Source organism: Chthonomonas sp., assembly GCF_035294165.1.
Classification (GTDB): domain Bacteria; phylum Armatimonadota; class Chthonomonadetes; order Chthonomonadales; family Chthonomonadaceae; genus Chthonomonas.
Map to the genome: position 1 here is coordinate 1 of NZ_DATGLN010000249.1, position 52,475 is coordinate 52,475.

Below are 52,475 nucleotides of genomic sequence, written 5' to 3' on the forward strand. Positions count from 1 at the left end.
GGCAGCTGCGACCGCTTCAGGGCGTGAGGCTGCAGGGGCAGTTTCCTCTCCCTTTTTCGATGCGACCTGGGCTTGTTGCGCTTGACGTAGAAGAGCATTTTCGCGTTTTAACTCCTCGATCTTCTCTTCAAGCCGCAGTAAGCGTTCCAAAAGCGTATTTGGGTCCATTCTTTCGGCAGTCTTATCAACAACCATTGAGATTTCCACATCAGCAGCTACTACTACAACAACAGCTTGCTTGTCATTATATCACGTCTGAAGGTTTGAGACAACAGGTGTTTTTACTTGGGTTTTGGAGTCAGATGGTAAGTGGTTAACGCTCTTTTGAGATAAGACGCAAGAGGTAAGCCCCGTAGTCGGTATTCTTAAGACGTTCGGCCTGGTTTTGCACCTGCTCGGGGGAGATGTAGCCGAGTTGATAGGCTATCTCTTCGAGGCAGGCGATCTTTAAGCCTTGTCGTTCTTCGATAACGCGAACGAAATTGGAGGCTTCGAGGAGCGCCTCATGGGTGCCGGTGTCGAGCCAAGCGAATCCACGCCCCATGAGTTCGGCGTGCAGTTGCCCCATTTGGAGGTAGCGGTTGTTAACATCGGTGATCTCCAACTCCCCACGCCATGAGGGCTTTACCTGGGCTGCGATCTCGGTAATCTGCGCATCATAGAAGTAAAGGCCTACCACTGCATAGTTGGACTTTGGGATTTTGGGTTTTTCTTCGATGGAGAGGACTCGGCCTTGATGGTCAAACTCCATGACGCCGTACCGTTGTGGGTCTTTCACCCAATAACCGAAGATGGTTGCGCCTGTGGTTCGTGAGGCCGCTGCCCGAAGCATTGCGGGCAGTCCATGCCCATAGAAAATATTGTCGCCTAAGATCAGGCAAGCCGGGGAGCCGTTAAGAAAGTTTTTGCCGATAAGGAACGCTTGGGCAAGCCCTTCCGGGCGTGGTTGCGGGGCATAGCTCAGTGAGATGCCGAATTGGCTGCCGTCGCCCAACAATTCTTGATAGAGAGGGAGATGATGAGGCGTAGATATAAGCAAGATGTCACGAATACCGGCCAACATAAGCGTAGAGAGGGGGTAGTAGATCATGGGTTTATCGTAAACGGGCAGCAACTGCTTTGAGATGGCAAGAGTAGCGGGATATAAGCGTGTTCCCGCGCCTCCGGCCAGAACGATTCCTTTCATCGAAAAGAGGACCTCCAAAGCTAGGTTTCAGTAGCGACGCACTTGTTCCCAATTCCAGGCCGTTTGTACGATCTCCTCCAGCGTTTGAAACTGGGGATGCCAGCCCAGTTCCTGTTTGGCTTTGGTAGAGCTGGCGATGAGCCGTGGCGGATCACCGGCGCGCCTTGGGCCATCGAGCGTTTTAATGGGGCGACCGCTGATCGTTTCGCAGGTACGAATGACCTCACGTACCGAGTAGCCTTGTTCGGTGCCAAGATTATAGCAGGCGCTCGGTAGGCCTTTGCGCAAACGCTCCAGTGCCAGGGCGTGGGCTTGAGCCAGATCGAGAATATGGATGTAGTCGCGGATGCAGGTTCCATCAGGGGTGTCGTAGTCGGTGCCATAGATGGTAATGTGTTCGCGTTTACCGAGTGCGACCTGGAGAGCCAGCGGGATGAGGTGGGTTTCTGGGTCGTGGCTTTCTCCAATGCGTTTTTGCGGGTCGGCCCCGGCGGCGTTGAAGTAGCGCAGGGAGACGAAGCGCATATCATAGGCTCGATCGTAGGCGTGAAGAACACGCTCAACAAAGAGTTTTGACTCGCCGTAGGGATTAATGGGGTTTTGTGGATGCTTTTCGTCTATAGGAATATATTGGGGGTCGCCATAGGTGGCGCATGTGGAGGAGAAAACGAAGTAGCGAACGCCGTGGCGACGCATGGCTTCAAGCACCTGGAAAGTCGCAAGGGCGTTATTCTGATAGTACTTAGCCGGTTGCAGCACCGACTCACCAACATAGGCATAGGCGGCAAAGTGGACGACCGCCTCGATGGGGTAGGTTTGGAAGATGTGATCGAGCAGTGCTGTATCGGCCATATCGCCGGTGACGAGGGGGATGTCTTCCGGTACCGCCTCCTTATGTCCGTAGACCAAGTTGTCGAGTACCACAATCTGTTCGCCCTGTTCCATTGCATACAGAACATAGTGACTACCGATGTAGCCGGCACCTCCGGTTACCAGAATCAAAACCCGTTCTCCTTTATGGTTCAGTCTGTCAAACGATATTTTATTATAGTCCAGATGGCGATAAGTCCGTCTTTCCAGCTCACTTTTTTGCCTTCCGAGTAGTCACGACCGCTATAGGAGATGGGCACTTCGTAGATGCGATAGTGTCGTTTGGCCACTTTGGCTGTAACTTCCGGCTCAAAGTCGAAGCGATTGCAGCGGAGGGGAAGCGACTGGATGATCTCGCGTTTAAAGACTTTGTAGCAGGCCTCCATATCGGTGAGATTGAGGTTTGTAAGCATATTAGAGAGCAGCGTAAGAAAGCCATTGCCCACGCGGTGCCAGAAGTAGAGGACACGATGGGGCCCACCTCCGAGAAATCGGCTGCCGAAGACCACGTCGGCTCTTCCATCGAGGAGGGGTTCGAGGAGGGAAGGATATTCACGGGGATCGTATTCGAGATCGGCATCTTGAATGATCACGTAGTCGCCTGTAGCGTGAGCGATGGCGGTGCGAATGGCAGCCCCTTTCCCTCGATTTTGCTCGTGGTAGATGACGACTACGTCGTCGAATTGGCCTTCTACCTGTGTGCGCAGTAGCTCCTTTGTGCCGTCCGTGCTGCCATCATCTACGATGATGATCTCTTTTGGAATGTTAACCGAGCGCACACGTCGCAAAAGCTCTAAAATCGTTGGTTGCTCGTTGTATACGGGTATGAGCACGGAAAGACGATAGGCGGGTTTCGCCAACTGCGATCCTCCTCAAATTGGACGAAGCGGCTTGTCAGATATTTACGACGGTAAGGGAGCTTTTGAACGATTTGATAGCATTATACCCACTCCTCAGGCAGACCTAGAGGGTTAGCAGGCAAGAGAGGCCATTTCTGATAGAAGTTGGGTAGAATCTATAGCGGCTGCAAGGGAAACATCTATTGACAGCGCATCGTAGAAGGGACTATAATGTTTATAATACAGACCAAGTAAGTCAACATTTCTCATGTTGGCCAACCCGGTCAATCCTCAGTTCAGCCTGCAGCTGAGTACGAGAGTCGTATTAAAAGACCAGAAATTTCGAGGAGGTGATTTCGATGAGTGAGGAAGTTGTAGCACAGCGTTCGCTGCCACGGCTCAACGAGCCTGCGCCGGATTTTACGGCGGAGAGCACGCAAGGCCCAATTACGCTTTCCAGTTTTCGGGGCAAGTGGGTGGTTCTTTTTTCCCATCCGGCGGATTTCACTCCGGTGTGCACCACGGAGCTTGTCGAGTTTGCGCGTCGTTACGAGGAGTTCAAGGCGATTAACACCCAGCTCATCGGTTTGAGCATAGATAGCGTCTACGCTCATTTGGCCTGGATACGCAACATGGAGGAGAACTTCGGCGTCAAGATACCCTATCCGATGATAGCGGACTTGAACACGAACGTGGCGCAACTTTACGGGATGATCCATCCAGGGGCAAGCTCTACGGCCACAGTGCGTGCGGTGTTCGTGATTGATGACAAGGGCATTCTGCGCGCGATGATCTACTACCCGCTCACCACCGGGCGCAATGTAGACGAAATCTTACGGTTGGTGAAGGCGCTGCAGACAACCGATGCCAACAAGGTGTCTACACCGGTTAACTGGCAACCTGGGGATGAGGTGATCGTTCCCGCTCCAACCACATTGGAGGGTGTGGAGAAACGCCTTAGCCATGAGGAGGGCGTAGAAGTTAAGGACTGGTACTTCGCCAAGAAGAAGATTTAGCACCGCCGAAAGGTTAGCGAGAGAGGCAGTGTTATTCTGCCTCTCTTTTTTATTGCTCCCTCCGTAGAAGACGATGGTGGTGAAGTTTGTGAGAGGGTTTATGCGTATACAAGAGGTGACTCTGAAAGGAGAAGAGCACTCTAAATGATCGAGGCCAACAAAAAGAGCGCGGCTTCACTCACCCCGAAAGACATAAAGTTGTCTTTTGCCCCGCGACTGAGGGAGCTAGTACGTGACGCTTTTGGCATGCTACTCATCAACCCTCTGCGTTCGGCCCTTACCATCAGCGGTATCGTTATTGGGGTAGTTGCTATTGTTACCCTCATTGCCATCTTACAGGGGGTACGTGCCGAGATCGCCAGGCAAGTGGATGGTTTGGGAGCCAACTTGGCCATGATCGTGCCCGGCCAGCTTGATGAGAATGGGCAACCCAATCCGGCGGCGTTATTAGGGGTCTCGCCACTCACGGAGAACGATGTAGCCGCTCTGCGCCGTGTGCCAGGAGTGGTGCGGGTCTCTCCGGTCTATTTCGTAAGTGGAACCGTGAAAGGCCCGAACGGAATTGTAGCCTCAGCGTTTGTGGTAGCTACGAATGAGGCAGGCGTTCAGATGAATCGCACGCCGCTGGTCGAGGGGCACTATTTTTCGGATGATGCTGGCTATGTGTGTATTTTAGGAGCTAAGCCGAATGCTGCGCTTTTCGGTAAGAGTTCGGCGGTGGGGAAACAGGTGTTTATTGCTGGGCATCGCTGGACGGTAGTTGGGGTTTTAGGAAAGCCGCCCGGCAGCGATATGCCTGGAGGGCCTGTGCCGGGTTTCGATACCCTTGTCTATTTGCCTGCATCTTTGGTACGCAGAGTGATACCGCACGTGCAGGTCAATCGGATCGTGTTGCAGACCGACTACAGGCATCCACCCGATAAGTTGATACACGCCATAGAAAGCACTCTATTGGTGAACCATCACGGGGTGGAAGATTTTGGGCTTATAACCCAGCGAACCGGGCTTAAGATCGTCTACAAACTGATCAACATGGCGCAAGCTTTGCTCGGGCTTATCGCGACGATCTCCCTGTTTGTGGCCGGAATAGGGATTATGAATATTATGCTGGTGACCGTAACAGAGCGGACTCGCGAGATCGGTATCCGCAAAACCGTAGGGGCCCGTCGCAGCGACATTTTTGTTCAGTTTTTAACGGAGGCCATCGTTTTATCACTGATCGGTGGAGGGATAGGGTTGGTTTTGTCATGGGGTATTTGCGGCGTTATAGGCCACTTTTCTGTGCTTCATCCCCTTATCTCGCCATCGCTCGTCCTATTAGCGCTTTTAGTTTGCACGCTCATTGGCGTGCTTTTTGGGGTGGCGCCGGCCATTCGGGCGGCTCGGCTCGACCCTATTGAGGCTCTTCGTCATGAGTAGCGCTCCGATGTGCTCTTCAAAATATCTCGACTTATGCGATCCGATGTGGGAGAGATTTCCGACAAGACGTCAAGAAGCACGGTAACAGCTGCAAGCATCTCTATCGGAAGATATGGTTGTGCAGGGATTTAAACGTCAGCACTAGATGTAGATTTTATAGGCCTGGAGATGGTTATAGGCTCCGAAGAGTGCCCAGGAAGCGCCCATAACGTAGTCGCCAAGGATGAGGCCCAAGAAGAAGGGGATAGCGGCTTGGTAGGCTTTCATACCGCCTGCGCGCACCAGGAAGAATTTGACAAGCCAGGCGATGAAAAAACAGAACCAGAAGTAGTCCATGGCAAAGGAGACGGCCAGAGCATAGCCGGCAGGGTGGAAGGGCCACCAGAGAAAAGCCCCTCGCATGAGGCGTAGGAACAGAACCAGCAGAAAGCCACCGATAAGGTAGGAGATTTGGCGAATATCCACACGTGCTGGGGTTTGTAGCCACTGTTGCAGGTTGTTGTAGCTTTCTCCACCAACCCACACTTTGAAGCCGATGCACTTTGCGGTGGCGCCGTTGGTGAAGGTGACGTGGATGTTAGCCCAGCAGGCGACTAAGGCGCCCCAAATGAAGGCGATTATGAGGGTGGTGATGATGGCGCTTTGGCGAATACGCGCCATTTCGCCCATGCGCATGGCTTCCAACTGATTGGGCATCGGATGACACCGATAGCCTCGGTTAAACCAGTACATGACGGAGAGATCGGTAAGGTTTTGTGCTCCCAGTGTTTGACTTCCAAAGAGAGTCACCAGGATAAGGCGTGGGTTTACAAAGTAGATTTCGTGTGGGGTGCCCAGCTCGGCTCGGGCGCGGGTGATGGTGATGGCGAGCAGAAAATAGAGGCCGAAAAAGAGAATAGCGACCCAAGGAGATAGGTTGATACGCCAGCTATAGATAGCGAGGATAAGTATGCCGATGCCCAAGCCAAAGAAAGCATCTCTATAATGACGCACCATTCCCGGCTCTTCAAGCGCATTGAGAGGTTCACGCTGAAATGCCACACGCCAAGCATGGCGAAATTGCCCGCGCAAAGCCCAAACTACCGTTAGTCCCCAGGCGATCCAGGCCCCACTCGCCTGTTGGGGGAAGTAGGGAAAGCCGCCACTGCCGGGGCCGTCAAGGCCTGTAAGTGCCCCAAACACTTGAAAAAGCTTACGTGCAACGAAGAAGAACCAGCAAGAGAAGGAGAGATCCAGGGGTACGAAGTAGGCCAAGCCGATGGCAAAGGGATACATGGAGATGTTTGTGTCGCTGATGGCGTTCCACGGCCGGTTGGTAAAGTATTGGCCGATGTTATAGAGTTTGAGTACAGGAATGTAAGGCCAGGAGGGATAGAGATTGTGCATGCCATTGATCAGGTCTAAGACGGCTGCGAGAAGGAAGCCTGCCCACATGGCGCGGCTGGATAGCAGATCGGCAGCCTTCGTTTGGTGCTGGGTGGTAAGGGCGACAGGCAACTCCACGATAGGAAAGGCAAGCCGTTCATGGCCGCTCCATCGGGTACGGATAAGGATGTTAAGGCAGAGGCAGATGCCGATGAGCGTACCGATGAAGAGGAGCCACCAGAACAGGGGGGCGATAAAGGGCATCCAATAGTGTGGGTCGTAGGGGTTAACACTACCACGGTAGAAACCTTTTAACGCCACCGGGTCGCGCACGAGCCAGAAGTTAGGGAGCAGAGGGAAAAAGAGAGTCTGCCAATGGTTTTCGGAGGTGGCAAAATAGGCGGCATGGCCGATGGAACCAAAGAGGTTTTGAAGCATGTCGTGTGCCGCCATAACGGTGCCGACTACGAGAATGATGTAGACGAAGAGCAGCTCCTGTTGAGAGAGTGCCCAACGTGGTTTAAGCGATTTTATGCCTCGATTGAGAAGGACAAGCCAGAAGAGGAAGAATATGGGCATGATGAACAGAGGCAGGCAGGTGCCGTCTAGCGAGTACCAACGCACCTCGATGACGGTAGTCCAAAACGTGGCCGGAATCGTGAGCAAGAGACCTAGGAGGATAGCGCGTAAGGAAAGTCCTTTTTCGGGCACGGCGGCATTGATGTTAACCTTCTCGAAAGGATCGGTTGTTGTTTGCGATGCGGGTACTCTTTCTATGGTCATAGCTTTACATGCTGTTCACGAGATATTCCCGAGGTTTGGTGCGCACCAGGCATCCTATTGTTTGAAGGAAAGACAGAAGCAGTATACCAAAACTTTGCCATAATCTATGCGATGTCAGTCTATTTGCTGAAGGAGAAGAGGCTTTGATTCGGGTTAAAATTTGCGGCATTACGAATAAAGAGGATGCCTGGATTGCCGCCGAGGCAGGCGCCGATGCTTTAGGTTTTATTTTTGTGCCGAACACTCCCCGCTACGTAGGCGATCGGAGCGATTTGGAGGACTTATTGGAGGGCCTTCCGCCGTTTGTGGCGCGGGTAGGAGTTTGCCGCAACCTTTCAGACGCGGCGCGTTTGCGTGGGGTTCCGCTGGATGCAATTCAGCTTTACGAGCCTCCGCGTTTGGAGGAGCGGGGGTTGCTTTCGGTGGTATTGCAGGGGCGAGGGCTGATATTAGCCTGTCGAATGCGCAGTGTGGAGGATGCTTTGGGTATAGAGAGCCGCTTAGAAGGTTTGAGGGTTTCCGGTGTTCTGTTGGATGCCTATAATGAAAAGCGGCTAGGAGGAGGTGGGGTGGTTTTTGATTGGAATTTGGCGTGCCTTGCAAAGAGCCGGGTGTCGGTGCCTGTTGTGCTGGCCGGAGGGTTGACTCCGGAGAATGTGGCGGCTGCGATTCGGCAGGTTAGCCCTTGGGGTGTGGATGTATCGAGTGGGGTTGAGATGGCACCCGGCAAGAAAGACCCACAGAAAATACGGCACTTTGTGGCCAACGCACGTCGTGCCGATATCTGCGAGGCAAGCGGGTAAAATAAAAGAGCCTCCACGTCCAAAGCTAGACGGGAGGCTGTAGCCCAAGCCGTGGCGTTTTTAGGTGCCGAGATACTCCTCTAACGCACGCAGGCGTGCGGCCGCCTTCAGTTTTTTCATAGCCAGTATCTCAATTTGGCGCACGCGCTCTCGCGAAAGATGGAGGGTCTCTCCTATCTTCTGGAGCATCTGTTCGCAGTTTCCCTCGAAGCCAAGCCGCAGGCGCATGACCTCGGCCTCGCGCGGGGTAAGAATAGAGAAGAGGCTATCTATCTGTTGACGCCGTTCCTCTTCGATCACAACCTCTTGGGGGTCTACGGTATCCTGGTCGTTGAGGAGCGCGAGAAGCGGTGTGCTCTCCTCTTCGCCCACCAGCGTGTCGAGAGACAGCGGCTCTTGCGCCGTTTGGAGCAGGAGGCGAACTTTAACCACCGGCATTCCCAAACGCTCGGCGAGTTGTTCGGCGGTAGGCTCTTCCTGAAGTTCGGTGAGAAGCTGCAGACGCGCCTTTTCCAGGCGCCGCAGCGATTCGGCAACATGGGCGGGCACACGAATGGCTTTCGCCTTAGTGTCTATGGCCCGGCTGATGGCTTGGCGTATCCAGGGGGTGGCGTAGGTGCTGAGGCGGCAGCCTCGCTGTGGGTCGAAGCGCTCGACCGCTTTCATGAGACCGATCGCTCCTTCTTGGACGATATCTTCAAAGGAGATAAGAGACGTGTTATAGTGTCGAGCAATGCCGACAACCAGACGCATGTTGGCCTCAACGAGCAGATTACGTGCCTGCTGATCGCCTTGACGCGCGCGGTAGGCCAGCTCGATCTCCTCTTCTGCCGTAAGCAAGCGCCTACGCGTGAGGAATCGCAAGTAGGAGGTCCCCTCTTGAGATGTCTGTTCGCCCTCATGGGCGGATTTCGGCGGAGGGTCTATGCAGTTAACGGACTTCCGTGACGATTCTTTTTTCCGCTCTTTCATCATCTTGCGAACGCCTTTCGTTCAAATCGGATCGAGGTTCTAGAATGAGCGTGTCTCCGGTTAAGAGGTTCCCTATGGTGTGTCCTCTTTATTCATACAGCAGGGTACAACCTATCCTTATGGCGAGGCAGGTAAGAAAAAATTTCTACCTTGTTTTCTTCCATAGGAGGGTTCACCTCATCGCTAGAAACCTACATCACTTGCAAAAAACCGGTAAATACTCGTGTTTTACACCAGATGAGCAAAACACGGGTGTTGAGGTTTTTCCGCGAGTTTCTGTTTCTGCGGCCGTCGAGCGTCATACGATGCGGCGACGGCCTTGGTTACCCCTCCTTTGGCTTCCGGATAAGGGAAGCACGGCGTTCGCGTTCTGCCTATCGCATCCATACAATCTCGTCTCATCATGCTTCCTGAGGCAGTTTCCTCTGATTAGGAAGCTCGCTGAGAACGACGTGCAGACGATAAGGAGATAAATCAATGAGAGCACTTTCTAAATCACCCACTGCACGGTCTTCAGATGCCTTTTTGCAAGACGTCGCGACGCCTCTTACTGCATTAGACGATTTTTTTAGCAAAAATGTTTGCCGATTGGCAGTCAACGCTCGGGGCACGCTATGTATCAGCACGGCACAGGGGATTTTTTACCAAAATCGGCGTCGTGCATATTCTGTTGCCCCCAAAGTCCTAGGCTTTGGGTTTTTGCCGGATAACCGTCTCGTTCAGTTAGGTACTGAGAGTCTCGTTATTGAAGGGGAGGGGGCCGTTCCTCTGCCGCAGGGGATGCATGTCGTTGAGATGTCCATTTCCCCCGAAGGAGACATCTATGTCGCAACCCGTTCGGAGATATGGAGACGGGCGGAGGGAAAGTGGGAGTCTTTTGAGATAGGTGTGCCTCTCTGCTCCTTTGTTGCCGGTGCCTACGCCACGTTTTGGATAGCGGGTAACAAGCGGCTCTATATATATGAGGGCGGTGTGTTGCAAGATGTGGATGCAATAGCCCCTCCGCCGGTTCTTCCTGTGCGCTGCATGGATTTTGGAGCCGATGGAGTTTTGTGGATAGGCACAAGGCACGGCGCTGCCTGCTTGCGCGATGGCACGTGGAGATACTACGCCGGCAGACGCTGGCTGCCGGATGATGAGGTGCTCTCTATTGCGTCGGACCGAAGAGGTGGGGCCTGGATCGCGACGCGCGGTGGGATTGTACACATAGAACGACGCCCTATGACATTACTACAAAAGGCAGAACACTACCAACGGCTGACCGAACAACGTCATGAGCGCAACGGATATGTGGCCGAATGTTTTTTGACCCGGCCGGGCGACCTAGAGAGTGTGCTTCTTCAGGCCACCGATAACGATGGTCTATGGACGGCGCTATATTTGGCGTCACAATGCTTTCGCTATGCGGTGACACGCGAGAAGGACGCGGCAGATCAAGCACGGCGCTCCTTGCGAGCGCTTCTCGACCTAGTTTATGTTACCGGTGTTCCAGGTTTCCCGGCACGTGCGCTTATCCGCCCGGGCGAGCGGGTGTTTCAGTCGGATCCCGGCCCGAATTGGTACCTCTCCCCCACCATGCAGAACACCTTTTTCAAGGGGGATACCTCCTCCGATGAGATCGATGGCCACTATTTGGCATGGTATCTTTACTACAAACTGGTGGCAACTGAAGAGGAGAGGGCGGAGATCACCACCGTGTGCCGTTGCGTGACCGATCATATTCTCGACCACGGTTTCACTTTGGTGGGGCCGGATGGTAGAGTGACCTCATGGGGTGTTTGGTCTCCGGAGAAGATAAACGATGATCCGGAGTGGCAGGACGAGCGTGGATTGAACGCTCTGGAGATTCTCTCGCATTTACGGGTTGCGATGTATCTATGTCCTAGCCCACGCTATGAAGAGGCCTACCGGAACCTTATACAGAGGCATCATTATGCGCTGAACACGCTGCTGCAGAAAGTGTTGCCGCCAATAGGCACCGATAACCATTCCGACGACGAGCTTGCAGCCTGCGCCTACTATCCCTTATTGCAGTTGGAGACCAATCCCTCGCTGCGTGCTCTCTACCGTCTTAGTTTGGAGCGGACGCAACGAATACTGCGGCCACAACGTTCTGCTCTGCACAACATTCTTTATGCGGCCTGTACGGGCAGGAAGGAGGATGTTGCCGCTGCAACTACTTGGTTAGAGGAAAGTCCGTTGGATTTGCGAAATTGGGCTATGAAAAACAGCCATCGCAGGGATGTAAAAATCGCTTTAGAACGCGATAGGTTCGGTCGAGTGCAGTTGGAGGAGGTACTATCTCCGGCAGAGGTGGGGGCCTATAAGTGGAATATGAATCCGTTTGTGGCCGACTCGGTAGGGGAAGGCGAGGTAGAGTTAGACGCAACGCATTGGTTGTTGCCGTACTGGATGGGGCGCTACCATGGCTTGATCGGCGGCTGAGGGCCGATGCGGCGTTATTCGCGTGGCGGAGTATCCGTTAACCCGTTGGGATGACCGCCGTTCCAATTGTAGATATCGTCACCGATACGGCCGTAGAGGGGGTCGTGTGGGCCATCGGCGGGGCCATAGTGTGCCACACGAAGCGATTTTGCATGGCCGTCGGCAGCAACGACGGCCATTTTGCCGAAGTGTGTGGATGGGTAGCACACTAGTCCTTGTACCCGGTCGGTCGTGTCGCCGTAGTCGAGGCGCGCGATAGAGTGCGGTGTTGGCGTTCTGTTGGTTCCACGTCCTGTATGGCTCCACATGGGGCCGGCCTCCACAAGCAGCACGGTTTGTTCGGGCAGTTCCAAATTATCGAGCGAGAAGGGGCCTTTGCTAAAGACGCCAAAGAAACGGCGATTGAGTGCGTAGGATGTGGGGATGCGGTAGCGATGGCTTGGATCGGTAAGCGGATGGGGAGCGGCGCTAACGGGGTTGGCCGGGTTATCGAGTAGCCCTGGGAGTGAGGAGAGGTAGCCTTGTGCACGAACCGGCCATGTGAGGGGAGGTGCTTCTTTACGGAACTCTACCGGCGGCATGAGGCAGCCATCATAGTCTTGGGCATAGAGTTGCAGCGAGTCGGCTAAGCGCCTGAGGTTCGACAGGCTTCTTTCTTGAGCGATCTCGCCCTGTTGCCAATGGAGAAGGGGCATAAGAGCGAGCATGAGGCCTAGAAGAATGAGGGCGATGATCGCTAGAGAAACTGGTTGGCGTGACGTTGGCTCAGTAGGGCCACTCATAGGCCTCCAACCTTCGCGAGCCGATCTCAATGGGGAGGATGACCGCCAGAAGCGAAATGAGAAGAAATAGGCAGATGCCCGTTGGGATAAGCAGCGTTTTTGCGGGTAAATAGTCGGCTGCGGCTAGGGCAGCGAGGGCGAGCGCTGCACCGGCGCTGAGGACATAGAGGGTAGCGGCCACGAAACCCAGGATAAGCGCCCATGGGCTGACCCGCACAGCCGGGTTATCGTGAAGAAATCGGGGAAAAATGGCCGAGAAGCCTACGCCGATACCGCAAAGCCCGGCCGAGATGATGGCGGCAATTCCGAGCAGTAGCATCACCTCCAGAAACCTCCCGTGGAAGCAGATGCCGTCGAGAGTTCCAAGAAGCAGCCCAAAGCCTCCGGAGATGCCGGTACATGTGAGCCACTTAGCAAAAAGATTGGAGCGAATGGTGATGGGGGCCGTGAGAACCAGCCAATATCCTTGTCCCTCCATGCCCAACAGAGAGAGGCTAAGAATAGATGTTTGAGTGTAGAGGATAATGCCAAGCAGCATGGCTGCAAGATAGAAAAGGAGACCTAAGGTGTCGGCGGAGTGATTGGGCAGGGCAAGGACAAAGGGCACCGCAAAGAGAATGGCCGGTACGGCTAGCTGGGAGAGAAGCACCGAGTCGCGCAGGATAAGATGAAGGTCGCGCTCGACAAGCCCGCCGATCGGCTCAGGCAGCAGGCGCCTGAGTAGGGTTTGTCCATTTGTATTGGACGTGCGAACCGTGCGAGAACGCTCATTGGCGAGCGTTTCGGCCGAAATAGTGTGACGGCCGATGAAAAGCACCGTTCCGAAGAGAAGTCCATTGCTCACAAGCAGGGCGAGCGCGGGAGATAGGGCGCTGCTTAAAGGTTGTTGCCCACCGAGGGCAAGCAGCACTGCAGCAAACCAGCTTGAAGGCGCCAAACGGGCGGTGATGGGCACGGTATGCGAAACCACAGGATAGGGAAGCGAATGCGCATTGGCGAGGAGGGCAAAGAGCGGCGAATGAGGTACTGCTACGGCGATGTCGAGGCAGATGAGGGCGCCCATAAGCACATTCAGGAAACTGATGACGGCACGCATGCGCGAAAGGCCTGCGATGCGGAGCAGAACGATGAGGCCTAGGGCAACCAACAGCGCGGGCAGAAGTAGAAAAAGGAAGGTGAGCGGGACCAGCATCAGCCATGCGATGGGAGATAGGGAAAGGGCAAGGCCCGATGCAAGGACGGCCGGCACTCCCAAGGCGGAGAACTGTAGGGAGTTGACGATGGTGGCCTCAATGAGACGGGCTGTGAGGATAGCCCAAGAGGGAAGCGGTGTAGAAAAAAGGAGAGTATAGTCCTCGGCAAGCAACAGGGTCGAGGCCACAAAGGGAACGGAGCCTGCCAGAAGCAGGAGGAAGAGGTAGTAAGAGAGCTGGAACAGGCTTTCCTGGAGGATACCTAGTTTTTGGGCAGCGACTAAAGCCCAGAGAAAGAAGACGCAGGTAAAGCCAAAAGTGGCCAGGCCGGCGACGATAACGGCCATCGCGCCAACCGGTTGATTTTGTAGAGAGGTTCGGCAGCTGTTTTTAAGCGACAGCAGGTGTAGGCGTAGTAGAAAAAAAAGCATCCCGTTTCCGCACTATCTAAAAAATGACCGCTTCCATTTTAGCACAAGTAGGCACGTTCGTTACGACCCCTGCAGTCTTGGAGTGTCCACGCGTGAGAGCGAACCCTCGTTTCGCTAAACAGCCTTTCAACAGTCTCCGATAGAAGGACAGGCGATAGCTCTCTTTGCTGGCAAACCCAATACCGAGTCAGTGTTACCGGTTACCATCTTCAGAAAAGGTATAATGACATAAGAGGGCGAGTAGGGTAAGGGTAGCAGTTATGTGTGCATGAGGTTTGCACAAGCATGTTACCGATGATCTGGAGGTTTTGGCGAAACTGCCGATACTTAGAGAGCGCCCAATCTGCGCGGAGACAGAAGGCTGTGGCCGATAGATGTGTGTGAGAGGAGCGTAAAGTAAGTTGACGGAGGTGAGTGCGGCGCAGGCATCTGCAACAGAATGGCGTAGCCACTGTCTAAAGAAACAGGGGGGATGGTTTCGGCAAGCACGCACGATCCTGATGAAAGACCTGAAGGCGGAGTTGCGCACGCGGGTTGCTCTTTGTGCTGTAGGTGTCTTTACCTTCGCCTCGCTGCTGTTGTTGGCGTTAGCCACGGAAAGTTTAAAGCAAGAGCTGGTGGCCGACCCACGAGGTGTAATGCGGCCAGCCTGGAATGCGCCGGCAAAGATGGGGATGCTATGGGTGCTGCTCTGTTTCGCTGCTTTCTCCGGCCTGTCGCATGCCTTTGTGCATGAGGAAGAGACGGGCACGGCGTTTACGTTGCGACTCTATGCGTCTCCGGAGGCAGTTTACGCGGGAAAGTTATTTTTTAATCTGCTGCTGTTGTGCGGTGTCGCTGTGGTTGTGACGCCGATCTATATGGCGATTACCGGTTTGCCGATGGGCCAGCCATTCGCCTTTCTGATACTTATGTTGAGCGGGTGTTTGGGCTTGGCCAGCACGGCCACCATTATTGCCGCCCTTACATCTAAAGCACGGGGCAGTGGAGCGCTCTATGGGGCGGTGGGACTGCCAACGTTGGTGGTGTTTCTGTTGCTCTTACTGAACGCGGCAGGCTCGCTTTACATGCAGGGGGCGCCGGTGATGTTACACGTAAAGAATATTGGGGGAGTGCTGAGTTTCGGCGTGCTGATCGTGGCGGTTTCGGCACTGCTGTTCAACTATGTCTGGGAAGATTAATAATGACGGCTATACATAATAAAGAGTTGGACGAGCCTCAGGTTCGTCCCGAACGACGTTCGGGAACGATATCGGGCGCCTGGTGGAAGATCGGCACAGGTCTTTTGATGACCTATGTCATTGTAGGAGCTTTCTTCATCGCAAAGGGCGCCGTGGGGTTTGGCAGGCAAGGCGATCCTGCCCGAATCGTCTTTTTTCACGTTCCCTGTGCTGTGCTCTCTTCTATCGCCTACTTTGTAGGGGTTATCTATGCGGTTCTCTGTTTATCGGCCCTACGGCGAGGGGAGCGAAGCAAATCGGCCCTGCACGACATAAAGTCGGCAACGGCGATGGAGCTTGGGTTTCTCTTTTGTCTGTTGGCAACGGTTACCGGCTCCCTGTTCGCCGGCGTGCAGTGGGGCAGTTTTTGGAACTGGGACCCGCGTGAAACCTCGATTGTGATCATGCTGCTGCTCTATGCGTCCTATCTCGTACTGCGGGGGGCCTTAGCGGAGCATTTAGACCGGCGGTTGCGACTTAGCAGCGTGTACGCCCTTGTGGCGCTGGTACCAGCTCAATATCTTATTTGGGCTGTTCCGCGCTTGGTGCAGACGATGCACCCAACTACTACACTCTCTGACCCGTCCAACACGAGCCTGAGCTACAAATTGGTGCTCTACCCGTCCTTTCTAGCATTTACCCTACTGTTCGTGTGGCTATTTCAACTTCGTGTGCGACAAGTGCAACTGAGCCTTCGGCAAGGAATGCAGGAGGCCGTGGGGCATCAACACGTTGCTGAAAAATTTACGGAAAAGGAATAGGAGTTTGTCTTCGATGAGCCACTCAACCGTTCTATTTTTTGTGATGCTGGTGCCGCTGATCGTGTGGCTAGGCCTCTTTAGTTACCTCCTCATGGTGGATCGTGCCATTCGGCGCATGGAGATTCGTATAGAGGAGAAGGAGGTTCTATAACGCCCATGCAGGGTTTAGCAGAAGTGTTAGGTTCATCGCCAACGCGGCGTGGGGCAGGTGGGTTCAAGCTCGGGCCGATCATCGCAGGGTTGATCATCAGTCTCGCCATCGGTTTCACGCTTTGGGCATTTACCAGTTCGATGACGCCGTACGTAGACATCGCCACCGCCCTGCGGAGCACCGGCCCTGTGCAGGTACGTGGAAAAATTCTGCACCAAACCGTGCGCTGGGACTCTCAAATGAAGGCGCTTACCTTTATTTTGCAGGACCCCCACAATCAGACCATTGAGGTTGTCTATAAGGGGGCGAAGCCAGAGAGCTTTGATACCGCACCGGAAACCGCCGTCACGGGCACGGTGCAGCATCTACCAAATGGCCAAACGGTTTTTGTTTCAACGAGCATGGTGGTAAAATGTCCCTCAAAGTACGATGACAGTCGAAAACCCTTGCCCTACGGTAAGGGAGGGATATCTTAGCCCATGACACCGGGGACTATCGGCAGCACTGCCGTTTTTGTGGGGTTGAGTGCCTCTCTGCTGGTCATTATCGCCTACACTGTGGCACTTTGGCTGCGATCTAGCGAGACTTTGTGGCGTTCCATTGCCCGCGCTTTCTATGCCCTAACCTGTGTAAGTGTGCTCACCGCTTTTGGGGCGTTGGCCTATATCGTTTATCATCGCCTCTATCAGTACGACTACGCGGTTCAGCACACGGGCAACGATCTGCACAACCATTGGTTTCGTTTGGCTGCAACTTGGTCGGGGCAAGAAGGCAGTTTCCTTTTATGGGCTTGTTGGACGGCCATTATCGGCTGTGTGGTGATGTTGCGGGCACGGCGTTACGAGGCCCGCGTCATGCCGATCTACACCTCTGTAATCGCCTTTCTGTGCGCTATCCTCATAAAACAGTCGCCCTATACCCTGTTTCTTAAGGCGCATCCGGGAATGCCGGGCGTCCCGCCGGATGGATTTGGTCTGACGCCCTCGCTTCAAAACTATTGGATGACCATCCATCCTCCTACTATCTTCTTCGGTTTTGCGTCATTGGCAGTGCCCTTCAGCTATGCAGCGGCAGCCCTTATTTGGCGAGATTATGAGGGATGGGCGCCCCGTGTTTTTCCCTATGCGCTGCTATCGAGTGCGGTGTTGGGGTTAGGGCTTTTTATGGGCGGGTATTGGGCTTATGAAACGCTAGGTTGGCATGGCTTTTGGGCTTGGGACCCCGTAGAGAATGCCTCGTTCTTTCCCTGGTTGGCGGTTACGGCGTTAGCGCACGGCCTGCTGGCCCAGCGCACACGGCGGACGATGGTGCGTACGAACCTGTTTTTGGGGCTTCTGGCATTCTGGCTTTTCTTGGTAGGCACCTTTTTAACGCGATCCGGAGCGCTGGCCTCGAAGATGCCCAACGGGCAGTTGCTGTCGGTTCATGCCTTCGACAACATCGGCAAAAGCGGCCTGGTGTTAATGGTTACCATGCTGCTGTTTTACGGCATCGGTGGCCTGGCTTTGTGGCTGTGGCGCCTACGGACAATGCCGAAGCGACCCTCTATGGGCGACTCGCTTCTATCTCGTGACTTCGCTCTCATGCTCTCTGTTTTGCTGATGGGTATCGCCTGTGCTATTGTGACGCTAGGCTCTACCACGCCACTCTTCCTTAGTTGGCTGCATCGCCCACCGAGTGCACCGGCACCGGTGTTTTATAACAAGGCGATGTTCCCGGTTGTACTGATCACCGCGTTTGTTATTGCTTGTGTTCCTTGGTTGGCCTGGCGAAGAACCGACCCTGAGAAGTTTAAACAGAAGCTGCTTATCCCTTGGCTGATTATGATCGCCTTTGGGTTTGGGCTTTTCTTTTGGGTATTAAGCTCGCAGCGTGCAATAGCTGCCGTGAGCGATCCGCAGGTGCTGAACGATACATTGCATCAATGGCTGGGGCCGGGCGGACAGCGAGTTTTAGTGATCTCGATGGCCTCGTTGGGCTTTTTGGCTGCTCTATCGAACGCCATGCTGGCCTATCGGGTATTTCGCAAAAAGCCTTTATCCGCCGGGGCCTGGATCGCCCATGTGGGTGTTGGGGTGCTGATTATCGGGGTCATCCTCTCGAATACTTTTGAGCGGACTGCTCTGGTCACCCTCAAGGAGGGGCAGGGGCCGATTAAGGTTTTTGGCTACACCATCTCTTTTGAAGGGATGACCGGCAAGCCACTTCCGGAGCGACCTCTCGATCCGGAGTACGATCCGGAGAACAGGGTGATGTTGCGCATCACCCCGCCCGGTGGAGACAAGATTGATGCTTCGGGCAATAGTCAAACGTTTTTGATGGAGCCACGGTGGTTTGTGCCGCGTCCTTCGGTAGAAGAGGAGGCGCAGGGCAACCCTGATACCATGATATGGCCTTCTATCAAGAAGTACGTCGGACATGATCTCTATATCGCGCTGGCCAGTCAGCCGGGTGTGGAGCTGCCCTATGTAACTATGCGGCCTCGCTCCGTGGCACAGTTGGGGCCCTATCGCATCTACTACTATAAAGCTGTCACACGGCCCCTGCAGTATATGGGAGCTATCATCGGCATCACCGATCCCGAACAACCCTTCAATACACCGGATCATATCGTTGCAGCAGAGCCAGGCATCGAGTTTGTGCATGCACCAGATGGCTCCCTCATGCGTACCCCTCAAGGCATGCCGATGCTGATAAAGACCGGTGAAGCCTTGCCCCAGCTTACCGACTCGCAGGGAAGGCCTGGAGTGGCCATTTTAGATAGCTTAAAGGTTGGAAGCAACGAGGCACGCATTGCGTTTAGCTTGCCCGATTTGCCGGCCAGATGGACGATCCCGCTGTCGGTTACGTATAAGCCCGGAATAAACTTAGTGTGGACGGGCGTGCTTTTGGCGGTAGCCGGAATTCTTTTGGCCATGGTACGGCGTGCCCGCGAAGCCCAGAAGATCGAGGAAACCGGTTTTCTCTTGCCGGTTGAACGCGAGGATGAGGACGAGACAAGCGGTGCAGAACCTAAACGCACTCCACCGACAAAACAAGGCAAACCGACCCGCCCTGAACCGGTCCGTGCAGCTGCTCGAAGACCAAGCCGCCCTTAATAAGAGCTGCATTGTGGTTCTTTCATAGTGGGCAGACCCTCCTATTTGCGAGTAGGGTCTGCCCTTGTCGTTTCGGCAAACAGTTAGATACCGTGCGGAACAGCCAAGGATAGCATACGATGCATGACAAACGGAGCATTCTTCGCAGGCTATTCAACACCGGTAATGCTAAAGAGTATGGGGCCGGCGAATGGGTTCTCCGCGCGAAAAGTGAGCGAGCGGATGACTTTGTGCGGATAGGGATTACGCCAGCGGAAGAGGCGCAGTGCCACGGTATGTGCCCCGATGCTGTAGGGAATGGTGGAGGCAAAATAGGAGCGTGAGGGGATGAGATCGCTCAGTGCCGCTATCTCGTATCCGGAACGCAGCGGGATGGTGATGTTTGTGCCGTCGGTATAGGCGACGATAAGAGAAGCCGCCACTTTGCCTAGCCCAATGTCGCAAGTGAGGGCACTGAGAATGGCAATCGTACGCGCAGGTCGGTCTACAGGAATATCGAGGCTCGTGGGGGTGAGGTGAGAGCCTGCTGTGTAGAGGCCACGCAGCAAAATGCCACGGCCGTCGTTGGCGTAGAGAATGCCCGTCTTGGTGTCGTTTGTACCCGTAGTATTCGCTTGCGACGGGGTAAGAACCGTCTGCCAAGGCAGGCCGTTATCTCCTTCCGCCAGTTGAATGTTCGCAGAGTTTGAAAGTGAGATGAACCAGCCAGGTCGTGCCACCCCGGGTGCGGGCAGATCGCCGTAGAGCCGTGTAAAAAGTTCGGAAGCCGTGTAGGACAAGGTATCTGGGGAGCGAGATTGACCGGTGAGGAGGGGTTTTAGGTTAGTGCCACTCCAAGCGTATTCGGCGGCCAAAACGAAGGCGCTGAACTGCGGAAAATCTTCGGATAACAGGCTCTCGTTGCTATTGTAGCCGGCCCAGGTCGTTTGGAGCGTGCCCAAAGAGCGATTTTGTAGAACCTGTTGAACCCAGCCCCAGATATTCTCCGGCTCGTACCACGCGCTGCCGATGGCCTGAAAACCATCCTTTTGAAAGAGAGCAAGGCCATTTCGCTGTTCGCTGCCTGGGGCGTAGCGCCAATCGCAGATGATGATATCTTTTGGCAAGGCGGCACGCATCGCTTGAGCATCGGCAATTGTGGGAGCGTTGGCTGCGGATAGTGAGGGATTTTGTGGCGTTGGAGTACCTTCTAGCGGGTTGAGCAGCATATCCGACCAGATCATGGTGCGGATGTCGCGCTTAGCTAGCCAATCGTGCAGGCGTTTCGTGTCGGCCACAAATAGTTTGACAAGCCCGTCCTGCTGATTTTTGGGTCGGGCCGGATACTTCCCGAAAAGGGTAACCTCATCGTGTCCGATGTGGAAAAGATGGGGATGAAAGAGGGAGATCGCCTCGTTGAAAATGTCGAAAACGATTCGGTAAGTACGCTGGTCGTTTACGTTATAGGCATAGGGTGTGTTGACATCTTCGGCGAGGTCTTTATGTTGGTTATTTGCGAACAGCCATTGTGCATGCCCCAGCGTTTCAATGAGCGGGATAGGCTCCATAAAATGATCGCGGCAGAAAGCCACCTCCTTGGCGAGATCGTGAGGCGACATGGCAAAAGGAACATGGAGTTCAGGATGGGATTTCCAGGCCGTATATTCGCACTCAATTACCATTCTATTGAGCTTGAGGCGTGAGAAGACTCGATCAATGAGCTTTTCATGGAAAGGAAGCGCCTCTTTGCCTACGAAGAGGTGAGCGCCTCGAAAGGCAAGCGTAGGCCAATCCGAAATGGATACCTGGGGAAGTGTGGGTTGGCCTGCTTTGTTTCGTTGGAGAAGTTGCCGAAGGGTTTGTAGACCATAGAATGCACCGGCTGCATCCCTGCCGACCACCATAACAGCCGTTGGAGTTACCTCAAGTGCGTAGCTTTCGGGGACGACGGGAGGAATGGGTGCTTGGATAGGTAACGGTCTATCGGCTACGGCCACCAAAAGCCCCCGATTTTCCCAGGTGCCGTGAGAGACAGTAAAGTGAATGTCCTCTGAGGCCCACTCATGTGCAAGCTCGTTGAGAGCTTGGTGAACGCGTTCTCCGTCCTTAGTGTGTGGCAGGTAGAGATAAAGGGGTAGTTTTTTAGGGATCGGATAGTCGGATTGGGTGAATTCCACCCGCTTTGGCTGAGGCACGAGGATGGGGTGTCCTTGCGCATCGGTGAGCGGTTGTGGACCTACTTGGGCTTGCTGAGAATCGATTCGCTTTAAGGAGAGCGTTTCGCTTCGCTTGGCGGTCTGTAGAGCAGGCAAAGTTGGGGAAGGAACGACTTTCAACGTTAGCGTTTCGTTGAAGGTCTCTCCAGGGGACAACGTGCTTCCAAGAAGTCCACACCAAAAAACCGGCTCTCCTTCAAGATAGGGGTCGGAGCGGGCATCGAAGCAGACGCCCTCATCTGCTTGATAGGCGAGTTCTATCTCTCCGATAGCCGTGTGTGTGAAGATGGAACGGAGAAAGGGAATTTGGGCACTGCGCCAGGGAACCGGAAAGTAAGAGATAGATTGTTGGCCTTGCTGACCATCACGGGTGACCCAGTTCTGAGTAGAACCGACCAGCAGATAGGCCCAAATTCGGAGTGGATTCCACTCTATAAGCGCCGGGGCTGTGTCTTGCCATTTGGCTTGAAGGGCAGCGCGAATCGTTCCGTTTGGTGAGACCGTGATCTGTTGTACACCGTTGAAACGGCGATTGGTGGCATCATAATGGAAGTCGGCACGATAGGTGAGACTTCCATCGGGCTGGGGCGTTACGGAAACATCTGGGGGATGAGCGGCGGAGCTGTAGTAGCCTTGTGCGTAGTTCGGGGCAAAAAGTTGCAGTTGACCCCCTCGAGCAAACGGAATGCCCTGATAGTCCAACGAGATCGCGCCGTTTTCAAACCAGGCTTTCCACGGGCCGATAGAGGTAGGCGTTGCTGGGTTGGGATTTTGGGCTTGTGCCATTGCTGAAGTACTTAGGGAGAACCAGAGGGTTACAACTAAGAGAACGGACATCACAGAGCGTATCATACTTTCCTATTCGAGACAGGTCGAGCAAAATCCTGCTTGAGGTCTGAGACGGATTGTCTAGCTTGCACCGCGATATACAAAGTTGGAGGCAGGTTAGGCGCGAGCTATCGTCTTTAGATGAGGGTATCTGGCTTCGCTTGACAGAGGGGGTACAAAAATGCTACATTCCCAAATCCTAGCAATGCTGCCGGTTTGGGAGGAAGGATTTTGTGAAGCGTATTACGATTGCTGTAGCCCTTTTCATAGGGTGGTTGCCTACTCTCGTACGATCCTATGGGCAAACGTCTCCTCCTTCTCTTTCTTCCAACAGTACAGCGTTAGAGTTGGCCGAGCCTGAGCGGCCAAATCGGGTGGTCGGCTATACGGGATGGGACGATCAGTATCTCTACATTGGGGTGGTGGTCAATAAGGCCACGCTTCACGGAACAAACTCGACTCCTTTCAGCGACCCTCTCAAAGATGATGCCATCCTTGTGCTTATCCAGACGGACGATGACCACACGATCACCAAGCCAAATGCAAAGACGGTGGTGGTGGCCGCCAGTGCTGTGGGTGGATTGCAACTTTATCGGGGACCCGATTTCAAGCCGTTATTCAATGGGATGGAGGATATCAACGGGCGCCTTAAGCAGATACAAGAGAGCAAGGTAGATGAGAAGCAGCGTGAGGCCGAACGAATCGCCTTGCTTTCGCAGATCATCAAATATGCTGTAGCGCCTCACGGAGCACAACGCCTTACAGGAACCTTTGTATCGGGGTATACGCTAGAAGCGGCGATCCCTTGGGTAGATTTGGGAGTGAAACCGGCGCCCGGGTTGCGTTTGGGCTTCACGGTCGCAACGCAGTCCACCACCCCCGACAGCCCCAAGCTGCTCTGTTTATCTCCAAGAGTTACCGGCCCGTCCGATCTTTATAACCCTTCTTTATGGGGACAGCTTGTGTTGAGTGAGGCTGCAGCGCCTGCCCATATTGACACTTTCGTTTGTCCACGTTTTGCAGCGGCCAAGCCGGTCATTGATGGCACGGTTAGCCCAGGTGAGTGGAATGCCGAATCGGCTTTTGTATTTGGCGGAGAAACAAGCGCCGGTCTAGTAACCCTTAATACGCAGCAGGCTCGTGAGCACCCACCATTCCAACCGCAGGCGCCCCAACCGGTTGTTCCGATAACCTTTTACCCTAGACGGCAGATCGCCCCGCATAAGCCTCAGCCTATTACGCCCGCTTTGATGGCCCTCTACTACTACAACTACCAGGCCGATCCGAGGAAGGAGGCGCCCCCTGAAGGCGTGGTGCATAATGACGGGAGCACCGCTTTGGCCCATCATCCCTTAGACGGCTCTGGGCCGTGGTTCTCTTACGATTGTGCAGATTGGCATTTGCAGCAGATCGTGGCGGCGCGACAGGCGGGCATAGATGTTATTTTGCCGGTGTATCGTCTAACGGCGCGAAATCAATATGCAGATAAAGGGCTAAGCGCGTTAGTGGTGGCTTTGTTAGCCGCAAAAGCCTCACGACAAGACTATCCCCTTGTGGCCCTCTATCTCGATCTAAAGGACGCGCGCGAGCTAACGGAAGAGGCGATTTACAGCGGCATTCGTGACTTTTATCGGCATATCCCACCTGAGTTTCGCTTTAGTGTGCCGTTTGACGCGGCAAATGGGGGCGGCATCGCTTATCCTGTGTTTATCACCCATGCAGACGCGATTGCATCGCCAACGCCCTCGCTTTTTGCCGACCTACGACGTCGGTTTTCTGAGGAGTTTGCAGGTGCCGATCTCCTCTTTATCGGCACCCCTGATTATCATGGAATGCCGTTGGACGGGGCGTTCGAGTTGGCTCGTGACAAGGGCGTAACTGTAGAAGAAGGAGGGTGGATACGACTGGCGACCCTGTCGCCCGGCTATGATCCCACGGTGCGTGACGATAGCGCAGAGGCGCTGAAGCACTACGTGCCCCGGAATGATGGAGCCACTTATCGTGAGCACTGGAACGCAACGCTTTCGGCAGACCCTAATTGGATTTTGGTGGATAGCTGGAATGGCTATACGGATGCGACAGAGGTAGCTCCTTCCTTAGAGGACGGTTACATTACTGTGGATATTACCCGCGAGTACGCGCAGAAGTGGATAGGTCTGCATCGGACATCAGCACGTTTCTTTACGGTTGGGTTGCCACAGCACCTAGAAGCAGGCTCGACGGTGGACACCTTGATTCGGGTGGAGAATACGGGTACGGAGGTTTGGGGCGCAAAACAAACTCCGATCGCATTAGCCTATCGGTGGGTAAAAGACGGCACTCCGGTTGCCTATGGCGAGCCTATTCCCTTGCCCGAATCGGTAGCTCCAGGCCAAAATGTGAGCATTCCACTGCAAATACGTGTGCTTAGTCCAAGTGGGGCACCGCTAGCGCCGGGCACCTATACCCTAGAAATCGGTTTAACCACACTTCAACGCGCTGCGGCAGATACCCCATTCCTCGACACGGATTTGCCAGGGGGAATGATGAAGCTGCCAGAACAGGTGGAGACCGCCTCTGCGTTGCCCGCAATTGCGGCCGAGGTCATTCAATCCGATCTGCGACCTATAATGGAGAGCGGAAGCGTCTATACCGTTCATGCGCTCCTGAGAAATGACGGTGCTGCGACGTGGAAAGCCTCGGAGAGGTTTCGGGTGACATTACGGCTCTATCGGGTAGAGGAAGCCATGTCAGGGCATGAGACAGAGACCCCCGTAGACATGGCCGATGCTTCGATGATGCTCGCTCAGGATGTAGCGCCGGGAAGTGTGGCTTCGGTAACCTTGCAGCTACCTTTGATGTCTCCGGATGGGAAACCGTTGCCGATTTGGCATCAACGTGATGACTGGACTTATCTCGTGAGGTGGGAGGTGGCAGACGGTAAGGGAAATGGGGTCTCGATAGATGCGATGCCGATATGCGTTGTTCCCTACGATTTCGGCCCGCGTTTTCTTTCCACCCAGATACCTGGGGAACTGCCGGCTGTTCACCGGCTGCCGGTGCCCATCTCTTTGATGAACGACGGCCCTCAGATATGGAAGAAGAACCTTGTGCGGGTGGGCTATCACTGGTACTATCTCGATGGCACCGAATATGTTTTTAACGACGAGACAACGCCGGTTCCGCAGGATGTCGCTCCGGGGCAAAAGCTGAACGGATTTCTCGCATGGGTAACGGCGCCTCCGTGTAATGGCCTTTACTACCTTGTTTGGGATTTACAAGTAGGCGATACGTGGGCCTCTACAACGGCTTGCACGCGCGTAGATGACCGTTTGGTGCAGCTTGTGCGAGTGGTAGATGGGAAGTTGCAGTTTGTGGACCTGTCAACGCTCTACAATATCAAGGGCGTTACAAACGAGATGATGCCCGGGATAGGGAGTTTCGATGACCAAGGGCTTTCGTTTCCGAGGGCGTTAATACCGAACTATGCTGTCAGCGGCCCCATCCCCTCGAATATCTGGATGTCGGTAGATCACGGCTGCCCCGACTCGAATCGTCGTATCGCTTTTGTATGGGGTAGCCCCAACGAGAAGGGAGAGGACTTTCTGGCCTGTATGGGGCAGCGGCTTGAGCTAGGAAAGCAGAGTGGGGTCTATCGGTTTATTCACATTTTGGGCGCTAGTGCCTCGAAGTCTCTTCCCACACAGTTGCGGTTAGTCTTTGCCATTCCGGGTGGAGGCGATGCAGCCGACCTATGGGCGCTTACCGTGGCCCCATGGAATGCTTTAGAGGCTAACCTATCAAAGGTAGGGTTCTACTGTCGTTGGCATAACGGCCCGAATGGCCCGCAGCCTGGGGCGGTCGGACTTTATCACTATGTGGTGCCGGTTACCGAGACCAGCAAGCTGATTGCCATTCAGCTACCGAACGCTCCCGATTTCCGTATCGCAGCGATCACGTTAGAGAAATAACGGAGTGCTCCAGTCCTGATATGCCTTAATTGATGGCGGCACGTAGGGAGTCGAGAAACTCGATAGTGCGAAGGGGCCGCTCGGCGCGAAAGCGAATGAAGCTTCTGAGGGCACGCTCGATGTGAGGGACGACCGTCTTTGGCGGCGAATAGTGGAGCAGCGCTTCCGGTGAGGCTGTTTGCAGCGTTTGCAGCGCGGTGAGAGTGTCGGCGGGCAAAGGGAAGGCATCTAGAAAAGTATGCCGACAACGCATGCAAAGTGCCCCTCCGGCAGCCGGACTGAACCCGAAGGGTGGCTCCTGAAGCGGTTCTCCGCAGTGTGCACAGTATTCGATGGCAGGGGCGTAGCCTAAGACCTCCAAGAGGCGAATGTCGTAGGCATGGATAACGGAATCGAGCCACTCGAAGGGTTGTGTTAACAGCAGCAAGGCAGCGCAGGTGAGGTCAAAGACGGCTTCGCTCGATGTTGCATCGTGGTCGTGGGAGAAAACGTCGAGCAGGTCACAAATATAGGCGGCGCGGGAGAGGCGTTCAATATCGGTACGTAAAGCCGGATAGGCGTTGACGATCTCGCATTGGGTGATGATGTCGAGATTGCGCCCGGTAGCCAGCAGGAGCCGGACATGCGTGAACGGCTCCGTTGCACCGACAAGGCGACTGGTGGCGCGTTGCGAGCCTTTCGCGACGGCCGATATTTTTCCATGTTCTTTAGTAAAAAGGGTGAGGACGCGATCGTGCTCACCTAAACTTCGACGATGGAGCACGAGGGCCTGAGCGGTGTAGGTTGGCATAGGTTCCTCATTGAGTAAATGCGTTGAGATAGTGATAAAGCGATACAGAGAGATCGCTGAGCGCAAACCGTATAGCATCTCTTAAAACGGTTTGGACGGCTTGTTGATCGGTGATAAAAGCCGGTATACGCATGGTGTCTACGGAACGATGGTGCCAAAGCACTTGCCCACTGTTACTATCTATAAGATACCCTACGGCTTCGGCGTTACCTTCGAGTTGGGGTTCCGAAGTGTTAGTTGTTGCATCATGATCCGTCCAGTTGCGTAGTTCCAGATCGGTTATACGAAAGCACAGGAGATAGTCCGCTTTCATCTGTTTGGCGACGGTTCGGAGACGCTGGATATCCGGTGTTTCATCATGCCAAAGGGCAAGGGGGGATAGGTGAAGGCCTTTCAGCGCTTCTTCGGTAGCAGCGGGTGTATAGATTTGATGGTTTGAGAGAGGCAAAAGATTTATGGAGAGCAGATTGCTGCGATCGGTTGGGAGGTTTTGGGCACCTATGAGAAGCACATGACCTGAGGATTTAAATAGGATAGCATCTGCTACCTTGGGTGCAGGTACGGGCAAGATAGCCAATTGGACGGAAGGAGGAGCAAACGGCGAGGTCTGCCCGGTTTCTAAAGCATGAATGCCCATTTGAGCGGCCTGCAGTGCTGCCAGGCGGATGGCATCGATCTGAGTAAGTTCGTAGTTGGAATGGAGGAAGACATGGGCGATCTGCGCAGACCCAACAACCGGAATGGGGTCAAGTGAGGTTTCGGATGGAGATGAGATAGAGAGTATGCGCAGCGTAGCATGTAGGATAACGATACGGAAACTTCCATCCTGGACTTTTAGATTGCTTACATGAATGATGAGGGCGTAGTTTGTATGCAGCGCCATGCAGAGCGTGCGGATTTGGGCTGGCTTGAGAGGCCAAGCGAGATTCAGGTTCAGGGTCTTGGTCGCTTGTTCGAGAACAGTAGGCGATGGGGTTGCGATGGCGAATCGTTGTTTCAGCAACATCCGCAGTGCATCCTCCAAAAGCGCCTGTGCCGTCGGCATTTGCAAAGAGGGTGGCAGCTTATCTAGGGGTGCTGGCTGCGGAGTACCGAAGAGTGGGAGATTATGTACAAGCGAGTCGTCTTTATGGGGTGCATTTGGTAGGCGAATACCGATAGAGTCGGCAAGAAGCTGTTTTTGGTGCTCAAGCTCCTTTTGTACCGCTGGTGGTAGGATGGGAGTGGTGGGGCCAATCACCACAATTTGGCGTGCTATAGACAGCAACGAGGAGGGTGGGACGGCTTTTATGGGCAAGGTTAATAGCATCAGCCCGATGAAGCCGAAGGCGCTTCCAACTCGCATGGCCATTTGCCTATTGACAACTCTACTCCGCATTCGTATACTTTACCTTAATCGAGGCGTACTTAATAGCAAATGCGCCGTTTATCTCGAAACTTGTTTTAAGGATCGTGATGGATGTCTAGTGAAGAGAGAGAGCTTTATACGGTTGCCCAAGCGGCAGACTATCTTCAATTGACTCCCGCAAGCATTCGATCTTATATACGACAAGGGAGGATAAAAGCCTTTCGTGTGGCTGGCGGGCGTAAGATACTTATCCCTCGTGAAGAGCTTCGCGGACTGTTAGAGCCTGCGGTGTTGAGCGCTCGGCACACGGAATCGGACAAAACCATAAAAGATGCTTGAAGAACTCAGAGAGCTTTGGCGATATCGTTATCTACTCTATATGCTTGTTCGGCGCGAGTTGAAGGTACGCTACAAAAACTCTGTGCTCGGCTTTTTATGGTCTGGTATTCCGCTTTTACTACAAGTGTTTGTCTACACCTTTCTTTTTCGGAATGTGGTTGGGGTGCGCGCTCCAAACTACAGCGCCTATTTGTTAACCGGCATCATACCATGGACTTTCTTCTCCACAGCTATATTAGATGCCAGCCAGTCCCTTTTGATCAACTATCCGATCATTCGGAAGGTCTATTTACCGCGTGAGGTCATTCCACTGGCGAGCGTTCTAAGCAACTTCGTGCATTTTTTATTGAGTTGGGCGCTCTATTTCATCGTTTTTTTAGGCGTTGCCCCCCTCTTTGGTTTAGGGACACCGCTGCTTGGAAGCATGGTATGGTTTCCCTTCATCACGGTGATAGAGCTGTTGCTGGTGATTGGGTGTGCGCTTGTTGTGGCGTCGCTGAACGTTTTTTACGAGGACGTCAAGTTCATCGTTCAAACCGTATTTCAACTCGGTTTCTTTCTTTTACCTGTGCTGTACCCTGCCGATCAGATATACTATACATCACATCTCATTCGGGCGCATCCATGGCTCTATAAGGTGTACCTCCTCGATCCGATCGCGGCCATTATCACGGCTTACCGGTGCATGCTTTTACAGCCGATAAGCCCTAGCGCGTTCAATGCTTCGTTAAAGGGAGCAAAACCACTGCCGTTTGATTGGACGCTTTGGTTCGGGGCGTGTTTGCTTTCGTTTCTCATCGCGTGGGCAGGGTATGCCTATTTCAACCGGCGCAAGTGGCTTTTTGTGGAGCGGCCATGACAGAGACGATAATGGTTACAGGCCTCGATGAGGTCGGAGAGGGGAAACAGTATGCTGTGGTGGTATCCCATTTAACAAAAGAGTTTCGTGTTCGTTATAGAACATCCGTTAAGCGGCGACTAATTAGCCTTTTCGGCGGCTCGGAGCCGACGGTGAAACGTTTCACGGCGTTGAGTGACGTGTCGTTTTGTGTGCCTCATGGGCAGACCGTGGCGATCATCGGGCGCAATGGCTCGGGTAAATCCACGTTGATGGGGCTTTTGGCGCGGGTTTACAGGAAGACATCAGGCGATATCCGCCTTTATGGAGTAGATGGAGGAGCAGCACGGATCGCACCTCTACTGGAGTTAGGGGCGGGATTTCATATAGACCTGACCGGCGAGGAGAACATCGAGTTTTACGGGGCTATTTTGGGAATGTCGGCCCGTGAAATGCGCCAGAAGTTCGACCGTATTGTCGAGTTTGCGGAGCTTGGCGATAAGGTTCGAACGGCGGTGCGAAACTGGAACGACGGCGCACGGCTGAGATTGGGGTTCGCCATCGCGATCCATACCGACCCGGATATTCTATTAATTGACGAGGTGTTGGCGGTTGGGGATGAGGCCTTTCAGACCAAATGTTATCGGAAGGTAGAGGAGTTGCAGCGCCAAGGTAAGACGATACTGTTTGTGTCGCATGACCTTGCGAAGGTGGAGCGGGTAGCTCAGCGGGTTATATGGCTTATGGATGGGCAGATTCACATGGACGGTGAGGTGAAGACGGTTTTGGAGGCCTATCGTCTCTACAGCGCCACGCAGGCAGGTTCATGACAGTGGGTGAGCGAATGCGTTTATACTTAGGCATAGATGGTGGGGGCACGAAAACGGCGGCGACAATCATCACCGATGCAAAGGCCGTTGTCGGTGAAGGGACGGGGGGGCCGGGCAACATTGCGGTTACTGCCGAGCCGGTGTTGCGCCGTTCGGTGTTGGAGGGAGTAGGCCAGGCCTGTGCAGTAGCCGGTTTAGAGATCGCCAATGCCCATTTTGCCGGTGTTTGTGCCGCAATGGCGGGATATTCTGATGAGGAGAAGAGACTGCGGTTTTTTGAGCTGTTGAAAGGGCTTGTGAGGGCCGATCGGTATCGCATAGAGCCAGACTATGTGGCAGCCTATTGGGGGGCCACTCTGGGCGAACCGGGCATCGTGGTGATTGCCGGTACCGGGGCTGTGGCTTATGGACGGAATGCAGAAGGCGAGAGCTACCGTGAAGATGGGCTTGGATATCTGCTTGGGGATCGGGGAAGCGGATTTAATTTAGGACTTCATGCATTGCGTTATACGTTAGACCGAATGAAGGAAGGGAATATCGATCGGTTAGCGGCGGCCGTTTTGGAGTTTACCGGGGCGCAATCACAGAGCGAGATCGTTCGGTGGTTATACGGTGATTTTGTGCCGACGAAAGTAGCCGAACTGGCGCCGGTGGTGGGAGCGTTGGCAGAAGAGGGAGATAGGGCGGCAAGGGATTTGGTGGCAAAGATGGCTCGCTGTTTGCGTCATTCGGTGCGACAGGTTCGGCATAAGCTTTGGTTGCCAAGGGATGTGCCTGTTTATATGTTAGGGGGCTTGTGGAATATCGGGTCGTTTTTCCGTTCGGAGTTTATTCAGCCATCATGGCCTTTAGAAGAGGATAGCGATGATGCGGCCTCAGGGGGACGCTTTCTGATTGGAACACCGCGTGCCGACGCCGCCTATGGTGCCGCTTTATTGGCGATGGAGACACTGTAGGAAATGGCGCATCGTTCGGGTGTTGTCGAGGGCTGGTTTCGCGTCGAGTAGTTTAACCTGTTAAAGAAGCGGTGGCGGCACTATTGGAAGGTTCGATAAGGAGGAATCTGCTTCTGGAGGGAAGTAGGGGCTTAAGAGACTGTAATGTGGGGTGGTTCGTGAGAAGCAGAGGGCCTGTAAGCCGGGTTCTGTCTTTGTGTGGCCATCTCTCTGGGAAGTCGGTTACCCGACTCCTCTAGCGATCCACCGGGAGGGTCCGCGGGCCGCCTCATCCCCTCCCTTTGATCTTGCTCCCGATGGGGTTTGCCAGGCCGGTGTGTTACCACACCGCCGGTGCGCTCTTACCGCACCTTTTCACCGTTACCGCAGCCATACGGCCACGGCTGTGTGTTTTCTGTGGCACTTTCCGTCGGGTCGCCCCGCCCGGATGTTATCCGGCATCGTGCCCTATGGAGCCCGGACTTTCCTCTGCAGCACCCGCACACAGCGCGGCTGCAGCGGCCACCCGGCCCTCTGCATCCATTTTTCCATTTACTGTAATCTACGATAGGAGGTTCCTAAGCCTGCTGGGAGCTGCATCTCTAGAAGAGTTCAATATGAGGGCGAGGTGGCAAGGGATGAGGTTTTTGGGTACAGCGTCGGGCGAGTTGACAAAATGCACAGGTTGGTGAGTCGCATAGAAGTGCATCTGGTGCACCTTTCAAAAGGGCTACAGCCATCGAGACCACGGCGCGTACATTCATCCGTTGTGCGGGCAAAGAGCCGATCTCGCCGTAGCGGATAAGGCGAGCTTGGCGAAGCAACGGCTCGATTTTGACAAACCCTTCCGAGCAGCCGGGCTTACCGCGCATGGTTCGCCAGCGTTCACGACCAACTTTTACACGGAGGGTGGAAACGAGATAGGGAACCTCCGCCCAAACTTCCGCTAGATGAATCAGCAGGTTAGAACGTTGGTCTGTATTGAGCAGCAGTAGCTCGCCATTAAGACGATGGAGGTGAGCAAGTGGGCTTTCAGATCCAAAAGGAAAGTGAAAGGGGGCTGCGTGAGTTAGAAGAGCGGCGTTTGGGCCGATCGCGCTAAAAGAGAAAACCGGATGATGGCTTCGTTTGACTTTGGGGCGATTACGGACAAGCTCTGGTAGGGGGCCTACAAGCTGGATGTCGGCGGGTGTAGAGCGAATGCGGAAAACAGATGCAGGCGCACGTTGGGTAGCGGCCTCGGCCAACATTGGGGCCGGTGGTGGAGGGTCTACAGAAGTATAGGTAAAGGTCGGTACCATAAGTGTTCCCGTGGGGCCGAGTACGTCAAGAAGCGCGTCGAGGAGGGTTTGGGGAGAAGAGGATACAGAGGATGGCCACATGGAAAGCACAAGCAAAGTCATACCGGAACGCAGACCGAGTTTTTGGAGATCGGTTACCAGGCTTTGTGTGCTGGCCATGGGATGCTCCTTTGGAAGTCACATCGCAACAGCGAGGACATCAAAAGCAAAAGCGGATTGGAACCTCCAACCCGATGACGATAATAGCGGAGGAGGGACTCGAACCCCCGACACTTCGGGTATGAACCGAATGCTCTAACCAGCTGAGCTACTCCGCCGTAGTGAGTCAACCTCACGTTTTCTAGTTGCCTTTATATTTTACCATGAGCAGGCCGCGTTTTTCAAGGTGACGATGGAACCTGCACCGCGCTGTATGCAGAGGGAACAGGAGAAAGGGAGAGTTTTGGCGAACACAATAGCCATGATGAAGGAGGTTTCTATTTCAGGTTTTATGGAGAACAGGGCAAAGCAGGTGAATGAGGGAGTCAGCGCAAAGGCCGTCTGGGTTGCGCTGGGCCTTATTTTCCTTAGTGTGTGGTGGATCGTCTATTCGGAAATGCGCACGCAGGTCACCGAAATTACCTCAACTTCTCTGCCTATGGGCGTCATCTTTCTCCTGTTTCTACTGTGTTTTGGAAACGCCCTGGTGGCACGCTATTTTGGTAAAAACCTGCTGTCTGGGCCGGAGTTGGCTATTATCTACACTCTAACAGCCGTAGGCTCATCGTTGGCCGGTATTGGGATGGTTGGTTTCATGATGCCGGCGCTGGCAAACCCTTTCTATTACAACAATGCGACGAACCATTGGGCTAAGCTTGCAAGCCCGGCGCCTTGGTTTTGGGCACCGCATGATCCTCAGGCCATTCGTGCATTCTATTTAGGCAACAGCACCCTTTATACATGGGAGCATCTTCGGGCTTGGTTGGCGCCTGTGCTCTACTGGGGTCTCTTCTTTATAGCCTTGCTTGGTTTCTTCCTTTGTGTGGCTTTGCTGTTGCGACGCCAATGGATCGAGCAAGAACGGTTGAGCTATCCTATCATCGTGCTGCCCATGGAGATGACTCTCTATCCTGACGGTTTCTTCGGATTCCTCCGGCAACGTGGTTTGCTGATAGGGTTTCTCATTCCCGTGGTACTCCAGACCATCAATAGCCTCAACTACCTATTTCCCTCGGTGCCTTACATTCCGGTAAAGCCGACCATCAACGGCCCGCTAGACCTTGGCCCCCTGTTTACGTCACCACCGTGGAACGCTTTGGGCTACTTTCCTCTCGCTTTTCACCCGAACACTATTGGGTTAGCCTATCTGCTGCCGGCGGATGTGTCGTTCTCTTGCTGGTTTTTCTATCTTGTGCGGAAAGGGCTTGATGTTTTCTGCACTGCAATGGGTTGGCGTAGCCCACAGAGTAGCCCGGTGGTGAATCGCATTCCTTATTCGCCTGAACAAGGGGTTGGCGCTTGGATAGCCATGGCGATCATGGTGTTGTGGCTGGCACGTCGAGAGTTAAAGCGCTACGGATCGGCCGCGTTCCAGTTGCGTGGCTGCTGTGACAAAGAGGCGGCGTCGTTACGTTGGGCGGTGTGGGGCGCCCTTGTGTCGTTTTGCGGAATGGTCTATCTTATCGGGATAGGTGGAATGCCTATTACGCTTGTGCTGGTGATGCTTCTCGTAGTCATTGCGTACCTTTTGGCACTTACACGCATTCGAGTAGATGCCGGCACGGCCTGGCATTTCGGGCCGTTTATTCCCGCCCAGGAGGTGGTTGCAAATTGGGTTGGGCCGGCGACCCTCTCTCCTGCTTCTATAAGCACCTTGGCCTTCCATGAGTGGTACAACCTAGACTATCGTTCTATGACCGTGCCGCATCTTTTTGAGGGGTATCGTATGGCCTATGCAGGTAAAAGCTCGGTGCGCCGCCTCACTTGGGCTATGTTTCTCTGCATGCTCGTGGGGTATTTTGTGGCCTGTTGGGCTTCGTTACAGCTGTACTATACCTACGGTGCTGCAACCGCTCACGTAAACCCGTGGCGCATTCAGATGGGACAAATACCCTGGAACCTGGCGCAAGCGCACCAACAGTCGCTTCAGCACTACCCCGACTGGCCGGGAATCGAAGGGATGGTGGCCGGGGCGCTTATTACCTTTCTGCTGTTTTACGCGCGCTCTCAGTTCACGTGGTGGCCTTTTCATCCGGCAGGCTATGCTATCGGAAATACGTTTATCACAGACCTGCTTTGGTGTCCGTTCCTCGTGGGGTGGTTGGCAAAGGTGCTGATACTGCGTTATGGAGGGATGCAATCGTACCGCAGGGCGCTGCCCTTCTTCATCGGGCTTATTCTGGGCGACTACGTGATAGCCTGTTTATGGTCGCTGGCCGGTGTGGCTTTTCATATGAGCATGTACCGGTGCTTTCCGAATTGAGACGAACCGAGCAAAACCGCCTATGCTAGACCTACGACTTCTCTGCCCTGTGGTAACGACAAATACGCCACGAGAGCTAGCCATACCAACAACTTTAGAGGAGTGGCAGAAGTGGCGTCTCTTTGTGCGCGAGCGTATTTTAACGGTCGCGGGGCTTTCTCCTATGCCTACGCGTACGCCCCTGCATCCTCAGATATTTCGGCGTCTTGAACGAGATGGCTACTCTATCGAGACAGTTGCGATAGAGACATTGCCAGGTTTTTGGCTCTATGGTAATCTCTATCGGCCGTTGCCCTTGCCGGAGGTATCGCAGCCGGGCGTCCTTATTGCCCATGGGCATTGGGTGGCAGGGCGTTTAACCGATACGAGCGAGGCCTCTTTCGTCGCTTGCGGCATTGCCATGGCGCGGGCCGGGTGGACGGCTTTTGCCTACGATATGGTAGGGTATACCGACACCACGGGGGTAAGTCATCAGTTTGCCTCGGAGGCTGAAGAGGCTCTGTGGGGGATCAGCCTCTTCGGTTTACAAACATGGAATAGCCTACGCGCTCTCGATTTTCTTCTCTCCTTGCCTCATGTTGACCCTGTTCGGGTGGGGATGACAGGGGCCTCTGGAGGGGGAACACAGACGATGATGCTTGCTGCCATTGACGATCGGCTGAAGGTGTCGGCTCCCTGCGTGATGGTTTCTCATACCATGCAAGGCGGTTGTCTCTGCGAGAACGCACCAGGACTGCGAATAGATTTCTCTAATCTCGATATCGCGGCTGTTCACGCGCCCAATCCGCAGATTCTCGTTGGAGCCACAGGTGACTGGACCAAAGATACGCTTACCGTCGAGGGGCCTTCTATTGCACGCATCTACGCCCTCTACGGGCATCCAGAGCGTTTTCGGTATCGGCTATTGGACTATGGGCACAATTTCAATGAGGCCACGCGCCGAGAGGTTTATACCTTTTTGGCAGAGCAGTTTGGTAGCGAGGCGATTCCAACTGACCTGTCGTTTCCCAAAGAACATGAGGAGGATATGCGCGCTCCGCAATGGGCGAGAACACGCGGCATGGGTGAGGCGGAGCTAAAAGAGACGTTGCGACGCCAAGCGGCGCAAACCTTAGCAGAGGCCATGCGGTTTGCTTTTAAGGATAGGAAGGCTATGCATGAGCGGTATTTCCCTCTATGGAAGCATGTTTTGGCCATCGCGTCGCCTAAGGATGACGATATTGTGTGGGAAGTAAAGAAGGTAGAAGACGGGATAGAGGGGCAGCGGTTGCAGGTTGCTTTTGGACGAGCGGGGAAGCAGGAGCGGCTGGAGGCCGTTCTACTAGAGCCTCATCTACAGGACAGCGGATGGGGGGCTATTCTTATTGGTGGTACGGCGGAAGCGAAAGGAGACGATCCGTTCCTTCTACCGCTCTTAAAGATGGGGTTGCGTTTGCTGATGCCGAAACGGTTAACGCCCGGCACTGCGGAGGAAACTGCACGTTATGATTATTCCAGGGATTTTTTCAGTACCTACAATCGAACATTGATTCAAGAGCGTCTGCAAGACCTGCAAACCTCCATACACTTCATGAAACGGCTTGGCGTGGAGCACCTTGTGGTTATTGGCAGAGGGGTAGCAGGGCTTGAGGCCCTATTAATGGCGCCATTCGCCTCGGTTCTGGTCGCTGATGCGCAAGATGCGGAAATGGAGCAGGTGGCGTTCTGGAAGAGTTCCGAGCGATTCTTGCCCGGCATCCTGCGCTTAGGGGGTGTGGTGCTATCACTTGCATTAGCCTTATCACATCCTGTGTTCCTGTACAACACGGCCGATCGGTTTTGCGAACCGGCGCACTTCGACGAGCTGTCGAAGGTTTATGGGAATGCACTGCATTGGACACGAACGGAGCCTTCCAGCGATGAGGTGATTAACTGGATAGCTCAGAATCTCCGTTTTCGATTAAAGGAGGGTTAATGAATGGACGATGCCTCGATGGTGGCGGCTTCTGTTGCGTCGTTCTCCCCTTTAGGAGAGATGGCCATCGGTTTAAGTTGAAGGCTCAGCAGGAACGCGATGGCCATAAGCACAGCGGAGCAGAAGAAGGGGACTCCGGTTGCATTTGGTAGGCCGATAAGATAGTTATTGATAGGTGGTGCGATGATGCGAGCAAGGCTACCCAGACCTTGTTGAACGCCGCTGAGAGTTCCTATCTCCGATGGGTCTGCAGCATGGGTAATAAGAGCATTGAGGGATGGTGTCATCACGCCCATCGCTATCGCAATGCAGACGCTGAGGAGGTAGATGCCTAATAGAGAGGGTGCTAGGCCGATGCCGATAAGCGTTAGGGTCATAAGCATAGCGCCAAACCGAACGAGGTAGTGCTCGCCGATAAAGTGGGCTAAGCCACGCACGATGAAGCCTTGTACCACGAGGCTTGAGAGACCCACTATCAGGAAGATACGACTCGTTATGATGGCCTCCATCTTTTCGAATTGGTGCTGGCGCACGATATCGGGTAGAGAGGCCCACGGTTGAGCGAGATGGTGGGCTTGCCATGTGTGTATGGCCATCTGTTCAAGGGTGCTATGGAAACGCAGGATAACCAGCCATGAGAAAGAGGACTCGACGGCGGTGAAGGCGAAGGTAACGAAGGCAAAAACCAGGAGTTGGGCGCGAATATTCGCATCATGGAATGCGGCTGAGATAGAGCGGAGAAGGGCGAGGGGGCCTTTTTCTAAGGTGCCCTCGGTTGCAGCCTCACGTCGGGCTAGTGAGAGGCTTTCTGGCAGCATAGCAAGTGCCCACAGGAAGTTGCAGAAGGAGAGGAGCGCTGCCAGCAACGCAGGGGTAGCGATGGGGGAAAGAGAGCCAATAGCGATGCGACTTGCATAGCCCCCGACCACTGGCCCGAAGGCGAAGCCGAGACCGAAGGCGATGCCGAGCACTGCCATACCGCTAGCGCGTTTTTCGGGTGGGGTAACATCGGCAATATAGGCTTGAGCTGTTGGGAGGCTTGCGGAGGTGAGAGCTCCTGCAGCCACGCGAGCGAGGAAGAGAACGAACAGGTTGGGGGCTAACCCAAAGGTAAGAAAGGTGCCGGCGGAGCCGCAAAGCCCAATGAGAATAACCGGTCGGCGCCCGATGCGATCCGAAAGGCGGCCCCAGAGAGGGGCTGTGAGAAACTGCATAAGGGAGTAGCACCCCAGCAGCATGCCTCCTACCCACGCGCCGCCGCCATAGTGAGAGATATAGACGGGGATGAGAGGTAGGATAAGCCCGAAACCGAGCATGTCTATGAACAGCGTTAGCGCCAGAATAAGCAGTGGCGAACGCCGCATCTCTCCTGTTTTGCTTTGCCTTCTCAATTTTGAACTCCCTATCTATTTTACCGATAAACACCCCCATTTCGTGGCATTCTTCCGAAGTCCGCCGTTTTTCATGGAGGGCCGGGGAGTAGGATGGCTAGAGCTGATGGGCAGAATGTTGCAGGAGAACTTGATTGGTAATAAGGTGAGGCGGCTGCATGAGAATTTGGTAAATAGTCTCCGCCACCTCTTCAGGTTTTAGAAGCAGTTCGGTTCGCGGCTTTCCCGACAGGGCATTCCAGAAGGGTGTATCCACTCCGGAACAGCAGATGTTGGTGATGCGAATGTTGTGGCGTTTAACCTCCTGGAGAAGGGCATTGCTGAAGCCGATGACGGCATGTTTGGTGGCGCAATAGAGGGCGGCATTGGGGATGGTTTTTATTCCGAGAATGCCGGCAAGATTAACGATCAACCCCTGTTTCTGTTCGATCATATGGGGAAGGACGGCTTGAGTGAGGAGCATTGTGCCTAAAACATTCACTTTCCACAGTTGTTCCATGCTGGCGTTATCTACTTCGAGAAAGGGGCCAATGGCGCCGACACCCGCACTGTTTATAAGCACATCTATTCGTCCGAATCGGCGCAGTGTAGAGCCTACGAGGCGTTCGACATCGAGTGGGTTGGTAACATCGGCTTGCACGGCATGGAAAGTATCGGCGGGAGGTGTTAGCTCAGAAAGAGCGGCTTCGAGGCGTTCGACGCTGCGACCCGCGATCGTCACTGCTACCTGAGGGTCTGTCAAAAGCCGTTTTGCGGTAGCCTTACCGATGCCGCTACTTCCTCCTGTAATAAGAACTACCTTTTGAATGTCGTGCATCTTTTTCTCCTTTCCGGGTCTCTGTTATTAGAGAATACGACAGGCGAAGATATATTTCTCCACAATGATATATCAATCTTGCTCCGATTCGCCTTTAGGCAGGAATTGAAGGAACCATTGAAGAATAAATGACAAATAGCCCAGAATCATGAGGAGGTTACCGATAGAGGATGAAGTTTTATGTGCAGGCCATAGGACTGTTTGGGGTGCTATTTGGGTTAGGGGTGGCTGTTGCCCAAGATGGGACGAACCAAATGACGAAGAAGCCCTCGTATCCTCCTCTGAAAGACCCCGCCTCGCTTGCGGCCATTGCCTGTGGTGAGCCGCCGTTACAGACCATCCTTTGGAGGCAGGGGTATAAGGTGAATACCGTTCAAGATGAGATAGAGGCGCAGCGCTTTGTGAAGGCCGGCCGAGGGCCGGTTATTTTCAAGCCGATTGCTGCCTATGGGCTTTATAAAATTTGTAGCGCGGGTTGGTACCCCGTAAAGCCGGCCTCGACGGCCTCTGATAATTTGCCGCCCCCACCGGAGAAGCACCTGTTGTGGCGTATAGATGCACCGTATAATAAGCAGGACTTTCCTCCGGTGATGCCGGGTAGTAGTCTTCAGTTCGACCCGGGGCGGCAAAGATTCGGGCTATGGGTCTCGACTGCTGGTTTCCCCAACGAGACGATCTGCACAGAAGATGCCTTACAGGTTTATGACCCTCGCTTTAAGCCGGACGACCGGCACAAGGCCCATGTGATTCCCGCGCGGGACGCCTCGGGTAAGCTCATCCCGAACACCTATCTCATCGGCTGGGAATACTCGACGAATAACGACGATCAGGATGTGGTGACATTGGTAAGCAATGTGAAACCTGTGCATTGAGGGTGATCTGAGGAGGACACTCATGGAGAGAGCGCGGAAAAATGGAAGCACCCCGGCTGTTTCCCGGCGCGTTGAGCGACAGGAGGAGCCGGAAGTTCAGAATAGGCGCGATGCCCTAGGGATCGTCATCGAAGGCTCTTTGAGCAGAGGTCTGGTGATGCGTCTTGCTGCTGACAAGAGCGTGGAAGACCTACGGGCCGGGAAGTTTTTGGTGGTTGAAGGACAGAGGAATCGCTTCTTTGCTATTCTCGGAGATGTAGAGCTGGCCGCTATTCACAAAGATATTCTTTTGAACCCTCCTCTACCAGAAGAGCGATTGCGCCGCGCCGTGTTGGCCGGAACAAGCGCTTACGGCCTGGTGCATTTGCGCCCCATGATTCTACTGTCCATTGATGAGGAAGAGGATGCGGAACAGATAGCAAAAGCCGATGATGAGCTACTGCCAGTTCGCACCGTACCTTCGCACTTCAGCGCCGTGTATGAGGCCACGCAAGAAGATGTGAGCCGTGTATTTGGGGCAGAAGGGGAGGGAAAGCCCTATTTTTATGTGGGCACGCCGTTGGACATGGACACGCCGGTGTGTATCAATATGGAAAGATGGATTGAGCGTTCAAATGCCATTTTCGGCAAATCCGGCACAGGTAAAACCTTTCTTACCCGCCTGTGTTTGTGTGGGGCGATCAAGGCAAGAAATGCGGTGCACCTTATTTTCGATATGCATAACGAGTATGGTTGGGAGGGGCGATCGGAAACCGCGCAGGGCCGGAAGGTAAGAGGGCTAAAGCAGTATTTTGGTTCCCAAATTGTCATCGCGACCCTCGACAGAGAGTCCTCGCATACTCGAGGCGTTCGGCCGGATTTCGAGGTGAAGATAGGTTATAAAGAAGTTGAGATTGACGACATTCTGCTGTTGCAAGACGAGTTGAATCTTAACGAGACCGCTCGCGAGACCTGTTACCTTTTGGAAAGGATTTATGGGAAGAACTGGTTGGGCGAGCTTCTGAACCTGGATTCATTTGCCATTAAGGAGCTTTGTGCGGAGTACAATATCCACTCCGGCGCCTTAAGTGCGCTACAGCGCAAACTTACGAGCTTAATTAGGGACTGTGGTGATTTCCTTGTTCCCGAGTTACCTCCTGGAGAAGACCCTATACAGCGTATTGTTAGCGAACTGCAGCGGGGGCATGATGTGGTGTTAGAGTTTGGCCGCCACGACAAACCACGGCAGTACATGCTCGTCGCCAACATTCTTACACGACGTTTGCATGATCTCTATGTACGAGAGACCGAGAAAGCGTTAGGCGGCCAAGGGAGCGAGCCGAAGCATCTCATTGTGGTGATAGAGGAGGCGCATAAGTTTCTTTCGCCTTCTTTGGCGCATCAAACCATTTTTGGCACGATCGCGCGGGAGATGCGTAAGTACCATATGACGCTCCTGATCGTAGATCAGCGACCGAGCCAGATCGATCGGGAAACGCTTTCTCAGGTCGGCACGCGCATCTGCTGTCTGCTAGATGATGAGAGCGATATAGATGCGGTTCTCACGGGTATAATGGGCGCGTCCGATTTGCGAACGGTACTGGCGAGTTTAGAGACGCGCCAGCAAGCGCTCATCTTCGGTCACGCGGTGCCTATGCCGGTAGTTGTACGTACTCGTACGTATGATGACGACGCTTTTAGGCAGGCCATGATGTCGTCTGTTGTAGGTTCTCCTCAGCAAAACGGCAGCGCCGATTTTGAGCGTGAGCGCGATCGAGATTTCTAAAAGCATTCGGGAGGTATCTGTTTGAAGCGTTTTCGGCGCGCGTGGTGGCTGCTATCTGTAGCGCTTTTGCCGAATCTCCTTACCGTTCATGCTGCTGCAATAGAATCCGGTGACTCTTCTTCCCAGAACAAGCCATCTTCGGCTACAACAAACGGTACCCTTGTGGTAACGGGAGCGAAGTTGTTGCGTCAGAACCTCGCCAATGGCAGTTTGGAGGCACCGGAGGGCGCTACAGTCGTCTACACTGCCCCGGATGGAACACAAACGACACTGAAAGCCGGCTCTTTTTTTTATGACGGCATGAGTGCGGTGGCCGAGGCTAGGGGACCGATCTCCTTGCAGCGTGCGGAGGGTATATTTACCGGCGAGAAGCTAACCTACAATTTTCGCAATCGCGAAGGCACCCTTGATCAGGCTCGTCTCGAAACCGATCTCTTTCGGGCTAGCGGCAGTCGCATCGAGCTTTCATCTGATGGACGCGATACGCTTTATAATGCCCGGTTCACCACCTGCACGTTGGCTCATCCTGATTACGTGATACGGGCACGACGTATTCGGCTGGTGCCGGGACAATATGTGCAGGCCGATGGCATCACATTTCAGGTAGGACGTGCTGTTTTGCCTGCGCTTCCTTCTTACCGATACAGTCTTGGGACGGGAGGCGGCTCGCCGACACTGCTTCCAGGCTACGATCGAACCGACGGCCCCTACGTGTCCATTAGCCAAAGTCTGTTAGGTGGCATCCGAAGCAGTCTAGATGTGAACGCTCGCGTAGGGATTAAGACGTTACCGGTTGGCACGGTGGATTATGTGCTAGCTCTGCAGCCTGTGGCTCGCAGCTTTTCTGCTCGCGCGGTGCTAGGCGATGTTGCCGATCCACTGCAGGGTACTTTAGAACGGCTTGCTCCACCGATCTATAGCCGTGATCCCCATGAAATTACCTTTCAGCCTCGGTCCAGTTTTTTTTATGCGATGTTGCAGAACAGGCAGTTCGTGTACAACCGGAATTTTACCAACATCTCGGTTTCCCGTTTCCCGGAGGTGGGGGTACGATTTGTGAATATGTTTGGTAGTCGTGAGTTGCCGGCAGAGCAGGCTCCCTCGTTAGCGGCGCCTTTGCAGGTAGATGTTGCGGCCTATGGAGCCGAAATTAACGAGTTGCCTTCACATATCACCGCGGCGCGTTTTGGCTTGCGCTCCGATCTGATCAGCCCGGCAATCGTTATCGGGCGACGGATATCCCTTCGTTTCGCCTTTACGAACTGGTTAAGCTACTACTCCACAGGGACGGCTTATGCGATACTCTCACCTGAGGCGGGGTTGGACTATCTTCCCACCCGAACTTCGCGCCTTAACGTGTCCATTCGTCATTTGGCGGATGTGGGAACGACTCCCTTTCTGTTTGATCGTAGGGATGTGCGCAACGAGCTGCGCATGCAGTATCAGGTGGGGGGAACGTGGGCGTTTGGATTGATGAGCCATATTGATTTAGACCACAACCGCGCTTACGACAACGAGTTGGCCGTTATTCGCAACTTCGATTGTATGCAGGTAGGGGTGTACTATCGCACGCGCTCACAGCAGTTTGGGATCTTGTTTAATCTTCTTCCGGCGGCTCGGCGAGCGGTGGGCGGTCGGCCCCTTGTTTCACCACAACCCGCTGGCGTTGGGGACTTAGCCAAAAAATGACCAGAGAAATAATCCCGATTCCTAGAATGGCATTAATGGTCACCGCTCGCGTGGCTCCGAAATGGTCGGCGGAGAGGCCGATAAGCAGTCCACCCACCGGTTGAAGGGCATTAAAGACAAGGGTATAAAGGGCCATAACCCTTCCTCGTAGGGCATCTGGAACCTGCTCTTGTACAAAGGTGTTTGCGGATATCCCGCAAAGAATCATACAGAAGCCTATGAGGAGAAGGCAGACGAGCGCCAACCGATAAGAATGGACGCTGATGAATAGCAGGCTTGAAAGCCCTAGGCCGATGGCACCGATAAAGATGGCATAACGGCGTGGGATGCGCAGACCAAACCAGGCCAAAGAGAGGCCGGCCAAGGCGGCGCCTAGGCCGTTGGTTGAGACCATAGTGCTGTAGCCTTGTTTGCCTACGTGAAAAAGCTGAGCAAAGACCGGTAGAAGCGTGGTAACAGGCCATAGGAGAAGGCTGGCTGCGGCGATAAGGACGATCACCTGCAGCACCGGACGGGTACGGCGAACATAGGTTAGGCCCTCTTTGATGGGTTGGCGATGCGGTTTTATGGTTTGGTTTTCCATGCGCATGAGCAGCAGCGAGAAGATAACCGCTAGGAAGCTTATTCCGTTCCAGAAGAAGCAGGCCGCGGCGCCCTGTTGCACGAGGACGAAGCCGGCGAGTGCCGGGCCAATGAAGCGGGCCATGTTAAAACGGAGTGAGTTGAGGGCGATGGCTCCGGGCAGTGCGCGTCTATCATCTACCATGTCGGTGACGAAAGCCTGCTGAGACGGCATAGTATAGGCGCGAACGATGCCGAGTAGGCCCGCCATAAGAGCGATGTGCCAAGGCTGGATAGGAATGGGCGAATGTGGCCATGCCAGAAAAGCTAAGGTGAAGGCAAGGAGCATGGCTGCCGTTTGTGTGATGAGCAGCACATTGCGACGGGGATAGCGGTCGGCAACCTGTCCTCCGGCGAAGGCGAAAGCCACATAGCATAGCGCTCCGGTGCCGGATACGATGCCCAACCAGGTGGCCGATTGAGTGAGGTGGTAAACAAGCCAGCTTTCAGCGACCTGTTGCATCCAGGTACCGGCTACCGATATAAGCTGTCCTATGAAGAAAAGACGAAAGTTCCGAAAGCGAAAAGGATAGAGGGGGCCGATCCGCTCTTCGGTTAACACGGCCTCTCCCGCATGGGCAAAGGCAGGATGGTTAGAAGAGTCTTTTGTTTCTTCCATGGAGTTCCGCCAATATGTTACCCGCCTCGGAAAGGTTTTGGATAAGTTCCCATTGCAAAGGCGAGTAGGGTATACTAATTCTATCGAAAAAGTAAGGATTCCGCCCTTTTTAGGGAACGGAGGCTATGAGGAAAGCGTAAATTCAGTCATGAGCACACTACTCCGGTTATCTGAGGGAGCCGGCTCTGAGAGCGCTTACACCCCTGCTACTTCGCCCGATCCCGCTTTACGGCCGCACCCGGTGGGTCTGTTGGAACTGATCGGGAACACACCGCTGTTGCGGCTACGTCGGGTGGTTCCGAAGAATCCACGTGTTACCATCTATGCGAAAGCCGAGTGGGCCAATCCTGGAGGCTCTGTGAAAGACCGCCCGGCACTTAACATGATACTGGAAGGGGAGCGAAGCGGCGCCTTGCGGCCTGGCAAGATCATTCTCGACGCTACCTCCGGGAACACGGGCATTGCCTACGCAATGATCGGTGCTGCCATGGGATACGAGGTGCATCTGTGTTTGCCTGCAAACGCCAGTGAGGAGCGCAAGCAGATTTTGCGTGCCTATGGGGCACAGCTTATTCTCACCGATCCACGGCTCTCTTCTGACGGAGCTATTTTAAAGGCGCGCGAACTTTATGCGGCGCAGCCAGACCGCTATTTCTACCCAGATCAATATAACAACCCGGCCAACTGGCGTGCGCACTACCTCACTACAGCACCGGAGATATGGCATCAGACACACGGACGCATAACCCATTTCGTGGCCGGTTTGGGCACGAGCGGCACTTTTGTAGGAACGGGGCGTCGCTTGAAAGAGTTTAATCCAAACATTCGCCTTATCTCGTTTCAGCCCGACTCGCCCTTCCACGGTTTGGAAGGGATGAAGCATATGGCCAGCTCGATTGTGCCCGGCATTTACGACCCCAATTTAGCGGACGAGAACCGCGAGGTCTCTACGGAGGAGGCCTATGCCATGGTGAAACGGCTGGCGCGCGAGGAGGGCGTTCTGGTGGGCATCTCGGCGGCAGCGGCGATGGTCTGTTGCTTAAAGTTGGCTGAGGAGTTGAACGAAGGGGTCATTGTGACGATCTTTTGTGATACCGGAACGCGCTATCTTTCCGATCGCTTCTGGCATGAGGGGGAGTAAGTGATTCGCATTCCGAAGGGGGTTGAGGAAGCCATCCGTGCCCATGGTGCGAAGGATTATCCTCGTGAGTGTGTAGGAGCCTTGCTAGGAGGGCTGGATGGTGAGATTCGCATCGTGCAAGAAGCGAGGCCGTTACCCAATACATTCGATCCCTCTTGGGAGGCTGATGTGCGCGGAGGAGCGATCGAGGATGTCCCTGGGCAAGAACGCCGTTACCTTGTTTCACCGGACGCGATGTTTCGGCTGCTGCGGGAGGAGCGAGAGACCGGGGTGAAGGTTCTGGGGTTCTATCACTCGCACCCCGATCATCCGGCGAGACCAAGCGTCTTCGATAGGGACTGGGCGTCACCGTGGTATATCTACTGTATTCTCTCGGTGCGGCAGGGTGTGCCGCAGGAGTTGACCGCCTGGCAACTCGATGAGGCCGGCGATGCTTTTTTAGAAGAGCCTATAGAAATCGTATAGAATCATAATTCAGAGGGAAGAGACGATGCCTAAGATACTTGTGCCCACATCACTACAGCAGTTTGTTGGCGGAAACGACGAAATCAACGTCGGAGGAACTACCGTCAAGGAGGCGTTAGATCAGTTACTCGAGCGCTATCCCGATTTAAAAAAGCACCTTTATAACGATAAGGGCGAGTTGCGTCACTTTGTCAATATCTACAAGGGGGCCGACGACACACGTGCTTTACAGGGCCTTGAGACGCCGGTAACCGATACCGATGAGCTTAGCATTGTGCCCTCCATTGCGGGCGGTGTGGGAGTGGAGATGGCTCGGATCAACCCGAACGCCCTTTTGCCAGAGGAGCGCGTAGAGGCTGTTAGCTTTAGTAACGAGGAGATACTGCGCTACAGCCGTCATCTTATTTTGCCGGAAGTGGGGCTTGAGGGGCAGAAGAGGTTGAAAGCGGCGAAAGTGCTGTTGATCGGTGCGGGCGGCCTAGGGTCGCCACTTGCTCTTTATCTGGCGGCAGCGGGGATAGGCACCATTGGCTTGGTGGATTTTGACGCTGTAGACCTAACCAATCTGCAGCGGCAGGTGATACACGGCACTAACGATGTGGGGCGCTCTAAGCTCGAATCGGCGAAGGAGACCATTCTCGATATCAATCCTCACGTAGAGGTTATCGGGTTTGAGGAGCGGTTTACTTCGCAGAACGCCTTAGAGATCGCTCGCGACTTTGACATCATTATAGACGGAACCGACAACTTCCCTACGCGCTACCTCACCAATGACGTGTGTGCGTTGCTAGGGAAGCCCAATGTTTACGGCTCGATCTTTCGGTTTGAGGGACAAGCATCTGTATTTTGGGCAGGACATGGTCCATGCTACCGGTGTCTATTTCCCGAACCACCCCCTCCAGGTTTAGTGCCCTCTTGTGCCGAGGGAGGGGTGCTGGGCGTATTGCCCGGTATTGTTGGGTGCATTCAGGCTATTGAGGCTATCAAGTTGATATTGGGCATCGGTAATCCGCTTATTGGACGATTGCTGACCTTCAATGCACTAAAGGTGCAGTTTCGTGAGCTGCGTCTGCGGCGTGACCCGGCCTGTCCGCTTTGCGGCGAGAATCCCACCATTCATGAGCTGATTGACTATGAGGAGTTCTGCGGCATCCGCGGGGAAGAGGCACCTCCTCCGCAACTCGATGCGATCGAGGAGATCACGGTTCGCGAACTAAAGCGCCGCATGGATTCGGGTGAGAAGCTTACCATTATTGATGTGCGTGAGCCGCATGAGTACGCTATCGCCCGCATTCCCGGCACGCGACTTATTCCGCTAGGGCAGATCGAGGAGCGTGCTAATGAGCTTGACCCGAATCAGGAGATCATACTCCATTGTCGCAGCGGCAAGCGCAGTGCAGAGGCCCTTCTTAAGCTAAAGGCGAAGGGTTTCAAGAACCTTAAGAACCTTAAGGGTGGTATTTTAGCTTGGAGTGAAGAGATAGACCCAAGCGTACCGAAATACTGAGCCAATGCGCCTTGAGGCCGATGCGATTATTGCAGGATACGGTGGACGGACGGTTCTTCATGCCGTCCGTCTTGTTTTTCAGACGGGGGAGTTTGTAGGGCTTTTGGGGCCTAACGGTTGCGGAAAGTCCACCTTATTGCGTGTGCTTTCTGGAGTCTTGGCGCCACAATCGGGTTGTGTGACCCTAGATGGAGAGGTTTTATCGCAGATTCCTCCTCACGTCCGCGCTCAGAAAATCGCCTTCGTACCTCAGTCTGAGCCTGCCTTGTTCGATTTCACTGCTCTCGATGTGGTACTTATGGGGCGCTATCCCCATCGGGGTGGGAGGGGATTTACCGAAGAGGATTATGCAATTGCCCGGCGCTGTATGGCAGAACTGGATATTCTTTCCTTGGCCGAACGACCGATCACCCAACTCTCCGGAGGTGAGCATCGGCGGGTGTTGATCGCACGGGCTTTAGCGCAGGAGGCTCCTCTGCTGCTATTAGACGAGCCTACGGCGCATCTCGACATAACGCATCAGATAGAGTTGCTGCAACACATTCGAAGGATGGTTGAGCGTGGTCAGGGAAAAGTGGGTGTTATCGCCGCTTTGCACGATATCAACCAGGCTGCGGAGTTTTGCGATCAGCTTGTACTACTGCGTGCCGGGCGAGTGGAGGCTTATGGAGCACCCGAGACCGTGCTAACGGCGACCCACCTGCGGCGCGTCTATGATGCCGATATACAGGTGGGGCTGAACCCAGCAACGGGAAAGCCAACGCTGTTAAGCGTACGACCGGTGCGTTCCGGGGAGGCACGTGGGAGGCCACATGTGCATTTGGTATGCGGCGGAGGTTCGGGTATAGCAATTATGGGTACACTCGTTCATCATGGTTACGTGGTGAGTGCCGGGCCGCTCAATCTGCATGATAGCGACCAGGTGGCTGCCGAAGCGTTGGGGATAGAGGTGATATTAGAGGCGCCTTTCGCCCCTCTTGGCCATGAGGCCTGCGCTGCAGCCAGGGTGATGATGCAGCGGGCTGACTTGGTGTTTGTGGCTCCAGTTCCCTTCGGACACGGCAATATACCGGTGTTGGATTTGGTTCGGGAGATGCAGACTATGGGTAAGCGGATCGTGTTGTTGGGCGATAAGCATTTTGCAGCCCGTGATTTTACGGGGGGGGAGGCGGCGCAACTTTTAGCGCAACTATGCCACCAGGGGGCGGAGTGTTATGCCACGTTGGAAGAATGGCTGGCTCATGAGGAATCCACACAAAACTCCCCCTTTCCTGCTAGTTAGGGGGAGCAAGCGAAAGTGTGTAACCAATTGTTTACGCTGTTAATTATTCAATAGCGCGACGGTTTCCTGATTCAGCAGAACGTAGAGGCCGTAGATACCTAAGAGAGTGCCAAGCGGAAAGTTGAATAGCTCTAATATCGAGAGTATGATCCCTAATATTCGGCTCCAACTTCTTCGGGTGAGAAGGCCATAGCCAAGGATAAGGCCTGGCAGGCCAATGATGAGGAGAAATGCCCCGATTGCTGCTCCGACACCGCTGGCTAAAAGCGCCCCCGCAGAATGATTTTGCACGCTACTCCCTACGCCTGCAGCAAGGCCTCCGAGAATGGTGATGGCGCCAAAGATGGCGAATGCTGCGTTAAGTAGCACATACAGCCAACCAAGAATTTTGATATGTTGCTCCATAAGCGTAAGTTGCCTCCTTTTGAGAATAGAGGTATTTAAGATATAGAGATGCCGTATGCCTCTCCGGTAGTAAATACGACAGACTAATGAAAAACTCCTGCTTTTTTCTAGACGAGCATTTCTCTTAGTACAATGCATCAATAAGCCCTCGAATCATCGTTTTATTTAGAAAGAATGAGACTAGCTTCTTCATTAAATAAAACGACAAGCCCGTAGACGCCTAAGATCGTGCCCAGAGGAAAGTTAAGCAGATCGAACAGAGAAAAGACGATCCCGAGCGGGCGGCTCCAACTTCTCTCGGTCAACAGTCCGTAGCCAAGAATGAGTCCGGGCAACCCAAAAATAAGCAAGAAGGCGCCTAAGAACACTCCCATGCCACCCAGAACGTAGGCTGGTAAAGCGTCGTGCACCAGTGCTCCGGTACCTGCGCCGACGAAGAGGAGAAAGAGAAAGAGTGCGATTCCCGGCAGGACATAGAGCGCACTAATGGTAATATGCAGCCATGCTAGTACTTTGATATGGATTTCCATATAACGTCCCTCCCGTTATGTTTCTCCTGCTTATTTGTTCGAAGGATCGGGCCTCCGCACCGGAAGATTTTCGTGACTGTTAGCGGCAGAGTACGGTTTTGGCCTCTCCTGTCGAGAGAATGGCGAAGGTATAGATGCCAAGAAGGGTTCCTACTGGAAAGTGCGCTAGCAAGAAGAACGACATGACCAGGCCAAGTATGCGACTCCAACAGGCTTTTTTAAGCAATCCATAGCCTAAAAGCACGCCCGGAGCACCGGTTGCGCAAAGGAAAAGACCGATGAATAGCCCTGCTGTGTAGACGGCGAGAGGGGGTATGTGAGTCCATTCACTGACGTTATGGCCTAGAAACAGCACAAAAAGCAGTATAGCACCCCCGACGATGAGTGAAAAGATATGGAGGGCTATATGCAACCACCCTAGCACCTCGATATGGGTTTCGACATCCATCTGCTAGCTACTTTCGGACATTCGCTTGCGGGTCGGGCGCATAAGTTGTTCTGTAGTTATAGACGGAGGTTATTTACAACGGGTTTCAAAGACTTGAGAGTGGTCATGGATGCAACCGCTGTAGTATCTAGGGCTATTCGTTACGACCGACCCTTACATGCGATATAACTCATGCCGATTTCTTGGTGAAGTTGAAGAATTAGGCATCGAGAATATGCTAAAACACAATAGAGCAGCCTCAAAAGAGAGGGGATGATAGAACTTTGAGGCTGCTCTGAGAAGTTCACAGGAAGAGCTTCACTCTATATTTGAGAAGAGAAGCAATGGCTAGCCCACGCCCGGAATTTTGACCGGAACGTCATGAATGGTCATGCCGGCCTGCTTAGAAAGCGCGTCTACGCTTGACAGGGAGTTATTGGCATTATCAATACCTTTTTGGTCAAACACTTTATTCTTCAGATTTTGGCCTACGCTTGCGAAGGCGGCTTCCATGCGATCGATGGCTCCGGCGAGTTTATGTAGCAGAGGGCTTTTACTGGTGTGTGCCAGATGATCGGCAGCTTTGAGACGGTTGACGGCAAATAGAGTGGCCAAACCTGCCTTCACCAACGCCGCGGTTCGGTGGGGGGCACCAGGTTGAAAAGCGCCATGTTTATAGGGGTTCCAAACCCAGTGGTGGAAGGCAAAGAAGGCGACACCCACATCCGTGATGAAGCGCGTCTTATCAAAGAGCGCAGAGGCTGGTTTGCTAAACAGGGTAAAGCTTGTAAGCATTGTGGCCGCGAGGGCCATGGCAAGCAGGGGGCGCTTATGGTGAGTTAGCATGGTTAACTCCTCCTTTTGTAAATGGTATCTTGCCAGCGAGTCCTTCCAAAGGATCGCGTGCAGTTATTAAGACGGAATGCGATGCTAAGGGGTTTCATGATCTAGTTTGTTTAGGTTATCGGTCACGATGTCCGAATTTCCTCTCAGAAGGGCTATTCTTCCCTCAATGCGATACCAGGCGATACGGTCTACGTAGTCATCTTCGGCAAATACATCCCAACCTTTGTCTAGGGGATTGTGGGTAGCGGCAACACAGGCGTGATTATCGAACCAACCGCTCTGTTTGCCCATAGCGACACTGGGGGCCATTTTGCCCACAAGCAGGCCGTTGGATGTATAGTGATAAATGGTGGCGTTGCGGCCTCCACCGGCCAGGCACCCGCCTCCAGGCAGGAAACAGATGCCGGGGCAGACCTCGGGCAACGGCACAGCCCAAAGTCGCTTGCCGAATTTATCGAAATGCACCAGCGTTGTGCCCCCCATCCAAAATGGGTTGTTTGGGGGCGAGGGCCAGACACGGCTCCAACCAAGGGCGTAGACGCTACCGTCATCTGCACGCTGAGCCATAGTGGGGTCGAAGCCAAATGAGGAGGTGTCGCGCGGAATCACCTCATGCGCGCTAGCCCAGTTATAGGTGGGATTGCCATGGGAGTCTAGCTTTCCTTTAGGTAGTTCCCAGATGCTATGGGTATTGAGATTTGCAAACCATATGTTACCTTCATCGTCTACATCCATACCGAACACGATAACGTTGCCTTTTCCTGGAGGGGCAAACCAGAGAATCTCGTTAGCTTGAGGGTAACCGGTTCCATGTTGATCGTGCCATGTCCACTGTTGTGGCAGACTGGGGGCAAGTTGTTGCCAGTGGCTTTGCCCGGTTGCATCGGGGTCACGACCTCCTACAAGTGCAGCAAGATGGAGGGTATGCCCTTCAAGTCGGTAGACTTGAACGCCGTCTCCGGTAGGCAGAAAGAGAAAGTGGTGGCCTTGAAAAG

Annotated in this window: 43 protein-coding genes, 1 tRNA gene and 1 other RNA gene; 23 read left to right on the forward strand and 22 right to left on the reverse strand. The window is 54.0% G+C overall.

Going from position 1 to position 52,475, the window contains the following annotated elements:
- The 4 genes from VKV29_RS13840 to VKV29_RS13855 all read right to left on the reverse strand — a co-directional run.
- Positions 1 to 195 (reverse strand): hypothetical protein (locus VKV29_RS13840; RefSeq protein ID WP_324201906.1); only part of this gene is annotated, 195 nt, incomplete at its 3' end.
- A 118-nt stretch (positions 196 to 313) separates the two neighbouring features.
- Positions 314 to 1,186 (reverse strand): glucose-1-phosphate thymidylyltransferase RfbA, encoded by an 873-nt coding sequence (gene rfbA / locus VKV29_RS13845; protein WP_324201907.1) that lies wholly within the window; start codon positions 1,184 to 1,186, stop codon positions 314 to 316.
- 27 nt (positions 1,187 to 1,213) lie between these two features.
- Positions 1,214 to 2,188, reverse strand: a complete 975-nt coding sequence (gene galE, locus VKV29_RS13850; protein WP_324201908.1) for a UDP-glucose 4-epimerase GalE — start codon at positions 2,186 to 2,188, stop codon at positions 1,214 to 1,216.
- 20 nt (positions 2,189 to 2,208) lie between these two features.
- Positions 2,209 to 2,916: a glycosyltransferase family 2 protein gene (locus tag VKV29_RS13855; protein WP_324201909.1), complete on the reverse strand. Its 708-nt coding sequence runs from the start codon at positions 2,914 to 2,916 to the stop codon at positions 2,209 to 2,211.
- A gap of 338 nt (positions 2,917 to 3,254) precedes the next feature.
- Here VKV29_RS13855 and VKV29_RS13860 point away from each other — a divergent pair, with 338 nt between their 5' ends.
- Together VKV29_RS13860 and VKV29_RS13865 are read left to right on the forward strand one after the other, a co-directional pair.
- On the forward strand, positions 3,255 to 3,911 hold the full coding sequence (locus tag VKV29_RS13860; RefSeq protein ID WP_324201910.1) for a peroxiredoxin: 657 nt from the start codon (positions 3,255 to 3,257) through the stop codon (positions 3,909 to 3,911).
- 144 nt (positions 3,912 to 4,055) lie between these two features.
- Positions 4,056 to 5,330, forward strand: coding sequence for an ABC transporter permease (locus VKV29_RS13865; protein ID WP_324201911.1), 1,275 nt, complete (start codon positions 4,056 to 4,058; stop codon positions 5,328 to 5,330).
- 141 nt (positions 5,331 to 5,471) lie between these two features.
- Here VKV29_RS13865 and VKV29_RS13870 read toward each other — a convergent pair whose 3' ends face one another.
- Entirely contained in the window at positions 5,472 to 7,478 is a 2,007-nt protein-coding gene (locus VKV29_RS13870; protein ID WP_324201912.1) for a DUF6785 family protein, read from the reverse strand.
- 143 nt (positions 7,479 to 7,621) lie between these two features.
- Here VKV29_RS13870 and VKV29_RS13875 point away from each other — a divergent pair, with 143 nt between their 5' ends.
- Positions 7,622 to 8,281, forward strand: a complete 660-nt coding sequence (locus VKV29_RS13875) for a phosphoribosylanthranilate isomerase (protein ID WP_324201913.1) — start codon at positions 7,622 to 7,624, stop codon at positions 8,279 to 8,281.
- A 60-nt stretch (positions 8,282 to 8,341) separates the two neighbouring features.
- On the opposite strand, the gene VKV29_RS13880 is transcribed toward VKV29_RS13875, so the two are convergent.
- Complete coding sequence (locus VKV29_RS13880; protein ID WP_324201914.1) at positions 8,342 to 9,256, reverse strand: RNA polymerase sigma factor RpoD/SigA; 915 nt, start codon at positions 9,254 to 9,256, stop codon at positions 8,342 to 8,344.
- Between the two features lie 474 nt (positions 9,257 to 9,730).
- On the opposite strand from VKV29_RS13880, the gene VKV29_RS13885 reads away from it, so the two are divergent.
- A complete protein-coding gene (locus tag VKV29_RS13885) occupies positions 9,731 to 11,698 on the forward strand; it encodes a hypothetical protein (protein WP_324201915.1) in 1,968 nt (655 codons plus the stop codon).
- Between the two features lie 14 nt (positions 11,699 to 11,712).
- Here VKV29_RS13885 and VKV29_RS13890 read toward each other — a convergent pair whose 3' ends face one another.
- Both VKV29_RS13890 and VKV29_RS13895 read right to left on the reverse strand, forming a co-directional pair.
- The gene (locus VKV29_RS13890) at positions 11,713 to 12,480 is read right to left on the reverse strand and encodes a hypothetical protein (RefSeq protein WP_324201916.1); all 768 of its coding nucleotides are present in this window, start codon (positions 12,478 to 12,480) and stop codon (positions 11,713 to 11,715) included.
- Entirely contained in the window at positions 12,464 to 14,104 is a 1,641-nt protein-coding gene (locus VKV29_RS13895; RefSeq protein ID WP_324201917.1) for a putative ABC transporter permease subunit, read from the reverse strand. The genes VKV29_RS13890 and VKV29_RS13895 overlap by 17 nt, the downstream gene beginning before the upstream one ends.
- A 410-nt stretch (positions 14,105 to 14,514) precedes the next feature.
- Here VKV29_RS13895 and VKV29_RS13900 point away from each other — a divergent pair, with 410 nt between their 5' ends.
- From VKV29_RS13900 to VKV29_RS13920, 5 genes are read left to right on the forward strand one after another with little or no spacing between them, the layout of a single operon-like run.
- Positions 14,515 to 15,285, forward strand: coding sequence for a heme exporter protein CcmB (locus tag VKV29_RS13900; protein ID WP_324201947.1), 771 nt, complete (start codon positions 14,515 to 14,517; stop codon positions 15,283 to 15,285).
- 2 nt (positions 15,286 to 15,287) lie between these two features.
- Complete coding sequence (locus VKV29_RS13905) at positions 15,288 to 16,085, forward strand: cytochrome c biogenesis protein (protein WP_324201918.1); 798 nt, start codon at positions 15,288 to 15,290, stop codon at positions 16,083 to 16,085.
- A gap of 13 nt (positions 16,086 to 16,098) precedes the next feature.
- Positions 16,099 to 16,236, forward strand: a complete 138-nt coding sequence (locus tag VKV29_RS13910) for a CcmD family protein (protein ID WP_324201919.1) — start codon at positions 16,099 to 16,101, stop codon at positions 16,234 to 16,236.
- Between the two features lie 5 nt (positions 16,237 to 16,241).
- Positions 16,242 to 16,712, forward strand: coding sequence for a cytochrome c maturation protein CcmE (locus tag VKV29_RS13915; protein WP_324201920.1), 471 nt, complete (start codon positions 16,242 to 16,244; stop codon positions 16,710 to 16,712).
- Positions 16,713 to 16,715: 3 nt separating this feature from the next.
- A complete protein-coding gene (locus VKV29_RS13920) occupies positions 16,716 to 19,334 on the forward strand; it encodes a cytochrome c-type biogenesis CcmF C-terminal domain-containing protein (protein WP_324201921.1) in 2,619 nt (872 codons plus the stop codon).
- Between the two features lie 149 nt (positions 19,335 to 19,483).
- Here VKV29_RS13920 and VKV29_RS13925 read toward each other — a convergent pair whose 3' ends face one another.
- Positions 19,484 to 22,381 carry a glycoside hydrolase family 20 zincin-like fold domain-containing protein gene (locus tag VKV29_RS13925; RefSeq protein ID WP_324201922.1) on the reverse strand — a complete coding sequence of 966 codons (2,898 nt, stop codon included), beginning with the start codon at positions 22,379 to 22,381 and terminating at the stop codon, positions 19,484 to 19,486.
- A 209-nt stretch (positions 22,382 to 22,590) separates the two neighbouring features.
- Between VKV29_RS13925 and VKV29_RS13930 the strand changes: the two genes are divergently transcribed.
- Complete coding sequence (locus VKV29_RS13930) at positions 22,591 to 26,307, forward strand: hypothetical protein (RefSeq protein ID WP_324201923.1); 3,717 nt, start codon at positions 22,591 to 22,593, stop codon at positions 26,305 to 26,307.
- A gap of 25 nt (positions 26,308 to 26,332) precedes the next feature.
- Here the strand turns inward: VKV29_RS13930 and recO are convergent, their stop codons facing one another.
- Together recO and VKV29_RS13940 are read right to left on the reverse strand one after the other, a co-directional pair.
- Complete coding sequence (gene recO / locus VKV29_RS13935; protein WP_324201924.1) at positions 26,333 to 27,097, reverse strand: DNA repair protein RecO; 765 nt, start codon at positions 27,095 to 27,097, stop codon at positions 26,333 to 26,335.
- A 7-nt stretch (positions 27,098 to 27,104) separates the two neighbouring features.
- Positions 27,105 to 28,442, reverse strand: coding sequence for a hypothetical protein (locus VKV29_RS13940; protein ID WP_324201925.1), 1,338 nt, complete (start codon positions 28,440 to 28,442; stop codon positions 27,105 to 27,107).
- A 114-nt stretch (positions 28,443 to 28,556) separates the two neighbouring features.
- On the opposite strand from VKV29_RS13940, the gene VKV29_RS13945 reads away from it, so the two are divergent.
- The 4 genes from VKV29_RS13945 to VKV29_RS13960 are packed head-to-tail and all read left to right on the forward strand — an operon-like array spanning position 28,557 to position 31,408.
- Positions 28,557 to 28,784 (forward strand): helix-turn-helix domain-containing protein, encoded by a 228-nt coding sequence (locus VKV29_RS13945; RefSeq protein WP_324201926.1) that lies wholly within the window; start codon positions 28,557 to 28,559, stop codon positions 28,782 to 28,784.
- Positions 28,777 to 29,643, forward strand: a complete 867-nt coding sequence (locus VKV29_RS13950; protein WP_324201927.1) for an ABC transporter permease — start codon at positions 28,777 to 28,779, stop codon at positions 29,641 to 29,643. The genes VKV29_RS13945 and VKV29_RS13950 overlap by 8 nt, the downstream gene beginning before the upstream one ends.
- The gene (locus tag VKV29_RS13955; RefSeq protein ID WP_324201928.1) at positions 29,640 to 30,452 is read left to right on the forward strand and encodes an ABC transporter ATP-binding protein; all 813 of its coding nucleotides are present in this window, start codon (positions 29,640 to 29,642) and stop codon (positions 30,450 to 30,452) included. The genes VKV29_RS13950 and VKV29_RS13955 overlap by 4 nt, the downstream gene beginning before the upstream one ends.
- A 14-nt stretch (positions 30,453 to 30,466) precedes the next feature.
- Positions 30,467 to 31,408: an N-acetylglucosamine kinase gene (locus VKV29_RS13960; protein ID WP_324201929.1), complete on the forward strand. Its 942-nt coding sequence runs from the start codon at positions 30,467 to 30,469 to the stop codon at positions 31,406 to 31,408.
- A gap of 161 nt (positions 31,409 to 31,569) precedes the next feature.
- Here the strand turns inward: VKV29_RS13960 and rnpB are convergent.
- The 3 genes from rnpB to VKV29_RS13975 all read right to left on the reverse strand — a co-directional run bounded on the left by rnpB (position 31,570) and on the right by VKV29_RS13975 (position 33,005).
- Positions 31,570 to 31,925: RNase P RNA component class A (gene rnpB / locus VKV29_RS13965), an RNA gene on the reverse strand.
- 64 nt (positions 31,926 to 31,989) lie between these two features.
- Positions 31,990 to 32,847 (reverse strand): AAC(3) family N-acetyltransferase, encoded by an 858-nt coding sequence (locus VKV29_RS13970; protein WP_324201930.1) that lies wholly within the window; start codon positions 32,845 to 32,847, stop codon positions 31,990 to 31,992.
- Between the two features lie 84 nt (positions 32,848 to 32,931).
- Positions 32,932 to 33,005, reverse strand: a tRNA-Met gene (locus VKV29_RS13975).
- A 125-nt stretch (positions 33,006 to 33,130) separates the two neighbouring features.
- On the opposite strand from VKV29_RS13975, the gene VKV29_RS13980 reads away from it, so the two are divergent.
- Positions 33,131 to 35,149, forward strand: a complete 2,019-nt coding sequence (locus VKV29_RS13980) for a DUF6785 family protein (protein WP_324201931.1) — start codon at positions 33,131 to 33,133, stop codon at positions 35,147 to 35,149.
- A 22-nt stretch (positions 35,150 to 35,171) separates the two neighbouring features.
- On the forward strand, positions 35,172 to 37,103 hold the full coding sequence (locus tag VKV29_RS13985) for a hypothetical protein (protein WP_324201932.1): 1,932 nt from the start codon (positions 35,172 to 35,174) through the stop codon (positions 37,101 to 37,103).
- Here the strand turns inward: VKV29_RS13985 and VKV29_RS13990 are convergent.
- A complete protein-coding gene (locus VKV29_RS13990; RefSeq protein ID WP_324201933.1) occupies positions 37,100 to 38,467 on the reverse strand; it encodes an MFS transporter in 1,368 nt (455 codons plus the stop codon). The two genes, VKV29_RS13985 and VKV29_RS13990, sit on opposite strands and share 4 nt — an antisense overlap.
- 124 nt (positions 38,468 to 38,591) lie before the next feature.
- Positions 38,592 to 39,311, reverse strand: a complete 720-nt coding sequence (locus VKV29_RS13995) for an SDR family oxidoreductase (RefSeq protein ID WP_324201934.1) — start codon at positions 39,309 to 39,311, stop codon at positions 38,592 to 38,594.
- 170 nt (positions 39,312 to 39,481) lie between these two features.
- Here VKV29_RS13995 and VKV29_RS14000 point away from each other — a divergent pair, with 170 nt between their 5' ends.
- Genes VKV29_RS14000 through VKV29_RS14010 form a run of 3 tightly spaced genes read left to right on the forward strand, consistent with a single transcriptional unit; the run spans position 39,482 to position 43,637 of the window.
- Positions 39,482 to 40,183: a hypothetical protein gene (locus VKV29_RS14000; RefSeq protein ID WP_324201935.1), complete on the forward strand. Its 702-nt coding sequence runs from the start codon at positions 39,482 to 39,484 to the stop codon at positions 40,181 to 40,183.
- A 22-nt stretch (positions 40,184 to 40,205) separates the two neighbouring features.
- Positions 40,206 to 41,948: an ATP-binding protein gene (locus VKV29_RS14005; protein ID WP_324201936.1), complete on the forward strand. Its 1,743-nt coding sequence runs from the start codon at positions 40,206 to 40,208 to the stop codon at positions 41,946 to 41,948.
- Between the two features lie 21 nt (positions 41,949 to 41,969).
- On the forward strand, positions 41,970 to 43,637 hold the full coding sequence (locus VKV29_RS14010; RefSeq protein WP_324201937.1) for a hypothetical protein: 1,668 nt from the start codon (positions 41,970 to 41,972) through the stop codon (positions 43,635 to 43,637).
- On the opposite strand, the gene VKV29_RS14015 is transcribed toward VKV29_RS14010, so the two are convergent.
- Positions 43,546 to 44,877 carry an MFS transporter gene (locus VKV29_RS14015; protein ID WP_324201938.1) on the reverse strand — a complete coding sequence of 444 codons (1,332 nt, stop codon included), beginning with the start codon at positions 44,875 to 44,877 and terminating at the stop codon, positions 43,546 to 43,548. The genes VKV29_RS14010 and VKV29_RS14015 overlap by 92 nt on opposite strands.
- Here VKV29_RS14015 and VKV29_RS14020 point away from each other — a divergent pair.
- From VKV29_RS14020 to VKV29_RS14040, 4 genes are read left to right on the forward strand one after another with little or no spacing between them, the layout of a single operon-like run.
- Positions 44,876 to 46,018 (forward strand): cysteine synthase family protein, encoded by a 1,143-nt coding sequence (locus tag VKV29_RS14020; RefSeq protein ID WP_343217380.1) that lies wholly within the window; start codon positions 44,876 to 44,878, stop codon positions 46,016 to 46,018. The two genes, VKV29_RS14015 and VKV29_RS14020, sit on opposite strands and share 2 nt — an antisense overlap.
- Entirely contained in the window at positions 46,019 to 46,483 is a 465-nt protein-coding gene (locus tag VKV29_RS14025; RefSeq protein ID WP_324201940.1) for a M67 family metallopeptidase, read from the forward strand.
- Positions 46,484 to 46,508: 25 nt separating this feature from the next.
- The gene (locus VKV29_RS14035) at positions 46,509 to 47,990 is read left to right on the forward strand and encodes a ubiquitin-like small modifier protein 1 (RefSeq protein WP_343217381.1); all 1,482 of its coding nucleotides are present in this window, start codon (positions 46,509 to 46,511) and stop codon (positions 47,988 to 47,990) included.
- A 4-nt stretch (positions 47,991 to 47,994) separates the two neighbouring features.
- Entirely contained in the window at positions 47,995 to 49,272 is a 1,278-nt protein-coding gene (locus tag VKV29_RS14040) for an ABC transporter ATP-binding protein (RefSeq protein WP_324201941.1), read from the forward strand.
- 39 nt (positions 49,273 to 49,311) lie between these two features.
- Here the strand turns inward: VKV29_RS14040 and VKV29_RS14045 are convergent, their stop codons facing one another.
- The 5 genes from VKV29_RS14045 to VKV29_RS14065 all read right to left on the reverse strand — a co-directional run.
- Positions 49,312 to 49,677 (reverse strand): hypothetical protein, encoded by a 366-nt coding sequence (locus tag VKV29_RS14045; RefSeq protein WP_324201942.1) that lies wholly within the window; start codon positions 49,675 to 49,677, stop codon positions 49,312 to 49,314.
- A gap of 161 nt (positions 49,678 to 49,838) precedes the next feature.
- Positions 49,839 to 50,207, reverse strand: a complete 369-nt coding sequence (locus VKV29_RS14050) for a hypothetical protein (RefSeq protein WP_324201943.1) — start codon at positions 50,205 to 50,207, stop codon at positions 49,839 to 49,841.
- Positions 50,208 to 50,286: 79 nt separating this feature from the next.
- Entirely contained in the window at positions 50,287 to 50,655 is a 369-nt protein-coding gene (locus tag VKV29_RS14055; protein WP_324201944.1) for a hypothetical protein, read from the reverse strand.
- A 327-nt stretch (positions 50,656 to 50,982) separates the two neighbouring features.
- Positions 50,983 to 51,480, reverse strand: coding sequence for a hypothetical protein (locus tag VKV29_RS14060; RefSeq protein ID WP_324201945.1), 498 nt, complete (start codon positions 51,478 to 51,480; stop codon positions 50,983 to 50,985).
- Positions 51,481 to 51,564: 84 nt separating this feature from the next.
- A partial coding sequence (locus VKV29_RS14065) for a hypothetical protein (RefSeq protein ID WP_324201946.1) occupies positions 51,565 to 52,475 on the reverse strand: 911 nt, incomplete at its 5' end.

Coding starts and splice junctions, on each gene's coding strand:
- VKV29_RS13925 (WP_324201922.1), bottom strand. CDS start 22,381: ATGATACGCTCTGTGATGTCCGTTCTCTTAGTTGTAACCCTCTGGTTC.
- VKV29_RS14060 (WP_324201945.1), bottom strand. CDS start 51,480: ATGCTAACTCACCATAAGCGCCCCCTGCTTGCCATGGCCCTCGCGGCC.
- VKV29_RS13985 (WP_324201932.1), top strand. CDS start 35,172: ATGCTAGACCTACGACTTCTCTGCCCTGTGGTAACGACAAATACGCCA.
- VKV29_RS13950 (WP_324201927.1), top strand. CDS start 28,777: ATGCTTGAAGAACTCAGAGAGCTTTGGCGATATCGTTATCTACTCTAT.
- VKV29_RS13940 (WP_324201925.1), bottom strand. CDS start 28,442: ATGCGAGTTGGAAGCGCCTTCGGCTTCATCGGGCTGATGCTATTAACC.
- VKV29_RS13890 (WP_324201916.1), bottom strand. CDS start 12,480: ATGAGTGGCCCTACTGAGCCAACGTCACGCCAACCAGTTTCTCTAGCG.
- VKV29_RS14000 (WP_324201935.1), top strand. CDS start 39,482: ATGAAGTTTTATGTGCAGGCCATAGGACTGTTTGGGGTGCTATTTGGG.
- VKV29_RS13910 (WP_324201919.1), top strand. CDS start 16,099: ATGAGCCACTCAACCGTTCTATTTTTTGTGATGCTGGTGCCGCTGATC.
- VKV29_RS14045 (WP_324201942.1), bottom strand. CDS start 49,677: ATGGAGCAACATATCAAAATTCTTGGTTGGCTGTATGTGCTACTTAAC.
- VKV29_RS13905 (WP_324201918.1), top strand. CDS start 15,288: ATGACGGCTATACATAATAAAGAGTTGGACGAGCCTCAGGTTCGTCCC.
- VKV29_RS13970 (WP_324201930.1), bottom strand. CDS start 32,847: ATGGCCAGCACACAAAGCCTGGTAACCGATCTCCAAAAACTCGGTCTG.
- VKV29_RS13870 (WP_324201912.1), bottom strand. CDS start 7,478: ATGACCATAGAAAGAGTACCCGCATCGCAAACAACAACCGATCCTTTC.
- VKV29_RS14035 (WP_343217381.1), top strand. CDS start 46,509: ATGCCTAAGATACTTGTGCCCACATCACTACAGCAGTTTGTTGGCGGA.
- recO (WP_324201924.1), bottom strand. CDS start 27,097: ATGCCAACCTACACCGCTCAGGCCCTCGTGCTCCATCGTCGAAGTTTA.
- VKV29_RS13885 (WP_324201915.1), top strand. CDS start 9,731: ATGAGAGCACTTTCTAAATCACCCACTGCACGGTCTTCAGATGCCTTT.
- VKV29_RS14020 (WP_343217380.1), top strand. CDS start 44,876: ATGGAGTTCCGCCAATATGTTACCCGCCTCGGAAAGGTTTTGGATAAG.
- VKV29_RS13945 (WP_324201926.1), top strand. CDS start 28,557: ATGTCTAGTGAAGAGAGAGAGCTTTATACGGTTGCCCAAGCGGCAGAC.
- VKV29_RS13955 (WP_324201928.1), top strand. CDS start 29,640: ATGACAGAGACGATAATGGTTACAGGCCTCGATGAGGTCGGAGAGGGG.
- VKV29_RS13990 (WP_324201933.1), bottom strand. CDS start 38,467: ATGCGGCGTTCGCCACTGCTTATTCTGGCGCTAACGCTGTTCATAGAC.
- VKV29_RS13895 (WP_324201917.1), bottom strand. CDS start 14,104: ATGCTTTTTTTTCTACTACGCCTACACCTGCTGTCGCTTAAAAACAGC.
- VKV29_RS13865 (WP_324201911.1), top strand. CDS start 4,056: ATGATCGAGGCCAACAAAAAGAGCGCGGCTTCACTCACCCCGAAAGAC.
- VKV29_RS14005 (WP_324201936.1), top strand. CDS start 40,206: ATGGAGAGAGCGCGGAAAAATGGAAGCACCCCGGCTGTTTCCCGGCGC.
- VKV29_RS13960 (WP_324201929.1), top strand. CDS start 30,467: ATGCGTTTATACTTAGGCATAGATGGTGGGGGCACGAAAACGGCGGCG.
- VKV29_RS13915 (WP_324201920.1), top strand. CDS start 16,242: ATGCAGGGTTTAGCAGAAGTGTTAGGTTCATCGCCAACGCGGCGTGGG.
- VKV29_RS13860 (WP_324201910.1), top strand. CDS start 3,255: ATGAGTGAGGAAGTTGTAGCACAGCGTTCGCTGCCACGGCTCAACGAG.
- VKV29_RS13880 (WP_324201914.1), bottom strand. CDS start 9,256: ATGATGAAAGAGCGGAAAAAAGAATCGTCACGGAAGTCCGTTAACTGC.
- VKV29_RS14015 (WP_324201938.1), bottom strand. CDS start 44,877: ATGGAAGAAACAAAAGACTCTTCTAACCATCCTGCCTTTGCCCATGCG.
- VKV29_RS13920 (WP_324201921.1), top strand. CDS start 16,716: ATGACACCGGGGACTATCGGCAGCACTGCCGTTTTTGTGGGGTTGAGT.
- VKV29_RS14040 (WP_324201941.1), top strand. CDS start 47,995: ATGCGCCTTGAGGCCGATGCGATTATTGCAGGATACGGTGGACGGACG.
- VKV29_RS14050 (WP_324201943.1), bottom strand. CDS start 50,207: ATGGAAATCCATATCAAAGTACTAGCATGGCTGCATATTACCATTAGT.
- VKV29_RS14055 (WP_324201944.1), bottom strand. CDS start 50,655: ATGGATGTCGAAACCCATATCGAGGTGCTAGGGTGGTTGCATATAGCC.
- rfbA (WP_324201907.1), bottom strand. CDS start 1,186: ATGAAAGGAATCGTTCTGGCCGGAGGCGCGGGAACACGCTTATATCCC.
- VKV29_RS13995 (WP_324201934.1), bottom strand. CDS start 39,311: ATGCACGACATTCAAAAGGTAGTTCTTATTACAGGAGGAAGTAGCGGC.